At 70.3% G+C, this 49350-nt stretch carries 39 protein-coding genes, 9 tRNA genes and 2 pseudogenes (1 of these 50 only partly in view); 30 read left to right on the top strand and 20 right to left on the bottom strand.

The window, feature by feature from the left end:
• Both ACFQLX_RS15575 and ACFQLX_RS15580 read left to right on the top strand, forming a co-directional pair.
• Positions 1-131: the 3' portion of a DUF4232 domain-containing protein gene (locus ACFQLX_RS15575; protein WP_386415441.1), read on the top strand. The gene continues 658 nt to the left of window position 1, outside the view; the window shows 131 of its 789 coding nt (coding positions 659-789); its start codon lies beyond the left edge, outside the window; it ends in the stop codon at positions 129-131.
• A gap of 478 nt (positions 132-609) precedes the next feature.
• Positions 610-1161 carry a M23 family metallopeptidase gene (locus ACFQLX_RS15580; RefSeq protein WP_386415443.1) on the top strand — a complete coding sequence of 184 codons (552 nt, stop codon included), beginning with the start codon at positions 610-612 and terminating at the stop codon, positions 1159-1161.
• Positions 1162-1255: 94 nt separating this feature from the next.
• Here ACFQLX_RS15580 and ACFQLX_RS15585 read toward each other — a convergent pair whose 3' ends face one another.
• Positions 1256-1813 carry a TetR/AcrR family transcriptional regulator gene (locus ACFQLX_RS15585; protein ID WP_386415446.1) on the bottom strand — a complete coding sequence of 186 codons (558 nt, stop codon included), beginning with the start codon at positions 1811-1813 and terminating at the stop codon, positions 1256-1258.
• Between the two features lie 133 nt (positions 1814-1946).
• On the opposite strand from ACFQLX_RS15585, the gene ACFQLX_RS15590 reads away from it, so the two are divergent.
• Entirely contained in the window at positions 1947-3533 is a 1587-nt protein-coding gene (locus ACFQLX_RS15590; protein ID WP_386415448.1) for an MDR family MFS transporter, read from the top strand.
• A gap of 323 nt (positions 3534-3856) precedes the next feature.
• Here the strand turns inward: ACFQLX_RS15590 and ACFQLX_RS15595 are convergent, their stop codons facing one another.
• The 5 genes from ACFQLX_RS15595 to ACFQLX_RS15615 form a co-directional block, all read right to left on the bottom strand.
• Positions 3857-4804 (bottom strand): HhH-GPD family protein, encoded by a 948-nt coding sequence (locus ACFQLX_RS15595; RefSeq protein ID WP_386415451.1) that lies wholly within the window; start codon positions 4802-4804, stop codon positions 3857-3859.
• Positions 4805-4886: 82 nt separating this feature from the next.
• A tRNA-Gly gene (locus ACFQLX_RS15600) sits at positions 4887-4962 on the bottom strand.
• A 41-nt stretch (positions 4963-5003) separates the two neighbouring features.
• Positions 5004-5076: transfer RNA gene (locus tag ACFQLX_RS15605), tRNA-Gly, on the bottom strand.
• Positions 5077-5152: 76 nt separating this feature from the next.
• Positions 5153-5224 (bottom strand) — tRNA-Gly (locus ACFQLX_RS15610).
• 93 nt (positions 5225-5317) lie between these two features.
• Complete coding sequence (locus tag ACFQLX_RS15615; protein ID WP_386415454.1) at positions 5318-5635, bottom strand: histone-like nucleoid-structuring protein Lsr2; 318 nt, start codon at positions 5633-5635, stop codon at positions 5318-5320.
• A gap of 254 nt (positions 5636-5889) precedes the next feature.
• Here ACFQLX_RS15615 and purS point away from each other — a divergent pair, with 254 nt between their 5' ends.
• From purS to purL, 3 genes are read left to right on the top strand one after another with little or no spacing between them, the layout of a single operon-like run.
• On the top strand, positions 5890-6153 hold the full coding sequence (purS, locus tag ACFQLX_RS15620; RefSeq protein ID WP_386415456.1) for a phosphoribosylformylglycinamidine synthase subunit PurS: 264 nt from the start codon (positions 5890-5892) through the stop codon (positions 6151-6153).
• On the top strand, positions 6150-6827 hold the full coding sequence (gene purQ, locus ACFQLX_RS15625; protein WP_386415458.1) for a phosphoribosylformylglycinamidine synthase subunit PurQ: 678 nt from the start codon (positions 6150-6152) through the stop codon (positions 6825-6827). Before purS ends, purQ begins: the two co-directional genes overlap by 4 nt.
• The gene (gene purL, locus ACFQLX_RS15630; protein WP_386415460.1) at positions 6827-9076 is read left to right on the top strand and encodes a phosphoribosylformylglycinamidine synthase subunit PurL; all 2250 of its coding nucleotides are present in this window, start codon (positions 6827-6829) and stop codon (positions 9074-9076) included. The genes purQ and purL overlap by 1 nt, the downstream gene beginning before the upstream one ends.
• Positions 9077-9151: 75 nt before the next feature.
• On the opposite strand, the gene ACFQLX_RS15635 is transcribed toward purL, so the two are convergent.
• A complete protein-coding gene (locus tag ACFQLX_RS15635; RefSeq protein WP_386415462.1) occupies positions 9152-9661 on the bottom strand; it encodes a PH domain-containing protein in 510 nt (169 codons plus the stop codon).
• A gap of 55 nt (positions 9662-9716) precedes the next feature.
• Here ACFQLX_RS15635 and ACFQLX_RS15640 point away from each other — a divergent pair, with 55 nt between their 5' ends.
• The gene (locus ACFQLX_RS15640; protein ID WP_386415464.1) at positions 9717-10502 is read left to right on the top strand and encodes a sterol carrier family protein; all 786 of its coding nucleotides are present in this window, start codon (positions 9717-9719) and stop codon (positions 10500-10502) included.
• Here the strand turns inward: ACFQLX_RS15640 and ACFQLX_RS15645 are convergent.
• Complete coding sequence (locus ACFQLX_RS15645; protein WP_417846381.1) at positions 10499-11950, bottom strand: MFS transporter; 1452 nt, start codon at positions 11948-11950, stop codon at positions 10499-10501. The two genes, ACFQLX_RS15640 and ACFQLX_RS15645, sit on opposite strands and share 4 nt — an antisense overlap.
• Positions 11951-12165: 215 nt before the next feature.
• On the opposite strand from ACFQLX_RS15645, the gene ACFQLX_RS15650 reads away from it, so the two are divergent.
• The 3 genes from ACFQLX_RS15650 to purM all read left to right on the top strand — a co-directional run bounded on the left by ACFQLX_RS15650 (position 12166) and on the right by purM (position 15817).
• Positions 12166-12828, top strand: a complete 663-nt coding sequence (locus ACFQLX_RS15650) for a TetR/AcrR family transcriptional regulator (protein WP_386415469.1) — start codon at positions 12166-12168, stop codon at positions 12826-12828.
• A 320-nt stretch (positions 12829-13148) separates the two neighbouring features.
• Positions 13149-14666: an amidophosphoribosyltransferase gene (purF, locus tag ACFQLX_RS15655; protein WP_386415472.1), complete on the top strand. Its 1518-nt coding sequence runs from the start codon at positions 13149-13151 to the stop codon at positions 14664-14666.
• A 92-nt stretch (positions 14667-14758) separates the two neighbouring features.
• The gene (gene purM, locus ACFQLX_RS15660; protein WP_386415474.1) at positions 14759-15817 is read left to right on the top strand and encodes a phosphoribosylformylglycinamidine cyclo-ligase; all 1059 of its coding nucleotides are present in this window, start codon (positions 14759-14761) and stop codon (positions 15815-15817) included.
• 159 nt (positions 15818-15976) lie between these two features.
• Here the strand turns inward: purM and ACFQLX_RS15665 are convergent, their stop codons facing one another.
• The gene (locus ACFQLX_RS15665) at positions 15977-16249 is read right to left on the bottom strand and encodes a DUF3073 domain-containing protein (protein WP_386415477.1); all 273 of its coding nucleotides are present in this window, start codon (positions 16247-16249) and stop codon (positions 15977-15979) included.
• 363 nt (positions 16250-16612) lie between these two features.
• Positions 16613-17770 (bottom strand): Leu/Phe/Val dehydrogenase, encoded by a 1158-nt coding sequence (locus ACFQLX_RS15670; RefSeq protein ID WP_386415480.1) that lies wholly within the window; start codon positions 17768-17770, stop codon positions 16613-16615.
• 186 nt (positions 17771-17956) lie between these two features.
• Here ACFQLX_RS15670 and ACFQLX_RS15675 point away from each other — a divergent pair, with 186 nt between their 5' ends.
• Together ACFQLX_RS15675 and bldC are read left to right on the top strand one after the other, a co-directional pair.
• On the top strand, positions 17957-18877 hold the full coding sequence (locus tag ACFQLX_RS15675; protein ID WP_386415482.1) for a DUF8083 family protein: 921 nt from the start codon (positions 17957-17959) through the stop codon (positions 18875-18877).
• Positions 18878-19554: 677 nt separating this feature from the next.
• Entirely contained in the window at positions 19555-19761 is a 207-nt protein-coding gene (bldC, locus tag ACFQLX_RS15680) for a developmental transcriptional regulator BldC (protein WP_027749187.1), read from the top strand.
• Positions 19762-20187: 426 nt separating this feature from the next.
• Here the strand turns inward: bldC and ACFQLX_RS15685 are convergent.
• The 5 genes from ACFQLX_RS15685 to ACFQLX_RS15705 form a co-directional block, all read right to left on the bottom strand.
• A tRNA-Asp gene (locus ACFQLX_RS15685) sits at positions 20188-20262 on the bottom strand.
• Positions 20263-20378: 116 nt separating this feature from the next.
• Positions 20379-24368 carry an ATP-dependent RNA helicase HrpA gene (gene hrpA / locus ACFQLX_RS15690; protein WP_386415486.1) on the bottom strand — a complete coding sequence of 1330 codons (3990 nt, stop codon included), beginning with the start codon at positions 24366-24368 and terminating at the stop codon, positions 20379-20381.
• 90 nt (positions 24369-24458) lie between these two features.
• Positions 24459-24638: a rubredoxin gene (locus ACFQLX_RS15695; protein WP_386415488.1), complete on the bottom strand. Its 180-nt coding sequence runs from the start codon at positions 24636-24638 to the stop codon at positions 24459-24461.
• Positions 24635-24802 (bottom strand): rubredoxin, encoded by a 168-nt coding sequence (locus ACFQLX_RS15700; RefSeq protein ID WP_386415490.1) that lies wholly within the window; start codon positions 24800-24802, stop codon positions 24635-24637. The genes ACFQLX_RS15695 and ACFQLX_RS15700 overlap by 4 nt, the downstream gene beginning before the upstream one ends.
• A complete protein-coding gene (locus tag ACFQLX_RS15705; RefSeq protein ID WP_386415492.1) occupies positions 24799-25968 on the bottom strand; it encodes an alkane 1-monooxygenase in 1170 nt (389 codons plus the stop codon). The genes ACFQLX_RS15700 and ACFQLX_RS15705 overlap by 4 nt, the downstream gene beginning before the upstream one ends.
• 129 nt (positions 25969-26097) lie before the next feature.
• On the opposite strand from ACFQLX_RS15705, the gene ACFQLX_RS15710 reads away from it, so the two are divergent.
• The 5 genes from ACFQLX_RS15710 (at position 26098) to ACFQLX_RS15730 (ending at position 28092) form a co-directional block, all read left to right on the top strand.
• A complete protein-coding gene (locus ACFQLX_RS15710; protein ID WP_386415494.1) occupies positions 26098-26718 on the top strand; it encodes a TetR/AcrR family transcriptional regulator in 621 nt (206 codons plus the stop codon).
• 206 nt (positions 26719-26924) lie between these two features.
• Positions 26925-26999, top strand: a tRNA-Asp gene (locus tag ACFQLX_RS15715).
• 25 nt (positions 27000-27024) lie between these two features.
• A tRNA-Phe gene (locus ACFQLX_RS15720) sits at positions 27025-27098 on the top strand.
• Between the two features lie 179 nt (positions 27099-27277).
• Positions 27278-27350 (top strand) — tRNA-Glu (locus ACFQLX_RS15725).
• 97 nt (positions 27351-27447) lie between these two features.
• Positions 27448-28092 (top strand): hypothetical protein, encoded by a 645-nt coding sequence (locus ACFQLX_RS15730; protein WP_386415496.1) that lies wholly within the window; start codon positions 27448-27450, stop codon positions 28090-28092.
• Between the two features lie 55 nt (positions 28093-28147).
• Here the strand turns inward: ACFQLX_RS15730 and ACFQLX_RS15735 are convergent.
• Positions 28148-28221 (bottom strand) — tRNA-Met (locus tag ACFQLX_RS15735).
• Between the two features lie 79 nt (positions 28222-28300).
• Here ACFQLX_RS15735 and ACFQLX_RS15740 point away from each other — a divergent pair.
• Positions 28301-28402 (top strand): annotated as a pseudogene (locus ACFQLX_RS15740) (electron transfer flavoprotein subunit beta); the annotation flags it as partial.
• Positions 28403-28463: 61 nt separating this feature from the next.
• Here the strand turns inward: ACFQLX_RS15740 and ACFQLX_RS15745 are convergent.
• Entirely contained in the window at positions 28464-29951 is a 1488-nt protein-coding gene (locus tag ACFQLX_RS15745; RefSeq protein ID WP_386415499.1) for a metallophosphoesterase family protein, read from the bottom strand.
• Between the two features lie 58 nt (positions 29952-30009).
• Between ACFQLX_RS15745 and ACFQLX_RS15750 the strand changes: the two genes are divergently transcribed.
• The 10 genes from ACFQLX_RS15750 to ACFQLX_RS15795 all read left to right on the top strand — a co-directional run bounded on the left by ACFQLX_RS15750 (position 30010) and on the right by ACFQLX_RS15795 (position 44477).
• A complete protein-coding gene (locus tag ACFQLX_RS15750) occupies positions 30010-30360 on the top strand; it encodes a metallopeptidase family protein (RefSeq protein ID WP_386415537.1) in 351 nt (116 codons plus the stop codon).
• Positions 30347-30865, top strand: coding sequence for a fluoride efflux transporter FluC (locus tag ACFQLX_RS15755; protein ID WP_386415501.1), 519 nt, complete (start codon positions 30347-30349; stop codon positions 30863-30865). The genes ACFQLX_RS15750 and ACFQLX_RS15755 overlap by 14 nt, the downstream gene beginning before the upstream one ends.
• Positions 30862-31218: a fluoride efflux transporter CrcB gene (gene crcB, locus ACFQLX_RS15760; RefSeq protein WP_386415504.1), complete on the top strand. Its 357-nt coding sequence runs from the start codon at positions 30862-30864 to the stop codon at positions 31216-31218. Before ACFQLX_RS15755 ends, crcB begins: the two co-directional genes overlap by 4 nt.
• 139 nt (positions 31219-31357) lie before the next feature.
• Entirely contained in the window at positions 31358-31840 is a 483-nt protein-coding gene (locus tag ACFQLX_RS15765; protein WP_386415507.1) for a hypothetical protein, read from the top strand.
• A 242-nt stretch (positions 31841-32082) separates the two neighbouring features.
• Positions 32083-34473 carry a DEAD/DEAH box helicase gene (locus tag ACFQLX_RS15770; RefSeq protein ID WP_386415509.1) on the top strand — a complete coding sequence of 797 codons (2391 nt, stop codon included), beginning with the start codon at positions 32083-32085 and terminating at the stop codon, positions 34471-34473.
• A 296-nt stretch (positions 34474-34769) separates the two neighbouring features.
• Positions 34770-37733, top strand: coding sequence for an FG-GAP-like repeat-containing protein (locus tag ACFQLX_RS15775; RefSeq protein WP_386415512.1), 2964 nt, complete (start codon positions 34770-34772; stop codon positions 37731-37733).
• Positions 37734-37898: 165 nt separating this feature from the next.
• Positions 37899-38438: a thioredoxin family protein gene (locus ACFQLX_RS15780; protein WP_386415515.1), complete on the top strand. Its 540-nt coding sequence runs from the start codon at positions 37899-37901 to the stop codon at positions 38436-38438.
• The gene (locus tag ACFQLX_RS15785; RefSeq protein ID WP_386415517.1) at positions 38435-38929 is read left to right on the top strand and encodes a protein-disulfide reductase DsbD domain-containing protein; all 495 of its coding nucleotides are present in this window, start codon (positions 38435-38437) and stop codon (positions 38927-38929) included. The genes ACFQLX_RS15780 and ACFQLX_RS15785 overlap by 4 nt, the downstream gene beginning before the upstream one ends.
• Before the next feature lie 249 nt (positions 38930-39178).
• Positions 39179-42787 carry an FG-GAP-like repeat-containing protein gene (locus tag ACFQLX_RS15790; RefSeq protein WP_386415519.1) on the top strand — a complete coding sequence of 1203 codons (3609 nt, stop codon included), beginning with the start codon at positions 39179-39181 and terminating at the stop codon, positions 42785-42787.
• Positions 42788-42887: 100 nt separating this feature from the next.
• Positions 42888-44477 (top strand): amino acid permease, encoded by a 1590-nt coding sequence (locus tag ACFQLX_RS15795; protein ID WP_386415522.1) that lies wholly within the window; start codon positions 42888-42890, stop codon positions 44475-44477.
• A gap of 26 nt (positions 44478-44503) precedes the next feature.
• On the opposite strand, the gene ACFQLX_RS15800 is transcribed toward ACFQLX_RS15795, so the two are convergent.
• Positions 44504-45382 (bottom strand): hypothetical protein, encoded by an 879-nt coding sequence (locus ACFQLX_RS15800; protein WP_386415525.1) that lies wholly within the window; start codon positions 45380-45382, stop codon positions 44504-44506.
• 285 nt (positions 45383-45667) lie between these two features.
• Between ACFQLX_RS15800 and ACFQLX_RS15805 the strand changes: the two genes are divergently transcribed.
• Positions 45668-45740 (top strand) — tRNA-Lys (locus ACFQLX_RS15805).
• 372 nt (positions 45741-46112) lie between these two features.
• Positions 46113-46682 carry a hypothetical protein gene (locus ACFQLX_RS15810; protein WP_386415527.1) on the top strand — a complete coding sequence of 190 codons (570 nt, stop codon included), beginning with the start codon at positions 46113-46115 and terminating at the stop codon, positions 46680-46682.
• 1234 nt (positions 46683-47916) lie between these two features.
• Here the strand turns inward: ACFQLX_RS15810 and ACFQLX_RS15815 are convergent.
• Positions 47917-49146, bottom strand: a complete 1230-nt coding sequence (locus ACFQLX_RS15815; RefSeq protein WP_386415529.1) for a hypothetical protein — start codon at positions 49144-49146, stop codon at positions 47917-47919.
• A 66-nt stretch (positions 49147-49212) separates the two neighbouring features.
• A pseudogene (locus tag ACFQLX_RS15820) lies at positions 49213-49350 on the bottom strand (IS5/IS1182 family transposase); the annotation flags it as partial.

The following is a 49350-nucleotide window of genomic DNA, read 5'->3' on the forward strand; positions in this document are numbered from 1 at the left end:
TGCCGGACGCCGAGACCAAGGTCTTCCCGCTGGACCCCGGCGCCGCCGTCATGCAGCCCCGCCTGGGCCTCTACCGCGCCACGGTCGCGGACGCGGCGGCCTCCGCGGCCGGTGCGAACGTCCAGTCCTGAGCCGTACTGGTCCCCGGCCCGGCGCGGGCCGGGGACCAAAGTCCCGGTGGGACGGCATAAAGTCCCGCCGGAAACGGCGGAAGTCCTGCCGCGAGCTGCTTTGTCTTTACCTGTGAGTGGTGTGCGCCACGTCGAAATTCAGCCTACGAAGGAGATTAGTTCCGATTAGGGACCTATGGCTGGGACTTTCGTCCCCCCGCACCTGAGTCGAAAGACCGGGTGCGGGGGGTGTCGTTCGTCCATGGCGCCGGATCCCCTGTGATTGCAGGGCAAGCGGGGTGGTAGGTGTCGCGCCTGGAGGGGGGTGGCGCCCTCCTGGGGCCTCGTAAAGCGGCCGGACAGGGCCTAAAGTCCCCTTCTTTTTCTACGAAGATGGCTAGTAATTGTCGTCCTTGAAACCGCTCGGCATTTCGGGTTATCAATGAGGTCGAGTTCGGAACGCAGCCGGACTCACCACAGACCGAAAGGTAGTTCTGAAATGTCGAAGCACGCGAAGTTCACCGCTCTGACCGCCAAGCGCGCCGGTGCCCTCGTTGCCGGTGCGGGCGTCCTCGCCCTCGCGGGCAGCGGTGTGGCGAACGCCGCGGGCGTCGTCGAGAAGCCGAAGGCCGTCAAGAGCGCCTGGCAGTCCCCGATCACCGACAAGTACACCTTCACCGCCGGCTACAACCAGGGCGGTGCCCGCTGGGCCCACAAGCACTCCGGCCAGGACTTCGCCGTCCCGGTCGGCACCAAGGTCCGCTCCGTCCACGACGGCACCGTCGTCACGGCCGGCTGGGGCGGCGCGTACGGCAACAACATCGTCATCAAGCACGCGAACGGGCTGTACTCCCAGTACGCCCACCTGTCGAAGTTCGACGTGAAGGTCGGCGAGAAGGTCAAGAAGAACGAGCTCATAGCGCTGTCCGGCAACACCGGCAACAGCTCGGGCCCGCACCTCCACTTCGAGATCCGCACGACGCCGTACTACGGCTCGTCCGTCAACCCGGTCAACTTCCTCACCGCCAAGGGCGTGAAGTTCCACGGCTGACCCGGCTTTGTGAGGACTGGGGTAGTACAGGCAGCACAGCGCCCCGGCGAGCATCCGCTCGCCGGGGCGCTGTCGTGTGCGTACGGCCCGGAGGCTAGCCGCGGTGCGCCGAGGTGATCAGCTCCTGCGCCACCGCCAGCACCGCCCTCAGCTTCTCCTCCGGGCTGCCGGGGACGTCCCTGAGGGTGAAGAGGCCCGCGTGCAGGGCGAAGAGCGCCGTCGCGCAGCGGACCTGGTCCTCCAGGGAGGCGTCCTCGTCGCGCAGCAGCGCCGTCATCGCGAACATCCGGTCGCGGAAGGTCTCGCCCAGGCTCAGGGCGCGGATCGTGGACTGGTTGTCGTGGATGAAGCGGAAGAGCACCGAGGCGTCCTGCAGCACCAGGCTGTAGCGGCGCAGGAACTCCGTCTTCGTCTCCAGCGTCTTCGGCTGCTCGCCGGTCTGCGCGATCAACTCGTCCAGCCGGTCCTCCAGGTCGCGGAAGATGCTGACGAGGATGTCCTCCTTGGTCTTGAAGTGGTAGTAGAGCGCCGCCTTGGTCACCTCGAGGTGCTCGGCGATCTCCCGCAGCGAGGTCTTCTCGTACCCCTTCTCGGCGAACAGCTCCAGGGCCACGTCCTGGATGCGCTGGCGGGTGTCGCCCCTGCTGACCACGTGCTCTCCTTCGTCGACCACAGCTGCCGCGAAACTTACTTGACGCCCGGCTAGTGAGCGCCGTACCTTGCTGCATCGTATCGAACTAGCCGGTCGGCAAGTAAGTAAGTAAGCAAGTGAGTGGGTGGAGTGGATGTCGGAGAGCGGGCTGAAGCAGGCGGAGCCTGACGAAGCGGGTGCGGCGGGGGCCGCGCCGAAGAACGTACGGGTCGTGGTCCTGGCCCTGATGGTCGCGATGCTGCTCGCGATGCTGGACAACATGATCGTCGGCACCGCGATGCCGACCATCGTCGGCGAGCTGGGCGGCCTCAACCACCTCTCCTGGGTGGTCACCGCCTACACCCTGGCCACCGCGGCCTCCACCCCGCTGTGGGGCAAGTTCGGCGACATGTACGGCCGCAAGGGGATCTTCCTGTCCTCGATCGTGGTCTTCCTCATCGGCTCCGCGCTCTCCGGCATGGCGCAGGACATGGGCCAGCTGATCGCCTTCCGCGGCGTGCAGGGCCTGGGCGCTGGCGGTCTGATGGTCGGCGTGATGGCGATCATCGGCGATCTGGTGCCGCCGCGGGAACGGGGCAAGTACCAGGGCATGATGGCCGCGGTCATGGCCATCGCGATGATCGGCGGGCCGCTGGTCGGCGGCACGATCACCGACCACCTCGGCTGGCGCTGGGCCTTCTACATCAACCTGCCGCTGGGCGCGGTCGCGCTCTTCGCGGTCTCCGCGGTGCTGCACCTGCCGAAGAAGCGGACCAGGGCGCGGGTCGACTACCCGGGCGCGGTGCTGCTCACCGCGGGCATCACCGCGCTGGTGCTCGTCACCTCCTGGGGCGGTACGGAGTACGACTGGGCCTCCGTCCAGATCATCGGCCTGTCCGTGGGCGGTGTGCTCGCGCTGATGCTTTTCGTGCTGGTGGAGACCAAGGCCGCGGAGCCGATCATTCCGCTGCGGATCTTCCGGAACGGCAACTTCTCGCTGATGGCCGTCATCGGGTTCCTGGCCGGGTTCTCGATGTTCGGCGCGGTGACCTTCCTGCCGCTGTACCAGCAGAGCGTGCAGGGGGCCTCGGCCACCAACTCCGGTCTGCTGCTGCTGCCGATGCTGCTGTCGATGATGGTCGTCTCGCTGATCGCGGGGCGGTACACCTCGCAGACCGGGAAGTACAAGGTCTTCCCGATCGTGGGTGGCGGGCTGATGGCCGTGGGGCTGTACCTGCTGTCCACGATGGGCGTGGGGACCTCGCGGCTGGAGTCCGGGGTCTACATGGCGGTCCTCGGCGCGGGCATGGGCTTCCTGATGCAGATCACCATGCTCGTCGCGCAGAACAGCGTCGAGCTGCGGGACATGGGCGCGGGGTCGTCCACGGCGACGCTGACGCGGACGATCGGTGGCTCCTTCGGGGTCTCGCTGATGGGGTCGCTCTTCAGCCACCAGGTCAGTGAGACGCTTACCGCGCGGGCGGGGGAGGCCGGGGGGCGGTTGGCCTCCGGTGGGGCGCAGCTTGATCCTGCGTCGCTGTCCGAGTTGGCTGCGCCGTTGCGGGACGCGTATCTGCGGGCTGTCTCCGACGGTACGCATCAGGTGTTCCTGTGGGCCGCGGTGCTGGCTGTGCCGGCGTTCGTCGCTGCGTGGTTTGTTCGGGAGGTGCCGTTGCGGGGGGCGGGGAAGCCTTCGGCTTCGTCTGCGGCGGATGTGTCCCTGGCCAGGGCTGAGGGCTGACGGGCGTCTGTGCGGGAGGCTCGCCTTGCGGCGGGGGTGGGGGGCTTCGCGTCGCTGGGGCGGGGCCTCTCCGCGACAACTCCGAAAAGCCATAGGGATTGACTTGCCATCGGTCGATTTGCTGCTCTGTCGGGGGCCTGCGTTGCGGTGCGTCTTTTCGGAGTCGTCGCTCCGGGCCCCTCACACGGGTAGGCCGGCTCCCGTCGCGCTCGGGGGCGCGTGGCTCCGGGTCCCTCACATGGGCGGCTGACTCCCGTCGCGCTCGGGGGCGCGTGGTTCCGGGTCCCTCCCTTGGGCGGGCGGGTGCGGGTGCGCTTGGGGGCTTACTGAGGTGGGGCTTCCGTTGTGCCTGGTTCTCTGGTTTGGGGGAGGCGGTAGACGCCGTTTGTCAGGGGTTCTACCAGGCCGTCTGCTACCAGGGTGTCCAGGGCTCGGGCTCGTTGGACGGGGTCGTGCCAGGTCTTGTCCAGGGTGGACTGGGGGAGCGGGGTGGGGGAGTCGCGCAGGGCTGCCAGGAGGCGGCCTCTGACCTGGCGGTCCGTGCCCGCGTAGGTCTGGGTGCGGCGGGGCGGGCCCGTGTGGGCGGGGGAGCCGGCCAGGCGCCAGGCGCAGGAGGCGGCGATCGGGCAGGCCGCGCAGACGGGGGTGGCGGACTTGCAGACCAGGGCGCCCAGCTCCATCGTCGCCGCCGCCCAGTGCGCGGCCCGGGCTTCGTCCTGCGGGAGCAGTTCGCGCGCGGTGCGGCGTTCGGCCGCCGTGGTCGCCGAGGGGGGGTACTGCGTGCCAGTCACCGCGCGGGCGAAGACCCGGCGCACGTTGGTGTCCAGCACCGGGTGGCGTTGCCCGTACGCGAAGGAGGCGACCGCCGCCGCCGTGTACTCGCCGATCCCCGGGAGCGCGAGCAGGTGCTCGTGGCGGCGCGGGACCTGGCCGCCGTGGCGCTCGTGTATGGCGACCGCCGCCGCGTGCAGCCGCAGCGCGCGGCGCGGGTAGCCCAGGCGCCCCCAGGCCCGTACGGCCTCGCCCGGCGCCTCCAGTGCCAGCGCGGCCGGGGTGGGCCAGCGCTCCAGCCACTGCGCGTAGACCGGCAGCACCCGGTTGACGGGCGTCTGCTGGAGCATGAACTCGCTGACCATCACCCCCCAGGCACCCGCCTCGGGGCGCCGCCAGGGCAGGTCGCGCGCGTGCTCCTCGAACCAGGCGATGACCGCCTCGTGCAGGGCGGCGGGGTCTGCCGGAGGGGTCTTCGTCGGCGCAGTCGTCACAGTCATCGCCTCGATCCTGGCACAGGTGGGGGGAGGCTTCCGGCAAGACGAGGGGCCCCGGTCGACCGACCGGGGCCCCTCGTGAAGCTGGAGCGAACGACGAGATTCGAACTCGCGACCCTCACCTTGGCAAGGTGATGCTCTACCAACTGAGCTACGTTCGCACGGGTCGTGCCTGATTGTCCTTGTAAAGGGTCCTGCACAGAGCGAACGACGAGATTCGAACTCGCGACCCTCACCTTGGCAAGGTGATGCTCTACCAACTGAGCTACGTTCGCATGCACCTGAACGGCTTACACCGTTCGTGCGACAACAACTGTACCTGATCGTTAGACCGGGTTGAGCGTTGCTTTGAGCGGGTGACAGGGATCGCACACTGCGCCTCCCTCTTGGAAAGAGGGCGCTCTACTACTGAGCTACACCCGCCTGGGGGGCTTGTCGCCCCCTGGCGTGGCCCTGACTCTAGCCGATCGACCGGCGGTTCGTACAACCGGATGCCGGGGCCACGCTCCGGCGCCGTCAGTGGGCGGCGTTGAAGGACTCGTAGATCCGCTTGGGGATGCGGCCCCGGGCGGGGACCTCCATGCCGTGCGAGGAGGCCCAGGCGCGGACCGTCGCGGGGTTCGGGTCGACCGCACTGCGCTTGTAGACCGCGCCGGAGGCGGACTTCTTGCGGCCGGCGGACAGGTAGGGCTCCAGGGTCTGGCGGAGTTTCTCCGCATTGGACGTGCTGAGGTCGATTTCGTACGACTTCCCGTCGATGCCGAAGACGACCGTCTCCGCTGCCTCCCCGCCGTCGATGTCGTCGGACAGGGTGACCACTACGCGCTGCGCCACGAAATCGGTCCTTCCATATGGCCCAGATGCCGCTGCCTGCATTTTCTTTTCTTACAGGGCGGTGAATGCACGGCCGCGACCACGTAATGCGGTCGCGTTCCATGCGGCGCAACGTAACAGGCTTTCCGAGTCGGCGGCTAGATATCTACGCGGGTAGATTTTCGTACGGGGTACGCTGAGCGGGCGCACCTATGAGCGGGCTGCCCCATGCCGGGGCATTGCCCGCGGGCCTCAACTCACCACCGGGAGCACCAGTGGCACGCGTCGTAGTCGACGTCATGCTCAAGCCGGAGATTCTCGACCCCCAGGGCCAGGCGGTGCAGCGCGCACTGCCCCGACTCGGCTTCCAGGGGATCGCGGACGTCCGCCAGGGCAAGCGGTTCGAACTCGAACTGGAGGGACCGGTCGACGAGGCCGCCCTCGCCGAGATCCACAAGATGGCCGAGACCTTCCTGGCCAACACCGTCATCGAGGACTTCACCGTCCGGGTGGAGGACGCGGGGGACGGGGAGCGATGACCGCCCGAATCGGAGTCGTCACCTTCCCCGGCTCGCTGGACGACGGCGACGCGCTGCGGGCCGTGCGGCTGGCCGGCGCCGAGCCGGTCGCCCTGTGGCACCGCGACAGGGACCTCCAGCAGGTCGACGCGGTCGTGCTGCCCGGCGGCTTCTCCTACGGCGACTATCTGCGCTGCGGTGCCATCGCCCGCTTCTCGCCCGTGATGGAAACGGTCGTCGCGCAGGCGAAGTCCGGTATGCCGGTGCTCGGTATCTGCAACGGCTTCCAGGTGCTGTGTGAATCGCATCTCCTGCCGGGGGCGCTGACGCGGAACGATCACTTGCATTTCGTCTGCCGCGACCAGCGGCTCCGTATCGAGAACGCGGAGACCGCCTGGACCAGCGACTACGCGGCGGGCCAGGAAATCACCGTCCCGCTGAAGAACGGCGAGGGCGGCTACGTGGCCGACGAGCGCACGCTGGACGAGCTGGAGGCGCAGGGGCGCGTCGTCGCCCGCTACCTCGGCTCCAACCCCAACGGCTCGCGCCGCGGTATCGCCGGCATCACCAACGCCGCCGGCAACGTCGTCGGCCTGATGCCGCACCCGGAGCACGCGGTGGAGGCCCTCACCGGGCCGACCACCGAGGGCCTCCCGTTCTTCACCTCCGTACTGAAGCAGTTGGTGAACGTCTGATGTCCCTGGACACCGTCAAGCACGCGGCCTCCACCCCCGACGCCCAGCAGCCCTGGGCCGAGCTGGGGCTGAAGGAGAACGAGTACCTGCAGGTCCGCGAGATCCTCGGCCGCCGGCCCACCGGCGCCGAGCTGGCCATGTACTCGGTGATGTGGTCGGAGCACTGCTCGTACAAGAGCAGCAAGGTCCATCTGAAGCAGTTCGGCGAGAAGGCTCCGCAGAACGACGCCATGCTCGTCGGCATCGGCGAGCAGGCCGGTGTGGTCGACGTCGGCCAGGGGTACGCGGTGACCTTCAAGGTCGAGTCGCACAACCACCCCTCCTACGTCGAGCCCTACCAGGGCGCCGCCACCGGCATCGGCGGCATCGTCCGCGACATCATCGCCATGGGCGCCCGCCCGGTCGCCGTGATGGACCCGCTGCGCTTCGGCGCCGCGGACCACCCCGACACCAAGCGCGTGCTGCCCGGCGTCGTCGCCGGCATCGGCGGCTACGGCAACTGCCTGGGGCTGCCCAACATCGGCGGCGAGGTCGTCTTCGACGCCTGCTACCAGGGCAATCCGCTGGTCAACGCCCTGTGCGTGGGCGTGATGAAGCACGAGGACATCCACCTGGCCAAGGCCAGCGGCGTCGGCAACAAGGTCGTCCTGTACGGGGCCCGCACCGGCGGCGACGGCATCGGCGGCGCCTCGATCCTGGCCTCGGAGACCTTCGACTCCGCCAAGCCGAGCAAGCGCCCCGCCGTCCAGGTCGGCGACCCCTTCCAGGAGAAGCTGCTCATCGAGTGCACCCTGGAGGCCTTCCGCGAGGACCTCGTGGTCGGTATCCAGGACCTCGGCGCCGCGGGCCTGTCCTGCGCGACGAGCGAGCTGGCCTCCAACGGCACCGGCGGCATGCGCGTCGAGCTCGACGACGTACCCCTGCGCGACCACACGCTCTCGCCCGAGGAGATCCTCATGAGCGAGTCGCAGGAGCGCATGTGCGCGGTGGTCGAGCCGGGCAACGTCGAGCGCTTCCTCGCGGTCTGCGAGAAGTGGGACGTCATCGCCACCGTCATCGGCGAGGTCACCGACGGGGACCGGCTGGAGATCTTCTGGCACGGCGAGCAGATCGTGGACGTACCCCCGCGCACGGTCGCGCACGACGGGCCCGTCTACGAGCGGCCCATGGCGCGCCCCGACTGGCTCGACGCGCTCCAGGCGGACTCCGCGAACGCGCTGGCCCGTCCGGCGAACGGCGATGAGCTGCGGGCGCAGGTGCTGGCGCTGGTCGGCTCCCCGAACCAGGCCGACAAGTCGTGGATCACCTCGCAGTACGACAAGTACGTGCTGGGCAACACCGTCCTGGCGCAGCCCGAGGACTCCGGGATGATCCGGGTGGACGAGTCCACCAACCTGGGCGTCGCGATCTCCACCGACGGCAACGGCCGCTACGCCAAGCTCGACCCGTACGCGGGCGCGCAGCTGGCGCTGGCCGAGTCCTACCGCAACGTGGCCGCCACCGGCGCCAAGCCCCTCGCGGTGACCGACTGCCTGAACTTCCCCTCGCCGGAGGACCCGGCCGGGATGTGGCAGTTCGCCGAGGCCTGCCGCGGGCTCGCGGACGCCTGCCTGGAGCTGGGCACCCCGGTGACCGGCGGCAACGTCTCGCTCTACAACCAGACCGGCGACCAGCCCATCCACCCCACCCCGGTGGTCGGCGTGCTCGGCGTGATCGACGACGTCACCCGCCGCACCCCGATGGCCTTCCGCGAGGACGGCCAGCTGCTCTACCTGCTCGGTGACACCCGGGAGGAGCTGGGCGGCTCGGCCTGGTCGCAGGTCGTCCACGACCACCTCGGCGGCCTGCCGCCGGCGGTCGACCTGGAGCGCGAGCGGCTGCTGGCGGAGATCCTGATCGCCGCCTCGCGCGACGGCATGATCGACGCCGCGCACGACGTCTCCGACGGCGGCCTGATCCAGGCGGTCGTGGAGTCGTGCCTGCGCGGGGGGAAGGGCGCGCGCCTGGTCGTCCCCGACGGGCTGGACCCGTTCCTGCTGCTCTTCTCCGAGTCGCAGGGCCGCGCGGTCGTCGCGGTGCCGCGCTCCGAGGAGCTGCGCTTCACCGACATGTGCGGGGCGCGGGGCCTGCCGGCCACGCGGATCGGCGTCGTCGACGGTGACGCGGTGGAGCTGCAGGGCCAGTTCACCATCCCGCTCGCGGAGCTGCGCGAGACCTGGGAGGCGACGATCCCGGCGCTGTTCGGCTGATCGACCGCCTGCTGACGCACAGGTGACCCCCCGCCGGATCTCCGGCGGGGGGTCACCTGCTGTGTGTACGGACGCTCAGTGGCCGGTGCGGTCCGGGCCCAGCGCGTCGACCTGGCGGTAGATGAGCGCCTTCAGGCCCTCCGGGTCCGGTACGTGGCGCAGCCGCAGCAGCCCCTGCTCGGAGGCCGACTCGATGGACAGGTCCCCGTAACGCCACAGGCGCGCCCACAGCGAGGAGGCGAACGAGACGTCGTTGACCCGGTTGAGCGGGATGCTGCGGCCGGTCTTGGACAGGAAGCCGGTGCGCTGGTGGATGCGCTTGGTGGTGAGTATGTAGAGCGTGGTGCGCCACTGGAGCAGGGGGATCAGCCAGTAGCGGATCGCGAGGAGGACGCCCAGCGCCAGCACCGCGTAGCGGGCGTAGCGGCCGCCGTCGGAGTCGCCGGGGATCACCCAGACCAGGGCGGCGGTCACCGCGGCGATCAGCAGCAGCCGGAGGAACTCGTCCACCAGGGTGGTCCAGTGCTGGCGGGTGACGTGCACCAGTTGCTCGTCGTCGGAGAGATAGCGGTCTACGGGAGTCATGGGGCGCATGGTGGCACAGGGGGCTCTGTCATAGGGACGCGTTAGCGTCTCTGTTATGCCTCCTGCCAAGCGCAAAGCGCGTGCGTACGACCCCGAGCGGACCTGGCGGGCCCTGCTGGCCCAGACGGAGTCCGTGCGCGGGGCGGCGATAGGCGCGGCCGCGCTGCCGGGCGCGGGGGCGCTGCTGGGCCAACTCGCCGGTGAGGTGCGGGCGTTGCCCGAGGCGCTCGCGGAGCCGGCGCCCGCGCCGGCGGCCGGTCGGGGCGCCGGGCGGGTGGAGCTGAGCGCGTGGGCGCTGGCGGGCGATCCGGTCGGTGCTGCGGGCGCTGGTACGGGCGCTGGTACGGACGAGGGGGCCGGGGATCCGCTCGCCGCCCTCGACGCGGCGGCGGAGCTGCTCGCCGGCTGCGCGGCGGAGGCGCTGCGGCCGGGGCGGCTGGTGGCGCGGGGCGGCGGGGTGATGGGCGCGGCGGACTTCGCGCTCACGCGGCTGGTGCGGATCGTCGTCCTCAGCGACGACCTGGCCCGCACCACGGGTGTGGCGGTCCCCCTCGACCGCCAGGCCCTGGCCGCGGCGGTCCGCGTCACGGCGGACGCGCTGGCGGTGAAGGCGCCGGGCGGCGCGGTGGAGGTCCGCATCCCGCCGTTCGCGGTGGTGCAGTGCGCCGAGGGCCCCCGCCACACCCGGGGCACCCCGCCCAACGTGGTGGAGACCGACCCGCTCACCTGGCTGCGCCTGGCCTCGGGCCGCGTCAGCTGGGCCGAGGCCAGGGAGGCGGCGCAGGTCAGCGCGAGCGGGGAGCGCGCCGACCTGGCCGAGCTGCTGCCGCTGCGGGTTTAGGACCCCTTGACCCGCTCCTGGCGCGGCAGCCGCAGCGACGCCGCCAGCGCCAGTGCCGTCAGCACCGCCGCCCCCGCGAACACCGCGTCGGTGGCGGTGGTGAAGGCCTCCAGGGAGGCCGCGCTCGGGTGCGCTCCCCCGGCGGAGGCGGGCGAGCCGCCGTCGTGCCGGGCCGCGTACACCCGGGCCAGCAGCGTGCCGAAGGCCGCGGCGCCGATCGCGCTGCCGAGCGTCTGGAAGAAGCGGATCGCGGTGGTCGCGACCCCCATCTGCTGCGGCGGCGCCGACTGCTGCACCAGCACGATGAGCTGCCCCATCAACTGCCCGAGGCCCACGCCGAGCAGCAGCATCGCCAGGTGGACGAACCACAGCGCGGAGTCCGGGCGCAGCGTCGCCAGCAGCCCCAGCGCCAGCGTCGCGCAGGCCGTACCGCTGATCGACTGCGAGCGCGCCGTCCAGCCGAGCCGCGCGGTCAGCAGGCCGACGCCCGCCATGCCGCCGGCCATCGGCAGCAGGTACAGGGCGGCGGAGGTGGCCGGCAGCTCCCGTGCCACCTGGAGGTAGATCAGCACGTAGACCATCGCCCCCACCAGGGCCATCCCGATCAGCGCCTGGATGGTGAAGGCCAGCCGCAGCGTCCGGTCCCGCAGCAGGCTCAGCGGCAGCACCGGCTCGGCGGCCGTGGCCTGGCGCCACAGGAACGCCGCGAGCAGCGCGAGGGTCGCGGCCGCCGTCCCCAGCAGCTGCGGCGAGCTCCAGGCGTACTGCTTGCCGCCCCACTCGGTGACCAGCAGCAGCCCCGAGGCGAAGGCGGCGGCCAGGCCCGCGCCGAGGTAGTCGATCCGGTGGGTGAGCGGCCGGGCGGGCAGCCGCATGGCCAGCGCGACGACGGTCAGCACGACCAGGCCGAGGGGGAGGTTGACGAAGAAGATCCAGCGCCAGTTCGCGTGCTCGGCCAGCATGCCGCCCACCCAGGGGCCCAGCGCGATCCCGGTGCCGGCGACGATGCCGCCGACCGCCGGGTTCGGCCCGCCGGCGCGCTTGCCGTCCCCGCTCCCGCCGACGCCCTGCAGCTGCGCGACCACCACCATGGTGATGCTCATCAGCCCGCCGCCGCCGATGCCCTGCACGGCGCGGGCGGCGATCAGTTCGGTCATGTTCTGCGCCAGTCCGCACAGCGTGGAGCCGACCAGGAAGAAGCCCAGCACCGCGAGGAAGACGCGCTTGGCGCCGTAGACGTCGGCGAGCTTGCCCAGCAGCGGCAGCGCGGCGGTGGCGGCGAGGGAGAAACCGCTGATCAGCCAGGGGATCTTGTCCAGGCCGTGCACGGGGTCCAGATCCCGCACGATCGGCACCGTCGCCGCCGAGACGATCTGCATGTCCAGCACGGCCAGCATCACCGTCACCAGGCAGGCGAGCAGCGTGAGGCGTGTGCGGACCAGCGACATCGGGCTGTCCGGCGGCGCCGGCTCCGGTACGGGCCGTGCCGTCGTCCCTGGTGTCTCCGTTGTCTCCGTCGTCTGTGCCGCGCTCATGGCAACCGCCCCTTTGCGTCGTCGCTTCCGTCCTCGCTCGGGACCACCATGGCCCAGATTTGTAGACTGAGTCAAGAATTAAGCTGGGACAAAAATTAATCCGGGTCTATTCGGCGTATGCTGAGGCCATGGCTGAGGCGATGGGACTGCGCGAGCGCAAGAAGTTCGAGACCGGGCTGCGGATCTGGCGCACGGCCGTGCGGCTCTTCACCGAGCGGGGCTTCGACGACGTCTCGGTGGCGGAGATCGCCGAGCAGTCGGACGTGTCGAAGATGACCGTCTTCAACTACTTCGGCTCCAAGGAGGAGCTGCTCTTCGCGCCCATCCGCGAGCACTTCGCCGACGCCGCCCGCGCGATCCGCGAGCGCCCGCCCGGCGAGTCCGCCGTGGCGGCGGTCAAGCGCCAGTTCGTCGAGGCCGTCGAGGCGCGCGACCCGTCCGTCGGCGTCACCGACGACCCGTACGCCTACCAGGTGCGCCGGATCATCGAGGAGACCCCCGCGCTGCTGGCCCGCGCCCGGCTGCTCGCCCTGGGCGGCGGCGACGAGCTGGTGGAGGCGCTGCGGGAGGGCGGCGGCGACGAGCTGCGGGCACGGGTGGCGGCGGGGCTGCTGACGGCCGCCCGCAACAGCCTGATCGCGCAGATCAAGGAGCAGATGCTGGCCGGCGTCCCGGTCGACGAGGTCGCGGGCGAGGCGGTACGGGCCGCCGGGACGGCCTTCGCCATGGTGGAGAACGGGCTGGGGGACTACGGGGCCCGGCCCGGGCCGGAAGGCACCCCGCGAGACTGACGTGCCCACCGGCGACAGGGGGCCTGCGTGCGACGCCTCATCCGGATCGCACTCGACACCGAGGTCGACCAGCAGCCGCAGTAGCTGTGTCGGTCAGGGCCGCTCAGGGCCGCTCAGGACTTGCCGAAGACCACGCCGCTCCACCGAGGCCCCGGCGTGCGCCTCCGCGCCGAGGCGCTGCCGCCCGCTGTCCGGGCCGCGGACCGGGTGGCGGGCGCCAGTTCACTCTCCGCGAACTCCGCCGCGGCCGGTGGCGGGGATCACTTCCGTGAAACCCCCTCCCGTTCGGGAAGGGGGCATAACTGGCCTAGACTCGAAGCGTGCGACGTGGCGATGGACGACTCAACCACGATCTACTCTCCGGCGAGAAGGGCCCCCAGGACGCTTGCGGCGTCTTCGGTGTCTGGGCCCCCGGTGAAGAGGTCGCCAAGCTCACCTATTTCGGTCTGTACGCGCTACAGCACCGCGGACAGGAGTCCGCGGGCATCGCGGTGAGCAACGGCTCGCAGATCCTGGTCTTCAAGGACATGGGCCTGGTCTCGCAGGTCTTCGACGAGACCTCCCTGGGCTCCCTGCAGGGGCACATCGCGGTCGGCCACGCCCGGTACTCCACCACCGGCGCCTCCGTCTGGGAGAACGCCCAGCCGACCTTCCGCGCCACCGCCCACGGCTCCCTGGCGCTCGCCCACAACGGCAACCTGGTCAACACCGCCGAGCTGGCCAACCTGGTCGAGAAGCTGCCCGGCGACGGCTCGCGCGCCAACCGCGTCGCGGCCACCAACGACACCGACCTGGTCACGGCCCTGCTGGCCGGCCAGGTCGACGACGAGGGCCGGGCACTGACCGTCGAGCAGGCCGCCCCGCTGGTCCTGCCGCAGGCCAAGGGCGCCTTCAGCCTCGTCTTCATGGACGAGACCACCCTCTACGCCGCCCGCGACCCGCAGGGCATCCGCCCGCTGGTGCTGGGCCGCCTGGAGCGCGGCTGGGTGGTCGCCTCCGAGACCGCCGCGCTGGACATCGTCGGCGCCTCCTTCGTCCGGGAGATCGAGCCCGGCGAGCTGGTCGCCATCGACGAGAACGGCCTGCGAACCTCGCGATTCGCGGAGGCAAAGCCCAAGGGCTGCGTCTTCGAGTACGTGTACCTGGCCCGCCCCGACACCGACATCGCCGGCCGCAACGTCTACCTCTCCCGGGTGGAGATGGGCCGCAGGCTGGCAGCGGAGGCCCCGGTCGAGGCCGATCTGGTGATACCGACTCCGGAATCGGGCACTCCGGCGGCCGTTGGCTACGCGGAGGCATCCGGCATCCCCTACGGCGCCGGCCTGGTCAAGAACTCCTACGTCGGCCGGACCTTCATCCAGCCCTCGCAGACCATCCGCCAGCTGGGTATCCGCCTGAAGCTCAACCCGCTGAAGGAGGTCATCAAGGGCAAGCGGCTGGTCGTCGTCGACGACTCCATCGTCCGCGGCAACACCCAGCGCGCCCTGGTCAAGATGCTCCGCGAGGCCGGCGCCGCCGAGGTCCACATCCGGATCTCCTCGCCGCCGGTGAAGTGGCCCTGCTTCTTCGGCATCGACTTCGCCACCCGCGCCGAGCTGATCGCCAACGGCATGACCGTCCAGGAGATCGGCACGTCCCTGGGCGCCGACTCGCTCGCGTACATCTCGACCGACGCGATGATCGAGGCGACCACCATCCCCAAGGACGACCTCTGCCGGGCCTGCTTCGACGGCGAGTACCCGATGGAGCTGCCCGACCCCGAGCTGCTCGGCAAGCAGCTGCTGGAGACCGAGGTCGCCGGCGGCCGCGACGCCGCCGACGCCCTGCGCCGTCCGTAGGGGGCAGCCGGGCGGCGCAGACCGCCCGGCGGCCCCGAGCCGCACGCCGTACCCGTAACCCCCGCAACCGCAGACCAAGGGATCACACCGCCATGGCTGGTGCCAGCTACGCCGCTGCCGGAGTCGACATCGAGGCGGGCGACCGCGCCGTCGAGCTGATGAAGGAGTGGGTGCGCAAGGCCACCCGCCCCGAGGTCGTCGGCGGCCTCGGGGGCTTCGCCGGCCTCTTCGACGCCTCCGCCCTCAAGCGCTACGAGCGCCCGCTGCTGGCCTCCGCCACCGACGGCGTGGGCACCAAGGTCGCCATCGCGCAGAAGATGGACGTCCACGACACCATCGGCCGCGACCTGGTCGGCATGGTCGTCGACGACCTCGTGGTCACCGGCGCCGAGCCGCTGTTCATGACCGACTACATCTGCGTCGGCAAGGTCGTCCCCGAGCGGGTCGCCGCCATCGTCAAGGGCATCGCCGAGGGCTGCGTGCTCGCCGGCTGCGCCCTGGTCGGCGGCGAAACCGCCGAGCACCCGGGCCTGCTGGGACCCGAGGAGTACGACGTGGCGGGCGCCGGCACCGGCGTGGTCGAGGCCGACCGGGTGCTGGGCGCGGACCGCATCCGCGCCGGCGACGCGATCATCGCGATGGGCTCCTCCGGCCTGCACTCCAACGGCTACTCGCTGGTCCGCCACGTCTTCTTCGACCGGGCCGGCTGGGCGCTGGACCGCGAGGTCGCGGAGTTCGGCCGCACCCTGGGCGAGGAGCTGCTGGAGCCGACGCGCATCTACTCCCTGGACTGCCTCGCCCTGGCCCGTACGGTCGAGGTGCACGCCTTCTCGCACATCACCGGCGGCGGACTGGCCAACAACCTGGCCCGGGTGATCCCGGACGGGCTGCAGGCCGTCGTGGAGCGCTCGACCTGGACACCCGGCGCGGTCTTCGACCTGGTGGGGCAGCTCGGCAACGTCGAGCGCCTGGAGCTGGAGAAGACGCTGAACATGGGCGTGGGCATGATGGCCGTCGTCCCCGAGCAGTCCGTGGAGGCGGCGCTGAGCGTGCTGGCGGACCGGGGCGTGGACGCCTGGGTCGCCGGCGGTGTCGGCGAGCGCGACGCGGCCGGGGCGCCGGTCGTGATGAGCGGGGACCACGCGGGCTGAGCGGCGAGTGCGGGGCGGCGGCTTCGGGCGCCGCCCCCGCGCCCGTACAAGCGGGAAAGCCGGCGGCGGGACCGGCCGGAAAAAGGCAGCAAAAAGGGCCCGCCGGGGTCTCAACCCCGGATCGGGCTCCCTTTTTGCTGCGGGTGCTACGCCTGAGCGCTATGCCCCGCGACGGCGTGAGGCGGAGTGGCCCGACGACTGGTCGTCGTCGTCCTCGTCCTCGCCGTCGTCGTTGTAGAGGTCCGCGTACTGTGCGTACGGGTCATCGTCCAACTCGTCATCGTCATCCTCCAGCGGCTCGCTGTTCGGCGGCTGCTGAGGTGAAGATGCGCCCAGCTCGTTAGCCAGGCGTGAGAGATCCGTCCCACCGCTGTTGTACTTCAGCTGGCGGGCGACCTTCGTCTGCTTGGCCTTGGCCCGGCCGCGCCCCATGGCTCGACCCCCTTATACGGCGGGGCTCGACGGCCCCAGAGTCTTGACACGCGTTCATGATTCAGGACGGACTCTCGCGTGGAGAGACCGGTCCATTGGGGTTCAACGGTACCTGCTTCTGCGGCCATACGGTACGCCGCTCGCAGGACGGGCCCTGTCAGATGGCCCGGTTTCGCCCCTGTCCCTGCTGGTCAGAGCGATCCTATCGCCTGCGGGGGAGTGGACTCGCGGTGCGTCGTGAGATGCGTAACGCGACCGAGGCCACTTTGCGCAAGCGAACGGACGGATGCGGGGCCGGAGCGACACCTCCGGCCCCGCATCCGGGTCTGGACGGGCCTGCCTCGGACTGGCCCGAGCCCTGGCTCAGCCCTGCGCGCCCACCAGTGTGGCGTCCACGCGGGCTCCGTGGGCTCCGTGAGCAACAGCCATGCGGTGCTCCGCGATCCGGTCCGCCGCGACAGCCGGGGGGATGCCGTCCGCCTCGGCCTTCGCGAAGATCTCCAGCGTCGTGTCGAAGATCTGCGCGGCCTTGGCCCGCGCCCGCTCCATGTCGAAGCCGTGCAGCTCGTCGGCGACCTGGATCACGCCGCCGGCGTTGACCACGTAGTCCGGCGCGTAGAGGATGCCGCGCTCGGCGAGGTCCTTCTCGACGCCCGGGTGGGCGAGTTGGTTGTTGGCCGCCCCGCAGACGATCTTCGCGGTCAGTACGGGCACCGTCCCGTCGTTCAGCGCGCCGCCCAGCGCGCACGGCGCGTACACGTCCAGCGGCAGCCGGACCAGCTCGTCGGTGGAGGCGGCGACCCGTACGCCCGGGTGCGCGGCCAGCACGCGCTCGACCGACTCCCGGCGTACGTCGGTGACGACGACGTCGGCGCCGTCGGCGACCAGGTGGTCCACCAGGTAGTGGCCGACCTTGCCGACGCCGGCGACCCCGACCGTACGGCCGGACAGCGAGGGCGCGCCCCACAGGTGCTGCGCCGCGGCGCGCATGCCCTGGAAGACGCCGTAGGAGGTCAGGACGGAGGAGTCGCCGCAGCCGCCGTTCTCGGGGGAGCGGCCGGTGGTCCACTCGTTGACCCGGGCGATGACGTCCATGTCCTGCACGTAGGTGCCGACGTCGCAGGCCGTCACGTAGCGCCCGCCCAGGGAGGCGACGAAGCGGCCGTAGGCGAGGAGCAGCTCCTCGCTCTTGAGCTGCTCGGGGTCGCCGATGATGACGGCCTTGCCGCCGCCCAGCGCCAGACCGGCCATGGCGTTCTTGTACGACATGCCGCGCGCGAGGTTCAGCGCGTCCATGACCGCCTCCTCGTCGGAGGCGTAGGCGTGGAAGCGGGTGCCGCCGAGGGCGGGACCCAGCGCGGTGGAGTGGATGGCGATGACGGCCTTCAGGCCGCTCTCGCGGTCCTGGCACAGGACGACCTGCTCGTGGCCGCCCTGCTCGGACCGGAAGAGGGTCCGCAGGACGGGGGAGACGGGCGAGGAGGCTCCGTCGGCGCTGACGGAGGACGATACGTCGGTCACGGTGGTGACTCCGGTTATTCGCGGGACGCCCTCCTATGGGTGGGGAGGGCCTGTCGGTCACCAAGCGTAGAACGACGGCCCGTCCCCGGGGCCCCGGTGGGCGGACGGATACGAGGGCACGCCCCCGTGAGGTACAGCACATCAGTCTGGGGGAGACTCGACTGCGTAGCCGGAAAGGGGAGTGGCGTGGCGCTGGTGTCGTCGGTGGTGGTTCCGTACGCGGCCTACCTGAGGGTGTACGAGCCGCTGGCCGCGTTCCCCGAACCGGAGCGGAGCCGCTGGTACCGCTATGCCCGGCGCGGTGTCCTGCCCGATGTGCAGGAGGAGCTGCGGCGCTCGCTCGCCGAGCTGGCCGGCACCCCGCCCGGCGGCGTACCGGCGCACGAGAGCGAGGAGGCGTTCGTCGCGGTGCTCGACGGGGTGACCTGCGTCTGCCCCTGGCGCACCCGGCTGCGCGCCTGGCTGGCGCTGGCGGAGCTGGAGTCGGAGCTGCCCGAGCCCGTGCTGCGGGCCGCGCTGCCGGAGGTGATGCGCGAGGAGGCCGCGGCGGACCACGCGCACTGGATGGCGGAGAACCCGGACGCGCGGCCGTGGATCCGTAGCAGCGTGTGGACGGTCCCGGTGCGCTGGTTCGTGCTCTTCTCCGACGGGGAGCGGGAGTACGAGCCGGCCGGCCCTGTCGGCGGCCCCGACGGCGGCGGCGCCGCCGCGAGCGCGCCCCTGATGCGCTACCGCACTCCGATGGCGCAGGCCCGGCGGCGGGTCGCGCGCGGGCTGCGCTCGCTGCGGGACGCCACCGAGCGGGCGGTGGAGTCGGGGGAGGCGGCGGAGTACGGGGAGGAGGGTCCCTACGTGGGCCTGATCGAGGGGCTGACGGACGTCGGGCGCTGGCTGGAGGAGTTCCATCCGCGCTCGCTGGTGGAGCTGGACTACGGCGGCCTCGTGCACGCGCTGCCCAAGGAGCACCTGGAGGGCGACCACTCCGCCGCGGACGTCGCGGAGGGGCTCGTCGCGCTGGCGGCGGGCGAGGGGGAGCGGGCGAACGAGGCGTCCCGGCGGCTGGCGGAGCGCTGGGCGGCGGTGGGGGACCGGCGGTTCGCGAGCTGAGGTGTGGCTCTCAGTGCCCCTCAGTGCTCTCAGTGGCTCTCGGTGTCCCTCGGTGACCGGCGGGGACGGTCGCGGACCGGTCGCCAGGACTCGGTTCGGCAACCCTTACCGGATCTCTACCTGCGGAACCTAGTGCGAAGGGCGATTCCGGACTAAGGTCCTCCGCATGTGACTGAGGGTCACGGTGGGGCAGGAGCTTCTCCCGTTCGCGGGATGTGGGCCACCTGCCGCTCGGGACGTAGGTCCCGATCCGGGCCAATGCCCTAAGCGTGATGGATTGCACGTACCGGGGCCTTGCCGCCATCCCATACCCTCGTGTCAAAATAGGACAAGGAGTCCAGGGTGGGTACCTTGCGTCCAACTTCGGGCGGATTGTCGGGTATTGATCTCGGAGGGGGTCTTGTGGCCTCTGATGGTGCTGTAACTGATCGTCGCGAGTGAGTGACTGTCCGTTATGGCACAGTCCATCGGCTTCCGCTGGGGTTGAACACCTCAGAGGGCAATTCCATCGGTTTGGGCCACGGTGCTGGACAGATGGTGTAGTTGTAGTGCCGAGGACAAGCCGTTCGTCCTATAACCGACTCGGCCCGCGTCCCGCCATTTCGGGCAACGTGGGTCAAGGTGCAGAATTTAGAGGAAAGAACCGAGTTCGTTCGGTTCTCCCGAGGAGGCCGCTCATGACCGCTCGCACCCCTGATGCCGAGCCGCTGCTGACCCCTGCTGAGGTTGCCACGATGTTCCGCGTCGACCCCAAGACGGTCACACGCTGGGCGAAGGCGGGCAAGCTCACGTCCATCCGCACGCTGGGTGGGCACCGTCGCTACCGCGAGGCGGAGGTCCGGGCGCTGCTTGCCGGGATCCCGCAGCAGCGCAGCGAGGTCTGACGCACCCAGCGTCAGCAGTAGCAGCAGTAACAACTACATATCCGGGCGCTCCGGGACCCCCATCCCGACTTCGGCGCCCTTTGCACGACATGTCGCGCTGGACTCCGCCGGGTCCGGCGCGACGTCGTTGTGTACGGGCGGCGAGGGTCCGGCGCACCCCCTCCGAGGTGCGCGGGGGCGACTCCCCGGGAGAGTGCAATTGCATATATAAAATTGACCCGGCCTAAGAGGGGTGTAAGTGACCCGGGTTCGCAAGGGTTTTCGTGACTCCCGTCACGTCGCAGTGATGTTGCTGTGCGTGACACGCCTACGGTAAAGGGGAGTTGCCGCAGCGGGCGGGAGGCGCGGGTCGGCCGTACGGGGCGGACCTGCGGGCCGGGAGAACGAGAGAGGCCGGAGCCATGGGCTCCGGCCTCTCTCCACGTGCGGTCCTGACGGGATTTGAACCCGCGGCCTCCACCTTGACAGGGTGGCGAGCACTCCAAACTGCTCCACAGGACCTTGCTCTCGCAACCTCGGTGCCGTGCTGCTCACCGCGTCGCGAGACATGACTCTACAGCAGTCCAGGGGGTGCGGTCGAACCCGTAAGGCCCCAGGTGGGCGCCAGGTGACCGGCGTCACCGGCCGGGCGGCGCCAGCGCGTCCACGGCCTTGACGATCCGCTTGTCCGAGATCGGGTAGGCCGTGCCCAGCGCGTGCGCGAAGTAGCTGACCCGCAGCTCCTCCAGCATCCAGCGGATGTCGCGCACCGCCTGCGGCACCGGGCGCCCGGCGGGCTGCTGCTCCAGCAGCCACAGGTACTCGTCGCGCATCTCGCGGACCTTCGCCATCCGGGCCCGGTCGCGCTCCACGTTGGTCGGCAGCTGCTGCAGCCGGCGGTCCGCGGCGATCAGGTAGCGCATCAGGTCGCCCAGGCGCCCCACGCCGTGCTCCGTGACGAAGCCCGGCTTGATCAGCCAGGCCAGCTGCTCGCGTACGTCCTGCAGCGACTCCAGCAGCACCGGGCTCTTCAGCGACTTCAGCCGCCCCTCCGCCGCGTGCCAGGCCGCCAGCACCTCCTGGACCTGGCGGATGGCCGCCATCGTCGCGTCCACCAGGTCGGCCCGTACCGCGTCGAAGAGCTTGCGGAAGCCCTCCTCGTCCCAGGCGGGGCCGCCGTGCTGCCGGATCAGGCGGTCGGCGGCGGCCGTCACGCAGTCCTCGAAGAGCGGCTGGACGCCGCCGTGCGGGGAGCGGGAGAGGGCCAGCTTGGCCTGGTTGGAGAGCTTGTCGTTGGCGTACTTCGCCGGGTTGGCGGGGATGTTCAGCAGGATGAGGCGGCGGGTGCCGCGCCACATCGCCGCCGCCTGCTCGGCCTCGGTGTCGAAGAGCCGCACCGCCACCGAGTCGCCCTCGTCGGCCAGCGCCGGGTACGCCTTGACCAGGTGGCCGCCGCGTTTCGTCTCGAAGACGCGCGGGAGGGTGCCGACCGTCCACGTCTTCAGGCCGGTGCGCTGCTCGGGGGCGCTCAGGGCGCCTGGTGCGCCGCCCGCGGCCGGGGCAGCCTTCTCGAAGGCCCTGTTGATCGCGGCGCTGGTCTTGGGCTTCAGCTTCAGCCGCAGCTCCTCCAGGTCCTTCGCCTCCGCGATCTTCCTGCGGCCCGCCGCGGAGCGGCTGCTGGACGCGGTGTCGTAGACGCGGAACGTGATGCGCAGGTGCTCGGGGACCTTCGACCAGTCGAAGTCCTCGGGCCGTACGTCCACGCCCTTCATCCGGCGCAGTCCGGCCGCCAGCGCGACGTCCAGGGGCTCCTGGAGGGGGACGGCGGAGTCGAGGAAGGCCGCCGCGGTGTTGGGCGCGGGGACCAGGTGGCGGCGGATCGGCTTGGGCAGCGAGCGGATCAGCTCGGTGACCAGGTCCTCGCGCAGACCGGGGATCTGCCAGTCGAAGCCCTCGGCGGAGACCTGGTTGAGGACCTGCAGCGGGATGTGGACGGTCACGCCGTCCGCGTCCGCGCCCGGCTCGAACTGGTACGTCACCCGGAACGTCAGCGCGCCCTGGCGCCAGGAGTCCGGATAGTCGTCCTTGGTGACGTCCTGGGCGCGCTCGTTGATGAGCATCGACTTCTCGAAGTTCAGCAGCTCCGGTTCCTCGCGCTGCTTCTTCTTCCACCAGGAGTCGAAGTGCGCGCCGGAGACGGCCGTCTCCGGGAGGCGCTGGTCGTAGAAGTCGAAGAGGGTCTCGTCGTCCACCAGGATGTCGCGGCGGCGCGCCCGGTGCTCCAACTCCTCGACCTCGGTGAGGAGTCTGCGGTTGTCGGCGAAGAACTTGTGGTGGGTGCGCCAGTCGCCCTCGACCAGGGCGTTGCGGATGAACAGCTCGCGGGAGGTCTCCGGGTCGATGCGCCCGTAGTTGACCTTGCGCTGGGCGACGATCGGCACGCCGTAGAGCGTGACGCGCTCGTACGCCATCACCGCCGCCTGGTCCTTCTCCCAGTGCGGCTCGCTGTAGGTGCGCTTGACCAGGTGCTGGGCGAGCGGCTCGATCCACTCCGGGTCGACCTTCGCGTTGACCCGCGCCCACAGGCGGGAGGTCTCCACCAGCTCCGCCGACATGATCCAGCGCGGCGGCTTCCTGAAGAGCGCCGAACCGGGGAAGACGGCGAACTTGGCGCTGCGGGCGCCCAGGTACTCGTTCTTCTCGGTGTCCTTCAGGCCCAGGTGGCTGAGCAGGCCGGCCAGCAGGGACTGGTGGACGCGGTCGGGGTCGGCGTCTGCGTCGTTCAGCTCGATGCCCAAGGTCCGCGCCACCGAGCGCAGTTGGGCGTAGATGTCCTGCCACTCCCGTATCCGCAGGTAGTTCAGGTACTCGCGCTTGCACATCCGGCGGAAGGCGGAGGAGGAGAGCGCCCGCTGCTGCTCGCGCACGTAGCGCCAGAGGTTGAGGTAGCCCAGGAAGTCGCTGGTCTCGTCGCGGAAGCGGGCGTGGTGCTGGTCGGCCTGCTGCTGCCTGTCGGAGGGGCGCTCGCGCGGGTCCTGGATGGAGAGCGCGGCGGCGATCACCATCACCTCGCGGGCGCAGCCGTTGCGGTCGGCCTCCAGCACCATGCGCGCCAGCCGCGGGTCGACGGGGAGCTGGGCGAGCTTGCGGCCCGTCGGGGTGAGCCGCTTCCTCGGGTCCTTCTCCTTCGTGTCGAGCGCGTGCAGCTCCTCCAGCAGCTGGACGCCGTCCTTGATGTTGCGGCGGTCCGGCGGGTCGATGAAGGGGAAGCGCTCGATGTCGCCCAGGCCCGCGGCGGTCATCTGCAGGATGACGGAGGCCAGGTTCGTACGGAGGATCTCCGCGTCCGTGAACTCCGGGCGGGTGAGGAAGTCGTCCTCCGCGTACAGCCGGATGCAGATGCCGTCCGCGGTACGGCCGCAGCGGCCCTTGCGCTGGTTGGCGCTGGCCTGCGAGATCGGCTCGATCGGCAGGCGCTGGACCTTGGTGCGGTGGCTGTAGCGGGAGATCCGGGCGAAGCCGGGGTCGATGACGTACCGGATGCCCGGGACGGTCAGGGAGGTCTCCGCCACGTTGGTGGCCAGCACGACGCGGCGGCCCGTGTGGCGCTGGAAGACGCGGTGCTGCTCGGCGTGCGAGAGGCGGGCGTAGAGGGGGAGGACCTCGGTGTCGCGCAGGTTGCGCTTCTCCAGTGCGTCGGCGGTGTCGCGGATCTCGCGCTCGCCGGAGAGGAAGACCAGGATGTCGCCCTCGCCGCTTCCCTCGCGCTGCAGCTCGTCCACGGCCTCGCAGATCGCGGTGACCTGGTCGCGGTCCGCGTCCTCGGCCCCTTCTTCGAGGAGGGGGCGGTAGCGGACCTCGACGGGGTACGTACGGCCGCTGACCTCGACGATCGGGGCGTCGCCGAAGTGCCGGGAGAAGCGCTCGGGGTCGATGGTCGCGGAGGTGATGACGAGCTTGAGGTCGGGGCGCCTGGGGAGGAGCTGGGCGAGGTAGCCGAGCAGGAAGTCGATGTTCAGGCTGCGCTCGTGGGCCTCGTCGATGATGATCGTGTCGTACTGGCGCAGCTCGCGGTCCGTCTGGATCTCGGCGAGCAGGATGCCGTCCGTCATCAGCTTCACGTGCGTGGTGTCGGAGACCTGGTCGGTGAAGCGGACCTTCCAGCCCACGGACTCGCCCAGCGGGGTCCTCAGCTCCTCCGCGACGCGCTCGGCCACGGTGCGCGCCGCGATCCGGCGCGGCTGGGTGTGGCCGATCAGGCCCTTCACGCCCCGGCCCAGCTCCAGGCAGATCTTGGGGATCTGGGTCGTCTTGCCCGAACCGGTCTCGCCCGCGACGATCACGACCTGGTGGTCGCGGATCGCCGCGAGGATGTCGTCCTTGCGCTGGCTGACCGGGAGCTGCTCGGGATACGAGACCTCCGGCACGGCGGCGCGGCGGTCGGCCACGCGCAGCTCGGCGCGGTCGACCTCGCCGGCGATCTCGGCGAGCGCCGCCTCGCGGGCCTCGGGCTTGCGGATACGCCGGGTCCCCTCAAGGCGCCGGCCGAGGCGCTGCTGGTCGCGCAGCGTCAGTTCGGGGAGGCGGTCGAGGATCGCGGGCAGCTGGGGGGTCTGGGCACTGGACATACGGGGTCCAGGATCGCACCTGGCCGGTCCGGGCGGCGAACGACTTTCCGTGAGGTGGCGCTCACCGGGGGCGGGCGCCGCGTTCCCGGCTCAGGCGGCCGTGATCTCCGCCATCTCGAAGTCCTCCTTCGCCGCGCCGCAGTCCGGGCAGGACCAGTCCTCGGGGATGTCCTCCCAGCGGGTGCCGGGCGCGATGCCCTCCTCCGGCCAGCCCTGCGCCTCGTCGTAGACGAAACCGCAGACCTGGCACTGCCACGTCCTGGGGTTCACGCCGGCACCTCCTCGAAGTCGATCTTCTCGCGGACGCCGCAGTCGGGGCACGGCCAGTCCTCGGGCACCTCGGCCCAGGGCGTACCGGCGGGGAAGCCCTCGCGGGGGGCGCCGGCGCGCTCGTCGTACACGTAGTCGCAGACGGGGCAGCGGTGGGCGCTCATGCCGGCACTCCGTAGCGGGCGCGTTTGGCGGGGTGGACGTTGGAGCGGGTGAGGTCGCCGTCGTAGTGCGCGCGTACGCGGGGGTCCATCACGCGGCGCCAGAGCGGCGGGACGTACGCCAGGAGGATCATCCCGGCGTAGCCCGTGGGCAGTTCGGGGGCGTCGTCGTCGTGGCGCAGCGCCTGGTAGCGGCGGGTGGGGTTGGCGTGGTGGTCGCTGTGGCGCTGGAGGTGGTAGAGGAAGACGTTGGTGGCGACGTTGTCGCTGTTCCAGCTGTGGCGCGGGGCGCAGCGCTCGTAGCGGCCGGATGCGGTGCGCTCGCGCAGCAGGCCGTAGTGCTCGGTGTAGTTGACGGTCTCCAGCAGGCAGAAGCCGAAGACCGCCTGGCCGAGGAGGTAGGGCAGCACGCCGGGGCCGAAGGCGGCGGTGAGGGCGCAGAAGAGGACGGCGGTCAGCGCCCAGGCGCTGAGGATGTCGTTGCGCCAGGTCCACGGGCCCGTGCCCAGGCGGCGCAGCCGGGCCTTCTCCAGGCCCCAGGCCGAGGTGAGGCTGCCGGACACGGTGCGCGGCAGGAAGCGCCAGAAGCTCTCGCCCAGGCGGGCGCTGGCGGGGTCCTCGGGGGTGGCGACGCGGACGTGGTGGCCGCGGTTGTGCTCGATGAAGAAGTGGCCGTACATGGTCTGGGCGAGGGCGACCTTGGAGAGCCGGCGCTCGACGGACTCCTTCTTGTGCCCCAGCTCGTGCGCGGTGTTGATGCCGATGCCGGCGACGCCGCCGAGGGTGACCGTCAGGCCGATCCGGTCGACGAGGGCGAGGTCGCCGGTGGTGAGCAGCCAGCAGCCGAGCACCAGGCCGGCGTACTGCAGGGGCAGGTACAGGTAGATGCACCAGCGGTAGTAGCGGTCCTGCTCCAGCCAGGCCAGGGCGCTGTCGGGCGGGTTGGCGGAGTCCTTGCCGATGAGCAGGTCGGCGAGGGGGAAGACCACGTACAGCAGGAGGACGCCCAGCCACCAGAAGACGGCCAGCCCCGTCGCGTGCACCAGCCCCCAGGCGAGGAAGGGGAAGGCGGGGACGATGAGGCCCATGAGCCAGTAGTAGCGCTTGGGATCGCGCCAAGGGGGGTCGGTGGTGCCGTGCCGGCTGTCCTGACGGAGGTCCGCTGCCATGTGACGCGCTCCTTGCCCACGGGTTACGTCGGTGGAGGTTAATGTCCAGTAGTTAGGCAGTTGCTCGGAAAAGTGTCAACGGTTCTGACAGGATCGACGGAGTCCTGACCACTGGGGAGTTGGGGTGTGATGACGGGATTCCGGCAGGCCGTGCGCACGCTGCTCCGCGACCGGATCCTGGACGCGGCCTACGGGCTGGTCGCGGCCGAGGGCTGGGGGCGGCTGCGGATCGCGGGTGTGGCGCGGGCGGCGGGGGTGAGCCGGCAGACGGTCTACAACGAGTTCGGGCGCGAGCCCCGGGAGGCCATCGGGCGCGCGCTGGTCGAGCGGGAGACGGAGCGCTTCCTGCTCGGCATCCACCGCGAACTGGAGTCGCACCGGGGCGAGTTGCTGGCCGCCGCACGGGCCGGGGTGGGTTTCGTACTGGCCGAGGCGCAGGGCAATGCGCTGATCAAGGCGATCCTCACGGCGGAGCGGGGCGGGGGCGACGACGAGCTGCTGGCGTACCTGACCACGCAGGACCTGGTCTTCGACGCGGCGACGGGGATGCTGGACGCCTATGCGGCGGAGGCGTGGCCGGAGGTGGACGAGGTGTCGCGGAGCCTGGCGGTGGAGACGATCGTGCGGCTCACGGTGAGCCACATCGTGCGGCCGTCGGGATCGGCGCAGGAGTCGGCGGGGCGGATCGCGGGGATCGCGGTGCGGGTGGCGTACGGCGGGGAGGGTGCGGGCGGGGGTGCCGGGCGGTGAGGTCGGGCGGTCAGGTCGGGCGGTCTGGTCAGGTCGGGTGGCCAGGTCGGGCGTATCGGCGGTTTTCGTACGTTTCCGGAAGCCCCGCTGAGGTCTGCTACGCTAATCCAGCGACGTCACCCCAGGTGGGACGCCTACCGGAGTCCGGTGGGGAAACCGTTTTGGGAAGTCGCACCCCCCTGTGCGAGACTGTGTCTCACGCGCAAGGTCCTGTGGAGCAGTTTGGAGTGCTCGCCACCCTGTCAAGGTGGAGGCCGCGGGTTCAAATCCCGTCAGGACCGCCGGATGACTCCTCGGAGTCGTCTCGGCTGGGTAGCTCAGTTGGTACGAGCGACCGCCTGAAAAGCGGTAGGTCGCCGGTTCGACCCCGGCCCCAGCCACATCGGCCCCTCACCGGGCCTGAACCCCCGCCGGATCTCCGGCGGGGGTTCTTCCATGGGGCCCGGCTCGCGGTCCGTACCGGACGGGGCGCCGGGGTCTACCGCTTTGGTGATTGGCCTGCCCATCGCCTATCCTGCTGGTGTCCCAGAAGCATCATCCATGCTGATGGCGACTGCTCGCCCTCATCGTCTAGTGGTCTAGGACGCCGCCCTTTCAAGGCGGTAACACGGGTTCGAACCCCGTTGGGGGTACACGCGACCAAGGCCCCGACCCGCATCCCGGGTCGGGGCCTTGGTCGTTTCGGGAATCGGGGGCCGGCCCGGTCGGCGGGGCGGTAGCGTCCCGGGCATGAGTTCGAAGATCGATTATGCCGATGCCCTGGATCGTGCCGTCTCCCTGGCGCTCAAGGCGCTGCGGGAGGCGCCCGACGATGCCGAGGCGTGGGGTGTGCCGGCCGCGGGGCTGGAGTGGACCTGCTGGGAGACGGCCGAGCACCTGGCCGACGACCTGTTCTTCTACGCGGCGGCGTTCGCGCCGCGGCGGCCGGATCTGGAGCGGCACACGCCGATCGCCTATACGCGGGCGCGTCCGCAGGCCCCGTACAACTCGATCTTCGCCGATCCGGAGCGCGGGGTCGCCGGGCTGCTGTACGTGCTCGAGGTCTGCGGTGCGGTGCAGGTCTCGCTGACCCGCACCGCCTCCCCCGAGGCGCGCGGCCACCACGGCTTCGGCGTCTCCGACCCGGACGGCTTCGCCGCGATGGGCATCGTGGAGACGCTGCTGCACACGTACGACATCACGGCCGCGCTGACCACGGCGTGGACCCCGCCGGACGAGCTGTGCGTACTGGCCTTGGACCGGCTCTTCCCGGACGTGCCCCGCGAGCACGCGCCCTGGCCGACGCTGCTGTGGGCCACCGGGCGCGGGGAGCTGCCCGGTCTGGAGCGGCGCGGGACGTGGCGCTGGTACGGCGAGGTGCGCGACGCGGGCTGACCGGGGGTGAACGACACCGGCCCCCGACGCCTGGGCGCCGGGGGCCGGATCTGTGTAGCGGGGACAGGATTTGAACCTGCGACCTCTGGGTTATGAGCCCAGCGAGCTACCGAGCTGCTCCACCCCGCGTCGGTAGGACCACTCTATGCCATCCGCGGGAGGCCGCGGACCACGATGCCGTCCGCCGCGGTCTGGTCGAGGTCCCGGGCCGGATGCCGCGGGTGATCGGGGTTTCGCTGAGGACCTGACCACGGACCGGGAGTCGGTGGACGGTCTGCTGTCGGAGCTGGACGAGTACGCGGTGGAGCAGGGTGGTTGGAGCGGACTTCCCCCGGGTCGGGGGCGAGCCCGCTCCCGTACGTACCGCCGCCTCACCCCGTGGAGGCGGAAGGCGGCGGTGAAGCACCCTCCCCGCCCGGTGTGTTGGACTTCGGGAGGTGGCGGCTGACCTCCGCGCGGGTGCCGCCCAGGCCGTCCAGGGTGATCTCGTCCCACGCCTGCAGCGCCTTCGTCTCCCGGTCCAGGTAGAGCACCGAGGCCGTCACCTTCTCCGGTACGCCCTGCTCCAGCGCCCGCAGTCCGCCGCCGCCCGCCGAGCCCTCGACCATCAGGCGGGTGCCGCCGGGGAGTTCGTACTGCTTGCGGCTGTGCGTGTGCCCCGCCAGCGCCAGCGGGACCAGGCCGTCCGCCTGCCGTACGCACAGCGGCTCGTGCGCGATGGCGATATCGGCCAGCGGCTCTGGGTGCGTCGCGTCCGACGGCGGGCGCAGGGCCGCCGCCAGTACGCGGCCCGCCGCCACCTCCGCCGGATCGCCGGCCGCGTCCACCGAGCGGTCCGGGGTGAACTGCGGGTCGCCGATCCCCGCGATACGCAGCCCCGCGACGCGGACGGTCCGCGCGTCGTCCACCACGATCGCGTTCTCCTGCCGCTCCATCGCCGCCTGGGTGGCGGTCGAGTCGTGGTTGCCGCGCACCCAGACGTACGGCGCCCCGAGCGCGGCGATCGGCTCCAGGTAGCGGTTCTCCGCCTCCGTGCCGTGGTCCATGGTGTCGCCGGTGTCGATGACGACGTCCACCTCGTACTGCTCGACCAGCGAGCGGATGATCCCCCAGGCCGCCGGGTTGAGGTGCAGGTCGGAGACGTGCAGGACACGGGTCGTGGTGGGGTCGGGCTGCCAGACGGGGAGGGTGGAGGTGGCCTCGTAGAGGGTGGTGACGTTGGTGACCAGGCGGGCCAGCTCGCGCTGGTAGACGTCGAAGTCGCTGACGATGCTGCGGGCGTTGCCGATCAGGCTCGGGGCGCTGGCGAGCAGGCCCGAATAGCGGGGCTCCAGTACGGACTTGGGGTTCCACGTCGCGTACGCCCCCGCCCCGCAGGCGATAAGCAGCGCCAGCGCCGTGCCGCCGGCGGCCAGCGCGCGGCCGGGCGTGCGGTAGACGGCCAGGCCCAGCGCGGTGGCGCCGCAGAGCACCGCGACGCCCGAGCGCAGCATGAGGTCCACCGTGCCGTGGCGGATGTCGCGGGTGATCTCGTCCTGCAGCCCGTACAGCCGCTCGGGATGCGCCACCAGCGCGCGCGAGCGCTCCGGGTCGAGCTGGTCGACGTCCACGTCCAGGCGCAGGGGCGCGTGGTGGGTGTCCAGGCGCAGGGCGCCGAGCGGGGAGACGTTGATCTTCGTGCCGCCGGAGACCGAGGGCCGCAGCGTCATCTGGGTGTCCATCGGGCCGACCGGGGTACGGATGCTGCCCACGGCCAGCAGGCCGAGCCAGGCGCCGAGCAGGGTGACGGCGGCCAGGGCCAGGGCGCGGACGTAGGGGCTGGGGTGGCGGGTCGGGGCGAGGGGTGCGGCGCGGGCCATTGGGTCCGTATGCCCCGGGCGGGCGCCCGTATGCGAAGGGCGGGGGAGAATGACGGACGTGCTGGAGATGTCGAGCGAGGAGTTCGAGGAACTGGTCGGCGAGGCGCTGGACCGGATCCCACCGGAGTTGACGCGGCTGATGGACAACGTCGCGGTCTTCGTGGAGGACGAGCCGGACCCCGAGGACCCCGAGCTGCTGGGGCTGTACGAGGGGACGCCGCTGACGGAGCGCGGTGAGTGGTACGCGGGCGTGCTGCCCGACCGGATCACCGTCTACCGGGGGCCGACCCTGCGGATGTGCGCCTCGCGGGAGGAGGTGGTGGAGGAGACGGCGGTGACCGTCGTCCACGAGATCGCCCACCACTTCGGGATCGATGACGAGAGGCTGCACGCGCTTGGGTACGGGTGAGGGGGGCGGGCCGGTCGAGCCGGTCGGGCCGGTCGGGCCGGGCATTGACCCCGACGTCGATCTGCACCGGGCCGCCGACCGGGCCGAGACCGCCGGGGGCGGGCTGTGGCGCGTCCTGGCGGCGGTGTCGGTGGGCGGGGCGCTGGGCGCGCTCGCCCGGTACGGGGCCGGGGAGGTGTGGCCGGCGCCCTGGGGGGTGCTCGGGGTCAACGTCCTGGGCTGCGCGCTGATCGGCGTACTGATGGTGCTGGTCACCGAACGGGGCGGCGCCAGGTGGGGGCATCCGCTGCTGCGGCCCTTCCTCGGTACCGGCGTGCTGGGCGGCTTCACCACCTTCTCCGCCTACGCCGCCGATGTCGTCCACCTGCTGGACGAGGGCCGCGCCGCCCTCGCGTCGGCCTACGCCGGCGGCACGCTCGCGGGCGGACTGGGCGCGGTGTGGGCGGGGGCGGCGCTGACGCGGCGGGCGCTGCGTGGTTCGTACGAGGGGATCGGCCTGCGGTGACCTGGCTGCTCGTCCTGGCCGGAGCCGCCGTGGGGGCGCCGCTGCGGTATCTCGCCGACCGGGCCGTGCAGGCGCGGCACGACTCGCCCTTCCCCTGGGGGACCCTCGCCGTCAACGCGGCGGGCAGCCTGCTGCTCGGCGTCCTGACCGGCGCCGCCGTGACGGGCGCGGCCTCGGCGCTGCTGGCGACGGGGCTGTGCGGGGCGTTCACGACGTACTCCACCTTCTCGTACGAGACGCTGCGGCTCGCGGAGTCCGGGCGCAGACCGCTCGCGGTGGCCAATGTGGCGGTGTCGCTGCTGGTGGGGCTGGGCGCGGTGGTGGTGGGGGCGGAGCTTGCGGGGGCGGGGTGACCGGCGCGCGGGGTGGGGGTGTGCGCCGGTGCCGTGTCCTGAGGGTGGGTGCGGTAGTTGAACCCGGCGGCGCTTCCGCCCGGTTCGCTGTGCGAGCCCCCACGCCCCTTCGCGAGGGCCGAGACGAGGTATTTTCCCGATGGCCGACCTGCCAGCCCGTGCCGTCCGTCCCCTGGCCGTCTCCGCCGCCGCCCTCGCCGCGGTGCTCGCGCTCGGGGGCTGTGTGACCGTCACGGGGTCGGAGCGCACGGTGGCGCCGGGCAGTGACTCCCGGCGCGGGCCGGGGGTGACGACGAAGGACGGCAAGGCCGCCCCGGCCGCCCCGGGCGCACGGGACGGGCGGCACGCGGGCGGCGACCGTAAGAAGGACAAGAGCCGTCCCTCCGAGGGGCCCTCCGCCTCCGCCTCCGCGAAGCCCGACGGCCCCTCGGCCACCCCCGCCGCCCCGGGCGAGCCGGCGCCCTCGCCGCGCGGGCCGCGTACCCGGCCGACGGCTCCGGCGCCCTCGCCGCCCGCTCCGGAGCCCGAGCCGACCCCGCCGCCGCCGGAGCCCGAGCCGGAGCCGACGCCCCCGCCGCCGGAGCCGACGGCGGGTGAGCCGCCGGGGGAGGGGGGCGCTTAGCCACCCCAGGGCGCTCGTGCGGAAGTGCGTAGGGGCTGGTCAGGGGCGTGGATTTGCGTACTGGCGGGGGAGCTGGGTATCGTGGTAGATTGTTTGATCCCATTTGCCCGGCGCCGAGTTGTGAGCGCGCCGTGTGGCGCGTTCCTTTGCCTAACCGTGGCTGACCGCATTGAGGCGGTCGTATGCGATTTTCGCCGCGGAGTCGTGGGCGCGTGCCGATGACTCCGGAAGGTTGTTTTCGCATGTCCTTTTCCAGCCCCGCCCTGTCCAGCGCCGATGCCGATGCCGGCGCTGATGAGCTGACGTCCGTCCAGGACGCGGGCCAGGTTGCGGCGGTCGTCACCGACGAGACCGCCGCCGAGGCCCCCGCTGACGCGGCCCCCGCCGCCGAGGCCCCCGAGGCCCCTGAGCTGACCTTCGCCGACCTCGGGCTGTCCGAGCAGATCGTCAGGAAGCTCACCCAGAACGGCGTCACCACCCCCTTCCCGATCCAGGCCGCGACCATCCCGGACGCCCTGGCCGGCAAGGACATCCTCGGCCGCGGCCGCACCGGCTCCGGCAAGACCCTCTCCTTCGGCCTCCCGCTGCTGACCACGCTCGCCGGCGGCCACACCGAGAAGAAGCGCCCGCGCGGCGTCATCCTCACCCCGACCCGCGAGCTGGCGATGCAGGTCGCCGACGCCCTGCAGCCGTACGGCGACGTGCTCGGCCTGAAGATGAAGGTCGTCTGCGGCGGTACGTCCATGGGCAACCAGATCTACGCCCTGGAGCGCGGCGTCGACATCCTCGTCGCCACCCCCGGCCGCCTGCGCGACCTCATCGACCGCGGCGCCTGCTCCCTGGACCAGGTGCAGATCGCGATCCTCGACGAGGCCGACCAGATGGCTGACCTGGGCTTCCTGCCCGAGGTCACCGAGCTGCTCGACCAGATCCCGGCCGGCGGCCAGCGGATGCTCTTCTCCGCGACGCTGGAGAAGGAGATCGACACCCTCGTCAAGCGCTACCTGGTCAACCCGGTGAGCCACAAGGTCGACGCCTCGCAGGGCGCCGTCACCACCATGACCCACCACGTCTTCGTCGTGAAGCCGAAGGACAAGGCCCCGGTCACGGCGGCCATCGCCGCCCGCAAGGGCCGCACCATCATCTTCGTACGCACCCAGCTGGGCGCCGACCGCGTCGCCGAGCAGCTGCGCGAGTCCGGCGTGAAGGCCGACGCGCTGCACGGCGGTATGACGCAGGGCGCGCGCACGCGGACGCTGGCGGACTTCAAGGACGGCTACGTCAACTGCCTGGTGGCCACCGACGTCGCCGCGCGCGGTATCCACGTCGACGGCATCGACCTGGTGCTGAACGTGGACCCGGCCGGCGACCACAAGGACTACCTGCACCGCTCGGGTCGTACGGCCCGCGCGGGGCGCTCCGGCGCGGTCGTCTCCCTGGCGCTGCCGCACCAGCGCAAGACGATCTTCCGGCTGATGGAGGACGCGGGCGTCGACGCCTCGCGCCACCTCGTCTCGGGCCGCGACTTCGACCCGGAGGTCGCGGAGATCACCGGCGCGCGGTCGATGACCGAGGTGCAGGCGGAGTCGGTGGCCAACTCGGCCAAGCAGGCCGAGCGGGAAGTCGCCTCGATCGCACAGGAGTTGGAGCGCGCCACGCGGCGTGCCGTCGAGCTGCGGCAGGAGGCCGACTCGCTGGCCGAGCGGGTGGCGCGGGAGCGGGGGGAGGTCGCGGAGGGCTCCGAGGGGGCTGCCGAGGCCGCTGTCGCCACTGACGCCGTGGATGCTCCGGTGGCTGCTGCCGCTGTGGTCGAGGCCGTCGGGGCCGTCGAGGCCGAGGTCACGCGGCCGGCGGTCGAGCGTCGGGATGACCGGGGTTCGTCATACGGCCGTGAGCGGGGCTCCTCCTTCGAGCGTCGCGATGACCGCGGTGGCTTCCGCCGGGACAACGAGCGCCGGGATGACCGGGGTTCGTCGTACGGCCGTGAGCGGGGCTCCTCCTTCGAGCGTCGCGATGACCGGGGCGGCTTCCGCCGGGACGGCGAGCGTCGTGACGAGCGCGGGAACTTCGCGCGTCGCGACGAGCGGGGCTCCTCCTTCGAGCGCCGTGATGACCGGGGCGGCTTCCGCCGGGACAACGAGCGCCGCGATGACCGCGGCGGCTTCGCGCGCCGTGACGACCGGGGCTCCTCCTTCGAGCGTCGCGATGACCGCGGCGGCTTCCGCCGGGACAACGAGCGCGGCACGGGCGGGCGTTCGTACGGCCAGGGCGGCCAGGGCGGTCACCGTCCGGCCCAGGGTGGCGGCTTCGCGCGGCGCGACAACGAGCGCGGCGGCTCCTTCGAGCGCCGTGATGACCGGGGCGGCTTCCGCCGGGACAACGAGCGCCGTGACGACCGCGGCGGCTTCGCGCGCCGCGACGACCGGGGCTCCTCCTCCTTCGGCCGCGACGACCGCCGCACCGGCGGCGACCGCCCGTACAACCGCGACAGCCGCCCGGCCTCGGGCGGCGCCCACCGCCCGACCCAGACCGGCGGCTTCCGCCGCCCGGCGCAGGGCGGCGACCACCGCTCGGCGGGCTCGTTCGGCGGCAACCGCCGCGACGACAAGCCGCGTTGGAAGCGCAACGGCTGAGAAGTAGAAGACGAGGGGCCCGCGACACGAGTGTCGCGGGCCCCTCGTCTTTCGGGCACTGGCCGCCGTATTCAGAAGATCCTTCCCGGATATAGGATGCGGGCCCCCGGGCATATGGGGCCGGGGTTGTCTGCATACGGGGTCACGACGTGCCTGGGCGCATGGCCGTGCCTCTCTTCCCTGGGGGGGAAATGCGTATACATCGCGGCCATCGATGGCAGCGGACCGCTCTGGTTGCCTTCACGGCCTGTGCAGTCGGCGCTGTACTTGTGCCCGTACCGGCAGCAGCCGGCACGGTGGCGGAGGAAACGGTGGTGGAAGCCGCGGTGCACGCGTCGCGTCCGCGCTCCGGGGAGCTGGCCCCCTACGCGGGCAACTACGGGCCGACTGCTGTCGCCGGACTGGGCCTCTTCCATCACGAGGAGGGCTACCGTGAAGCGGGCGGCTACGAGAGCACCCTGTGGACCCGCTATTCGGACGGCAAGTCCTTCCGGCTTCCCGATTTTTCGCGGTACGGCTACAGCAAGTCCTCCAACGAGGTCGATGCCTTCGCCTTCGCCGTGGACCAGACCGTGTCCGTGCACTATCCCGAGAGCGGATCCACACGTTCGCTGACGCTGCCGGAGGGCCGGGGCTACCACAGGACCTTTGGGAACACGGTGGTCAGTTACAGCATGACGGACGCTGACGGGGTGTCGCGTCTGCACACCGTCTACTACACCCACCTGCTGGCGGACGGCACCACGAAGGAGTCGGCGCTGGTTGTGAACCAGCCGGATGGGTCCATGATCGGTCCGCCGCTCGGCGCCGACGGGGACGCACTGCTCGTACTCGTCACGCTTCCGAACGGCGAGAAGCGGATGGGGTTTCTCGACCGTGAGACCCTGCAACTCCGGCCTGGGACAGGGGCGTACGTGTCCACGTACTCCCGAATAGTGCTTACGCCCAAGTACATCGTGATGTCCAAGTCGGGTGATCCCAAGGTCTTCGTCCTGCGGCGCAGTGACCTCGCAGCCGCTCCGGTCGAGGTGGTCCTGGAGAGCAGCGAGGCTTCCGATGTCTCCCCTGTCGGAGACTGGTTGGTGTACCACGTGCGCGGCGAGGTGAAGGCGGTGCCGATCGCGGGTGGCGCACCGGTACGGCTGATGCAGCGCAGCACGTACGACCTGCAGCCGGGCCCGGCCGGTACCGCCGCGTTCACGGGCGGCACCAGCAACAGTGACTGGGCGATCCGGCGGGTCGCCCCCGATGGGAACGGCAGACCGGTCGTCTCCGTGGTCAAGCCGCTCCCACTGTTTCCTGCGGCGGTCAGAGGGCTCGCGCTCTCGCCCGGCCGACTGAACGTGGTGGACGACTCCACCGAGGCGTTCGGCGAGTACCAGCGCACCACGAGTGTGCTGGGAGCAGCGCAGTATGGTCCCCGGGCGCGCAGTTCCACCACTCACGTGTACTGCGAGGGGAAGGGCTCCGACTGCGTGTCCCTCTTCGCCCTCGGCGAGGGGACCACCGCCCATATTCGCCCCTTCTCCCTGTCCTATGACCAGGTGGAGATTGCGGGCCCCCAGCCGCAGGACAGCCGCTTTATCGGTGTGCCACCGGGGAGCCGGATCGCTGATGGCGCGGGTGCGTACGTGCTGGTGACACTGCCGAACGGCAAGCAGCAGATCTTCGACTCCCAGGGGACCAAGTCCCTGTGGGAGCGGTCCGGCACTGTCGCCGCTCTCTGGGACGGAAAGCTCTGGGCGCCGGACACGACACCCGGAACCGTGACGGCGACCGACGTGAAGACCCAGAAGATGGTCGGGACCGTAGCGACAGGCGCGGGCTGCGTGCCGTCCGAGCTGCAGGTGGTGGGCCGTTGGCACTACCTGCGGTGCTCTTCGGACGGCCGGTCGCTGGTGTACGACAGCACAGCGAAGAGGGCGGTCGACGTACCGGACGGTGAGGCACTGCTGGGCGACGGCTTCGTGGTCGTCCACAACCGCACGACGGGCAAGTTGACCCTGACCGGGGTCGCCACGGGGACGGCCGACACCCGGACGCTCACGGAACTTCCCGACACGGGTGCCTCGCAGCGTCGGGTGCGGTGGACGGTCGACCGGATGGGTGGCCGCGTCGCCTATGCCGATGTGGAACAGCGGGTGCACGTGGTGGGCTCGGGGGTACCGACCCAGCCGCTGACGGGACTTGAGACGCAGACCGCGACGCAGGCGGCACATCCGTTCGTCGCCACCGCGCCCGCGCTCTATTCCGGCCTGCTGTCGAAGCCGGCCGCCTCGTGGCGCATGGAGATCCGGCGCAAGAGCACCGGAGCGCTGGTCCGTACGCTCGCCGGCGGCGAAGTGGCTGGCAGGCTCAAGGCCGTGTGGGACCTCAGGGACAGTGCCGGCTACCGGGCGCCGGACGGCGACTACACGTGGAGCTTGTCGGCTACCCCTGCGGATGGGATCGGCGCGCCGCTGGCCGGCTCGGGGGCGGTACGCGTTTCCGGTCACGCGGTGCGGCGGGATCATCTGGGGTCGGATGGTTTCGGGGACATGCTGACGCTGAACTCGAAGGGTTACTTCACCTTCCAGCAGGGGACGGGTTCGGGTTCGTTCGGGTCGAAGGTGTCCGCCTCCGGTTGGTCGACGTCGGTGAAGGCGGTGCCGTTCGGGGATGTGAACGGAGATCTCTGCAATGACGTGCTGGTGCGGGTGGGCGACGCATTGCGGGCCTATAAGCCCGGGTGTGGGAAGGCGTTGTCGCCTTCCACTCCCTATATCGCTATCGGTTCGGGTTGGTCGCAGTACAACGTGCTGACGTCGCCTGGGGACTTGAGTGGTGATGGTCGGGCTGATCTGTTGGCGCGGCAGGCGTCGACGGGTGACATCTATCTGTACAAGGCGACGGCGGATGGGAAGTTGGCGTCGCGGGTGAGGATCCGGTCGGGGTGGTTGTCGTACACGCACATCGTGGGTGCGGGTGACCTGAACGGTGACGGGCATGGGGATGTGCTGGCGCGTCGTTCGGACGGGACGCTCTACCGTTACGACGGGATCGGCAACGGGTTGTTGAAGGAGCGGGTGACGGTCTTCACCGGTTGGGGTGCCTCGTACACCGCGATCGTCGGCGTCGGGGACATCACCGGGGACGGGAAGGCGGATCTGGTGTCGCGGGACAAGTACGGCGTCCTCTTCCGCAACTCCGGCAACGGCGCGGGTTCCTTCTACGGCCGTCAGCAGATCGCCACCGGCTGGACCTACACCGGCGTCTTCTAAACCTCCACGCCGCCGTCGGAGTGTTCCCGGCGGGCAACGGGGTCCCGTGACACTCTGCGTCACGGGGCCCTTGTTACGCTCCGGCGCGGCGGTGTGTTGAACATACCGGGATGAAACGGGTCGACGGGAGGCGGAGCGATGAAGGCACGGGAATGTGGCCGGGGTGTGGCTGCCGGGGCTGCGGCGGTGCTCCTGACGTTCGGGGCGTCCGGCTGCGGGGAGGACGGCGGGCCGGTGGTGGGCGGCGTCGACTCCAAGGCGCCCGGTGTGAGCGCTCCGGCGGAGGCGTCGCCGGATGCTGCTCCCGAGGCGACCGCGGGCGACGGCTACGACCCCGGCCGGGACGCCGCCGCGGACATCGCGACCGCTCAGCAGGCCGCGCGGGGCGACGGCAGGTCCGTGCTGATCGACTTCGGCGCCGACTGGTGCGCGGACTGCCAGGTCCTGGCCAAGCACTTCGCGTCGCCGAAGGTCGCCGACCTGCTGGCGGAGAAGTACCACATGGTCACCGTCGACGTCGGCGAGTTCGACCGCAATCTGGACGTCGCGAAGAAGTACGTGGACCTGAAGACCAGCGGGATGCCGGCGCTGGTCGTCCTGGGCCCGGACGGGCGGATCAAAGTCGCCACCAACCAGGGCGAGTTCGCCTCGGCGCGATCGATGAGCGCGGACGCGGTGGCGGACTTCCTGATCAAGTGGGCGTGAGGCGGGGCTCGTTGCGGGCGGTCCGTACGGCGGCCGTGCTGCTGGCCACTGCCGGAGCCGCGGCGGGCTGCGGTGAACAGGCGCCCGTGAGCGAGCAGTTCACCGACGGCGGTGTCGCGGTCACCGTCACCGCGACCGACGGGCAGGTGGTGGCGCGCTTGCGCCCGGAGCGTGCGGGCTTCCACCTCTACAGCCTCTCCCTCCCCGACGCCGGCGTCGACGGCCTGGGCATCCCCACCCGGCTGTCCGTCTCCGGCGCCCTCACCGCCACCGGCGCCCCGCGCACCGACGCCGAGGAGCGCACGGTGCGGCCCGAGGGCCTGGACGTCGCCCTGCCGGTGTACGCGGACGGCCCGGTCACAGTCGTACTCCCGGTGAAGCGGACGGGCGACGGGGAGGCGCGGATCGTCCTGACGTACGGCGCGTGCAGCGAGCGGGGCGGCTGCCTGCCGCCGGTACGGGAGCGGGCGGTGGCGGTGGAGTTGGGGTGAGGGGCGGCCGCTCCCGTACCGGCCGCTTCCGCCGGCCACAGCTCCCACCGCGTGGGCCGTCCCACTCCGATGGCAGCGCGCCGATCACGGCTTGATCAAGACTCTTCCGTCGCGAATGCCCGCCTTGGTAGGCTCCGCCTGCCTTTCCAGGCCCGGGGCCCCACCCCCGACGGATCTTCTTCCCGTTGTACTTCCTCATGTGCTCGGCCTGCCATCGCGCCAGACCACCATCTTGTCGGGGGACCCCTGTTGGGACACCACGTTCGCTCTGCTGCCCGTACGACCCCGGGCGGCAGAGCCCATGTCCTGCTGCTCGCCTTCACCGTGCTCGCGGCACTGCTGCTGCCCGTGGGAGCCGCGCGGGCGCAGGTGCCCGTGCCGGCGGACTGCGCTCCGCTCGCGCTCGCGTCCTTCGGCGACCCGGGCGCCGCGGTGGCCGAGGGAGTGCTGGCACCGGGTGCGCAGCACTGCGTACGCGTCGAGCTGACCGCGGGCGGCTACCTGCCACGCGTTTCCGCCACCCACGGCGAGGTCACCACCTCGCTGGCGAATGCCACCGAGGAGCTCGGCTGCTACGCCTCGGAGGGCCTGACGTCCGACCTGTGCATGATCGAGTCGGGTGGCACGTACACGATGATCATCCGCAACTTCGGTGCGGAGTCGGAGAGTTACCGCGTATCGATGGTGAGTCTCGCCTCGACGACCGGCTGCGTCCCGATGGGCACCCGCTGGGATGAGCCGCCGACCACCATCCAGCCGCTCTCCCCGCTCCAGGTGGACTGCCGTACGTTCGCGGGCCGGCCCGGGGAGCGCATCGCGCGCGCGGGTGCCATCCGTCTGATCGCCGGCCCGAGCGGCACGAGCGCCTGTGTCCACGACGGTGGGGACGGCTGCGTGCTGTCGGGCAGCGGCCCGTACCGTACCGTCTCCCACGCCGCCGACCGGAGCATGTCCGCCTACCGACTGCGCATCGGCAGCCTTTCCGCACCCCTGGGCTGCACCTCCGTGGCCCTCGGCGCCTTCGGCTCCGCCCCGGCCGGCCCTGCGGAGACCTCGCCCTGCCGCACCCTGAGCGCCCCTGCCGCCGGCCGCTATCTCGTCTCGACGCCCGACCCGGCGCAGGCGGGGCGCAGCCCGTTGCCGTCGACCGTGTACCGGTCCGACGGCAGACGGCTGTGCGCGGGCGACGACTGGTGCACCTTCCCCTCCGCCGGTCAATACCACGTTCTGGTAGGGGACTTCGAGGCCCAGCCGTCCGCCACGGTCTATCTGAGCGCAGCCGGCACGGACGGCTGTACGCCCCTGGGCCCGGGGCCGTATCGGGGCACGATCGGCACCGTCGGTGAGTACGACTGCCTGGCGCTGCCCTTCCCGGCGGAGGCCAGGCTCGCACTGGTGCAGGACGCGAGCACGCCGAGGACGGTCGAGATCCTCGACGCGAACGGTACGACCGTGTGCGCCGGATATCCGCTGGCCGACGGTACGTGCCCGCTCACCGGCGCGGCGCCGTTCCGCGTCATCGTCCACGGCGCTCCGGGCCCCTACGGACTGCAGGCGATCCGCACCGACCTCGCGACGGGCTGCCCGGCGCTGCCGGTCGGCACCTTCGCCGACGGCTCTCCGTCGGCCCGGCTGACCACGGGCGGCGGTGTCTTCGCGGGCTGCTACACCATTGCGGCGGACCAGCACACGGCCGGGGAACTGGTGCAGTTCCAGCGCACCTCCGGCACCGCCCCGGTCAGCCTGTCGACGGTGGACACCGACGGCCGGAAGGTGTGCGAGCACACCGGCGCCGCCAACGGCTTCGCCTCCTGCCGTTTGACGGCCGGCAAGACGCACACGGTCGTGGTGCGCGGCCGTGACGAGAACGCCTCGTACACCCTCACCCGGCGCGATGTGACAGCGACGGCCCCGGCGTGCGGACAACTCCCCGCCACGACCGTCGGGGGCGCTGCCGGCAAGGGCGTGTCCGGGGCGGTCAGCACGCTGCGCTGCCACCGGGTGACGACTGCCGCCACCACGGACGTGGTGCGCCTCGACATCCGGGACGCCCAGGCGACAACGCAGGGGACGGTCTACGACTCCGCCGGTCGACTGCGGTGCTTCATCCAGGAGTACGGCTGCCCGCTGCGTGGCTCGACGAGCTACCAGGTGGTGACGCACGTGCCCACGGGCAAGGCGGTCTCCCCCGAGTACCGGCTCGACGCCTGGCGGCTGGCGACCTTGGCGGGTTACGCAGCCGAGTGCGCCCGGCCCGTCTCGGTCGCCTACGGATACGGGCCCGTCACCGGCGTGCTCTCGGAAGGCCACACGGCCGACTGCGCGGTGCTGCCGACGCGTATGGGCGACAACTTCGACGCGCTGGCCACCGAGACGGCGGCCCTCTCCCTTTACTCGGACACGGATAAGGACTGGCTCGAGGACAGCTGCTCCCGGGAACTGGGTCGCTGCTACACGCCCACGGACAAACCGAGTCTGCTCGTCGTGGGGCTGGCGGAGAAGTCCTCCCAGTCCTCCTACGAAGCGAAGCTCACCTGCCACGACAGGATGACCTGCGGCGAGAACGTCACCCTGGCGTCCTTTTCCCCCGTGGCTGCGACCGTCGGGACGACGGCCACCCTCACGGTGAAGGGGACCGCGATCCCCTCGGACGCGGAGGTGAGCCTGGCGGGGGCGGGGGCGACCCTGTCCCCCGCGTCTGTCAAGGTGTCGGCGGACTGGCGCACGCTGACGGCCGTCTTCGACCTGAGGGGCGCTCCCGTCGGCGACTACCGACTCACGGTCGGCGATATGACAGCCGCGGGTACGTTCAAGGTCGCCCACCCGCCGTTGGCCAACATGGCCAAGCCGTCGGTCAAGGGAGCCGCTCTGGTGGGCGCCAAGCTCACTGCCCTGCCCGGTACGTGGCCGGACGGCCCGACCTCCTACACCTACCAGTGGAAGGCGAACGGAACACCGATCAGCGGTGCGGTCTCCGCGACGTACGTGGTACCCGCGTCGATGCGGGCCAAGAGCCTGAGTGTCGCGGTGAGCGCGCACAAGAGCGGCTGGAGCAGCGCGACAGCTGAGTCCGCGGCAGTCGTGGTGTCGGCGGCGCGGCGGGATCATCTGGGGTCGGACGGCTTCGGGGACATGTTGACGTTGAACTCGTCGGGTTCTTTGACGTTCCAGCAGGGGACGGGTTCGGGTTCGTTCGGGTCGAAGGTGTCCGCCTCTGGTTGGTCGACGTCGGTGCGGGCGGTGCCGTTTGGTGATGTGAACGGTGATCGGTGCAATGACGTTCTTGTGCGGGTGGGGGATGCGCTGCGGGCTTACCGTCCGGGTTGTGGGAAGGCGTTGGCGCCGTCCACGTCGTATGTGACGGTCGGTACCAGTGGGTGGTCGCAGTACAACGTGTTGACGTCGCCTGGGGATTTGAGTGGTGATGGTCGGGCGGATCTGTTGGCGCGGCAGGCGTCGACGGGGGATGTGTATCTGTACAAGGCGACGTCGGATGGGAAGTTGGCGTCGCGGGTGAGGATCCGGTCGGGGTGGTTGTCGTACACGCACATCGTGGGTGCGGGTGACCTGAACGGTGATGGGCACGGGGATGTGCTGGCGCGTCGGTCGGACGGGACGCTCTACCGCTACGACGGGATCGGCAACGGGTTGTTGAAGGAGCGGGTGGCGGTCTTCACCGGTTGGGGTGCTTCGTACACCGCGATCGTCGGCGTCGGGGACATCACCGGGGACGGGAAGGCGGATCTGGTGTCGCGGGACAAGTACGGCGTCCTCTTCCGCAACTCCGGCAACGGCGCGGGCTCCTTCTACGGCCGTCAGCAGATCGCCACCGGCTGGACCTACACCGGCGTCTTCTAAAGCCGCGAGGGGGAGTCCCGCACACGCGGAACTCCCCCTTCCCGTCCGCGTGTTCCGATTGTGATGCGTGTCACGTACCGGTGCCGGGAAACGCTGGGACATGACAACTCACCAAGCGCGCGACGCGACCGATCCACCACCCCCCGCGCCCACCGACGACGAGGAGCGGCTGCGGCAGCTCGGCTACACCCAGGTGCTCGCCCGCCGGATGTCGGGCTTCGGCAACTACGCCGTCTCCTTCACGATCATCTCGGTGCTCTCCGGCTGCATGACCCTCTACCTCTTCGGCATGAACACCGGCGGCCCCGCCGTCATGATGTGGGGCTGGGTCGCGGTCGGGCTGATGACCCTCTTCGTGGGGCTCGCGATGGCGGAGGTCTGCTCCGCGTACCCGACCTCCGCCGGCCTCTACTACTGGGCGCGGCGGCTCGCGCCGCCCCGACAGGCCGCGGCCTGGGCGTGGTTCACGGGCTGGTTCAACGTCCTCGGGCAGGTCGCCGTCACCGCAGGCATCGACTTCGGCGCCGCGTCCTTCCTGGGCGCGTACCTCAACCTCCAGTGGGGCTTCGAGGTCACCGAGGCCCGTATCGTGCTGCTCTTCGCCGCCATCCTGCTGCTGCACGGCGCGCTCAACACCTTCGGAGTGCGCATCATCGGGCTGCTCAACTCCGTCAGCGTCTGGTGGCACGTCATCGGCGTCGTCGTGATCGTCGGCGCGCTGGCCCTCACGCCGGACAGCCACCAGTCGGCGTCGTTCGTCTTCACCGAGTTCGTCAACAACACCGGCTTCGGCAGCGGTCCGTACAGCGCCCCCTACGTCGTCCTGCTCGGCCTGCTGATGGCGCAGTACACCTTCACCGGCTACGACGCCTCCGCCCACATGACGGAGGAGACGAAGGACGCCTCGGTCGCCGGGCCGCAGGGCATCGTACGGTCGATCTGGACCTCGTGGATCGCCGGCTTCGTGCTGCTGCTGGGCTTCACCTTCGCCATCCAGAGCTACCAGGGCGCGCTGGACTCCCCGACCGGCGTACCCCCGGCGCAGATCCTCCTCGACGCCCTCGGCGCCTCGACCGGCAAGGCGATGCTGCTGGTGATCATCGGGGCGCAGCTCTTCTGCGGGATGGCGTCCGTCACGGCCAACAGCCGGATGATCTACGCCTTCTCACGCGACGGCGCGCTCCCCTTCTCCCGGCTGTGGCGCCAGGTCAGCCCGCGCACCCGCACCCCCGTGAACGCGGTCTGGCTGGCGGCGCTGGGCGCGCTGGTGCTGGGGCTGCCGTACCTGATCAACATCACGGCGTACGCGGCGGTGACGTCGATCGCGGTCATCGGTCTCTACATTTCCTATGTGATCCCCACTTTCCTACGCCTGCGCCAGGGCGACCGCTTCGAACGCGGACCGTGGCACCTGGGCCGCTGGAGCCGCCCGATCGGGGCGGTCGCGGTGGTGTGGGTGGCGGTGATCACGGTGCTGTTCATGCTGCCGCAGGTCTCCCCGGTGACGGCGGAGACCTTCAACTACGCCCCGGTGGCGGTCGCGGTGGTGCTGGGCTTCGCGGGGGTGTGGTGGCTGGTGTCGGCGCGGCACTGGTTCCTGCGCGGCGGCGCGGGTTCCGGGGATGCGGACGAGGGGCGGCCGGGGACGGTGCCCGAGGCGCGTACGGAGGCGACTCCGCCGACGCCCTGACCGGTCGTACGGGCGCCGGCGGGCGCTCAATCCCTGGCCCGGCGGCTGAGGGTGTAGCGCTCGCCGGTGTCCGGGTCGCTCACGTAGACGTAGAGCGTGGGTGCCTGCCGGGTGCCGCCCATGCTCCACGTCCCGTACGAGCAGCCCGTGACGGCTATGTTGACTCCCTGGGTGCTCCAGCTCGAATCGCCGCTGAAGGTCCACCGGCCCGTACCGTCGCAGTCGCCCGTGGGGTCGCCCCAGGTGTCGGGGTCTCCGTCCATGCCGAACTCGTCCACGGAGACGGCCTTGACCGTGCCGTCCGCGGCGAACAGGAGGCTGCCGCCGTGGCCGTCCTCCCAGGTTCCGGTCATCTCGGCGGCGGTGAGTTCGGGCGCCTCGTACTCCTCAAGAATCCCGACGGCGAAGAGCAGCCCCACTGTGGTGAAGGCCGCGACTGCGCTCAGACAGCCGCCGCCGAAACCCCAGCCGGTCATGAACCGGCGTCCCCGGCGGGCCTCGCGGGCCAGCAGGGTGGGCGGTGCGAAGGCGGCGGTGAGGGCCAGCCACAGCCAGGCGTAGGTGCCGGGCCCGGATCCCGAGGCGACCAGCACCGTACCGAAGGCCAGACTGCCCGCCGCGGCCAGCGCCGCGACCGTGCCCAGGCACCATATCCACGTCTCGTCCCGACGGAAGCGCTGGGCGGACCGGCGGGAGAGGGCCAGGGCGGGCAGGACGGCGATGGCGGCGGCGAGGGGCGCGGCGACGATCCCGCCGAACGCGCCGGCCACGAAGCCCATCCCGTACTGGGCCGGCCCCTCGTCCCCCGCCTCGCTGACGGCGGCGGTGATGGGGATGAGGGCGGCGCCCTCCGCGTAGAGGGCGACCGCCGCGGTGAGGAAACCGGAGGGGGTACGTCCGGACACCGCCCGTCGATCGTGCTGCTGCCTGATCATGCGCTCCCCGCCTGCCGCGATATGCCAACACCCGCCCGCCGACCGGACGGGGCCGCGCGACGGCGTCGGCCCGGACCGACGCCGAGGCGGCGCTTTCCGTTCGACTCGGTAGACGATCTCCCGGGCGCCTGGGTTGTGCTGAACAGGCGGGAATGGGGCCGACCCTGCTGTCTGCGCGATCAGCGCGCCGCCGACCGCACGTCTGCGGTGCCCGCACCCGGTGGGGTCTGCCCGCGGGCTATGCTTGCCGGGCGCGGGCCGTTAGCTCAATTGGCAGAGCAGTGGACTTTTAATCCATTGGTTGTGGGTTCGAGTCCCACACGGCCTACGTGAGGCGGGCAAGGGAACCCTCTGACCTGCTGCGGAGCGCCCCTACCGGTTTCGGCCGGTCGGGGCGCTTCGTCGTTCGGGGGCGCTTGCGTGAGCGGTGCGTGAGCGCGAGGGCCTCCAGGATCTGGAAACCCGCCTTGGAGGGGCTGGCTCGCTTCTAGACTGGTACGTGTGATCACCGAGTCTTGGGTCGGGACCCAGAGGTCTGAGTCGCCGCGGTGCCTGTGAGGACGACCCGGTGGGCGATGCTCAGCAGCCGGGTAGGCGTTGAACTGCGCACTGCGAAGCGGCGCATGTGGGCAGAGGTAGCCCCGCATCGCTATAGGTTTCTGCACGAACACAACATTGAGTTGCGAGAGGGCTCCTGCTGATGGCAGAAGAGATCACTGGTGCTGTGACACGCTGGGAGATCTCAATAGCAGACCTGCCAGAGAGGGTACTGACTGCCCCAACGGGGGGCCGCGTGTTCTTGCTCCCCGACTCCCACGTCGACGGGGTGGCCCTTTACCGGGACGACGTGGCCGGCTTGATCAAAACACTGCGACACCGCGGCGTGGACATCGACTTCGCGTCCGCGCAAGAAGGCCGCCGCTATCTCAGTGAGTACGGAGCCACTGATGTGGTGGCCACTATCGGCATCGCTGTGGCCACCACGCTCACCACTGATCTGGTCAAAAGCATTGTTCTGACTGCGTGGCAGCGGGCACGGTCCTCACTGGGGCCTAGCTGTCCTGATGAAGAGATCGACGAGGCACGTGTGACAGTCAAGATCGCTGAGATCGTACGGGCCGAGAACGAGACGATCGTTCGAGGGTGGGAGATCACCGGTCGGCTGGCAGACATCGACAACCTCGTCCAACTGGCTGTGTCCGACCCGATTCGCGCTGAGCTCCCGTCAGCAGACCCGGATGATGCTGCTTCGGAAAGCACCACCGAATGAGATTCTCTGGCCTCGCCGTCCGTACCGGGGTTCCTCTCCCTCCGGCATCAGGACCGGCGCGCGTAGCCATGATGTACCAAGATGGCGTGGCGGCCTTGCAAGAATCCATGCGACTGTACGGGCAGTGCTATCGCAGCTTCTCTCTTACCTGGGGCCTGCCCCTGGACGACTTTCCATCCTGGGCATCGACGGCGGAGGAAATGTACCGGTGCGGACTGTGGACAGCGAGCGCGCAGCAAGTCTTCCTTGTCCGTGTGTGGTCACAAGCTCGGCAGCAACTGCTACGCAACATTGCGTCACTTACCTCGCCGTCTCCATGGTCTATCGGTCCACTCGCTTCCGACCGATGGGCTCATCGTCAGTATCTTGCAATGTCGAGTTCTTTGAATGGGCTGTGTGGCACGCCTCAATCTGCTAGCCCGTGGAATGAGTTGGAAACAGTGGCACGCGACTCGCTGGCCCGTGCTGTCGATGCCTACAACTTCCTCGAGGACACCGAGCTTTCTGAAATCGCTCACCGACATGCTCATCATGTTGCAGCCCTCGTAGGCGGACTCTTTGGCTGCAATATGGAGTACTCCGACGACACCTACTGGGACGTGTGCCGGATCACGCTCATGCACAACAGGTGGGGCATGTCTATCGGCTTCACCGCGAATCGTAGTTGCTCCCTGTGTGGGCAGGACCTCGATTCATGCCCCCACCTGCTCGATACTCGATACAACATCACCGTGTGGCATGACTCTGACGGAGCGTGTAACGCTTGCGGTCGGCGCAGCTGTCCGCATGTCGATGGCGAGACTATTTCCGCCTATCCGTATCCCGTTATATCTCAGCTGCAACTCCATGAAGTGAGCTGGGTGTCCCGGCCCAGGGACCCCCTAGCTCGCTTCAATAAGATCGAGTTGAGCCAGGAGACCCTCCGGCGTGGCCTGGGAGTGGATCCGGCAGGAGAAGACATCCTTTGCTACCGGTGCCTAAATTCCTGCAGTGGTTTTAGCCAGATGCCGAATTAGGGCTAGATCCTGCCTTGCGCGGCGACTAGGGCGCAGATTATTGCGCCCTAGTCGCCGCGCAGAACGGGGTGGTGAAGGTCCGTGCACGGTGGGGAGGGATCGGCCGTGCTAATCGGTAGCAGCTCCCTAGACGTCGGCGGTCGATGTGCCTGTCTTCGCTAGAACGGTGTAAATCACCCGCCGACGCAGGTTGGGTAGGTGTAAAGCCCAGGCCGGCACTACTGCGCGGGACTGGCAGGGGCGCAGGGTGTTTCCAGAAGCTCCTCGATGGCCGATACAGCGTCAGTAAGCCGACGATAGACCTGGGTCGAGCTTCCCATGCGTTTCAAGCCGTGCTGCAACGGGTCGCGCATGTGCTTCTCGCAGACGACGAAGTTGGCGTATCCAGCCGCACAGGACAGGTACATCATGTCTGTCAGGTCATTCGGGCGCCACGTCGTGCCCCTGTTGAGGTGTCGACTGTGAAGCATTTCCCGAAATAGGCCAAGGGTTGGAGATCCGCCGATAGCTCGCACCCATCCCTTGAATCCCCATTGCTGGAATAGTTCCTTGGAGACGTCTGCCGCAGCTGCCTCCTCAGCCAGTTCCCGCTGCAAGTCCTTCACGAGATGGATGTCTATGGCCCTGCGCTTCTGCTGCGAGTCCTGATCCAACCCGTCTAGCCAGTCGCTAAAGTGCTGGCTGGCAGCGGTCCAACCGGTGTCCAGTCCCTCCTCGATTCGCTGGGTGTCGAGCATAATGTCGATGGAGACGGAGGCCGTGAGAAGCGCCTTGGTTTGGAAATCCAAGTGATTCTGAGTGGCGAATCTTATCTCAGTAGCAGTCGACCGGGTAGGGGAGTAGAGAGCATCCGGGGTGAGGGTGAAGACTGGGGCGGATCGTACGCGGTCGGGCCTGTCCAGTTGATAGCAGAAGGTATCGTGGAGTTCGTTTCTTCGGACCTGCAATGGATCGCGCATCTGCCAGCCTCGGCTGTACTGCAGGATCGTCAGCCCGAGGTCATACCTTTTGTCGGTGCTGAACCTTTTGCCGGTCTCGTAGTAGTGGCCAGCAGAAGCAGGCAGGACGATCCGGTGTTGATCCACCCATTCCCTGAGCCGTCGAGCCGCAGCTTGATTCGCCTTGCCGCTCTTCGGTGCGCCGTGGTCAGCGTTGCTCAGCAGGCTCCACTGGTTCTGGTCGAGGTACATGACGAGCCGTCCTGCCAACTGGTCGGCGACTCCTTCCAGTGGCAACTCAAAAAGAACCTGATCACCGCTAAGGGTGGTCGCGAGGAGGGTGCTGAAAGCCGGGGTGAAGTCCAGTCGGGCTACCACGCTCGTTTGCTCGAACGGGGAGGGGTCCAGCGGAAACCGTGCCTCCTTCCCATCCGAGCGGGTGAAGACGATGCACGACGTTGCGCGATCCATCGTGATCATTGTGATGGATAGGTTGCTCTCGTTTTCCACGGCACCAATCTTGCGTGTTTTCCCTCAGGGTGTGACCTGGTTTGACTCCGTGAGTGTTTTCCAACCTCAGTTTGAGCAGGTCAGGTGCAGGGTGAGGACTGCCTGAACGAGGCTGGTGATGCGGGTGGTGGAGCATCGCAGTTTGCGCGGGAGCCGCCAGGTCTTGAGGGTGGCCATGGCCTGCTCGATGAGTGTGCGGATCTT

It is taken from the genome of Streptomyces polyrhachis (assembly GCF_042663125.1).
Lineage (GTDB): Bacteria > Actinomycetota > Actinomycetes > Streptomycetales > Streptomycetaceae > Streptomyces > Streptomyces polyrhachii.

Bases quoted from the DNA above. Each gene is read 5' to 3' on its own strand.
- ACFQLX_RS15580 (WP_386415443.1), top strand. From the start codon at position 610: ATGTCGAAGCACGCGAAGTTCACCGCTCTGACCGCCAAGCGCGCCGGT.
- ACFQLX_RS15590 (WP_386415448.1), top strand. From the start codon at position 1,947: ATGTCGGAGAGCGGGCTGAAGCAGGCGGAGCCTGACGAAGCGGGTGCG.
- ACFQLX_RS15595 (WP_386415451.1), bottom strand. From the start codon at position 4,804: ATGACTGTGACGACTGCGCCGACGAAGACCCCTCCGGCAGACCCCGCC.
- purQ (WP_386415458.1), top strand. From the start codon at position 6,150: ATGACCGCCCGAATCGGAGTCGTCACCTTCCCCGGCTCGCTGGACGAC.
- purL (WP_386415460.1), top strand. From the start codon at position 6,827: ATGTCCCTGGACACCGTCAAGCACGCGGCCTCCACCCCCGACGCCCAG.
- ACFQLX_RS15635 (WP_386415462.1), bottom strand. From the start codon at position 9,661: ATGACTCCCGTAGACCGCTATCTCTCCGACGACGAGCAACTGGTGCAC.
- ACFQLX_RS15640 (WP_386415464.1), top strand. From the start codon at position 9,717: ATGCCTCCTGCCAAGCGCAAAGCGCGTGCGTACGACCCCGAGCGGACC.
- ACFQLX_RS15645 (WP_417846381.1), bottom strand. From the start codon at position 11,950: ATGTCGCTGGTCCGCACACGCCTCACGCTGCTCGCCTGCCTGGTGACG.
- ACFQLX_RS15650 (WP_386415469.1), top strand. From the start codon at position 12,166: ATGGCTGAGGCGATGGGACTGCGCGAGCGCAAGAAGTTCGAGACCGGG.
- purM (WP_386415474.1), top strand. From the start codon at position 14,759: ATGGCTGGTGCCAGCTACGCCGCTGCCGGAGTCGACATCGAGGCGGGC.
- ACFQLX_RS15665 (WP_386415477.1), bottom strand. From the start codon at position 16,249: ATGGGGCGCGGCCGGGCCAAGGCCAAGCAGACGAAGGTCGCCCGCCAG.
- bldC (WP_027749187.1), top strand. From the start codon at position 19,555: ATGACCGCTCGCACCCCTGATGCCGAGCCGCTGCTGACCCCTGCTGAG.
- hrpA (WP_386415486.1), bottom strand. From the start codon at position 24,368: ATGTCCAGTGCCCAGACCCCCCAGCTGCCCGCGATCCTCGACCGCCTC.
- ACFQLX_RS15700 (WP_386415490.1), bottom strand. From the start codon at position 24,802: ATGAGCGCCCACCGCTGCCCCGTCTGCGACTACGTGTACGACGAGCGC.
- ACFQLX_RS15705 (WP_386415492.1), bottom strand. From the start codon at position 25,968: ATGGCAGCGGACCTCCGTCAGGACAGCCGGCACGGCACCACCGACCCC.
- ACFQLX_RS15710 (WP_386415494.1), top strand. From the start codon at position 26,098: ATGACGGGATTCCGGCAGGCCGTGCGCACGCTGCTCCGCGACCGGATC.
- ACFQLX_RS15730 (WP_386415496.1), top strand. From the start codon at position 27,448: ATGAGTTCGAAGATCGATTATGCCGATGCCCTGGATCGTGCCGTCTCC.
- ACFQLX_RS15745 (WP_386415499.1), bottom strand. From the start codon at position 29,951: ATGGCCCGCGCCGCACCCCTCGCCCCGACCCGCCACCCCAGCCCCTAC.
- ACFQLX_RS15765 (WP_386415507.1), top strand. From the start codon at position 31,358: ATGGCCGACCTGCCAGCCCGTGCCGTCCGTCCCCTGGCCGTCTCCGCC.
- ACFQLX_RS15770 (WP_386415509.1), top strand. From the start codon at position 32,083: ATGTCCTTTTCCAGCCCCGCCCTGTCCAGCGCCGATGCCGATGCCGGC.
- ACFQLX_RS15795 (WP_386415522.1), top strand. From the start codon at position 42,888: ATGACAACTCACCAAGCGCGCGACGCGACCGATCCACCACCCCCCGCG.
- ACFQLX_RS15810 (WP_386415527.1), top strand. From the start codon at position 46,113: ATGGCAGAAGAGATCACTGGTGCTGTGACACGCTGGGAGATCTCAATA.